Below are 47732 nucleotides of genomic sequence, written 5' to 3'. Positions count from 1 at the left end.
AATGATGACGAGTAGGGCGAGGCACGTGAAACCTTGTCTGAATATGGGGGGACCATCCTCCAAGGCTAAATACTCCTGACTGACCGATAGTGAACCAGTACCGTGAGGGAAAGGCGAAAAGAACCCCTGTGAGGGGAGTGAAATAGATCCTGAAACCGCATGCATACAAGCAGTGGGAGCCAACTTGTTTGGTGACTGCGTACCTTTTGTATAATGGGTCAGCGACTTACATTCAGTAGCAAGGTTAACCGAATAGGGGAGCCGTAGAGAAATCGAGTCTTAATAGGGCGTTTAGTTGCTGGGTGTAGACCCGAAACCAGGCGATCTATCCATGAGCAGGTTGAAGGTTGGGTAACACTAACTGGAGGACCGAACCCACTGTCGTTGAAAAGCCAGGGGATGACTTGTGGATAGGGGTGAAAGGCTAATCAAGCCTGGTGATAGCTGGTTCTCCCCGAAAGCTATTTAGGTAGCGCCTCGGACGAATACCATTGGGGGTAGAGCACTGTTTCGGCTAGGGGGTCATCCCGACTTACCAAACCGATGCAAACTCCGAATACCAATGAGTACTATCCGGGAGACAGACTGCGGGTGCTAACGTCCGTAGTCAAGAGGAAAACAATCCAGACCGCCAGCTAAGGCCCCAAAATCATAGTTAAGTGGGAAACGATGTGGGAAGGCATAGACAGCTAGGAGGTTGGCTTAGAAGCAGCCACCCTTTAAAGAAAGCGTAATAGCTCACTAGTCGAGTCGGCCTGCGCGGAAGATGTAACGGGGCTAAAACTATGTGCCGAAGCTGCGGATGTAACTTTTAAGTTACGTGGTAGGGGAGCGTTCTGTAAGCCGATGAAGGTGTATTGAGAAGTATGCTGGAGGTATCAGAAGTGCGAATGCTGACGTGAGTAACGACAAAACGGGTGAAAAACCCGTTCGCTGAAAGACCAAGGGTTCCAGTCCAACGTTAATCGGGGCTGGGTGAGTCGACCCCTAAGGCGAGGCCGAGAGGCGTAGTCGATGGGAAATTGGTTAATATTCCAATACTTCTGTGTAATGCGATGAGAGGACGGAGAAGGTTAAGTCAGCCTGGCGTTGGTTGTCCAGGTGGAAGACAGTAGGCATGCATCTTAGGCAAATCCGGGGTGCTCTATGCTGAGAGTCGATAGCAAGCTGTACTTGTACAGTGAAGTGGCTGATACCATGCTTCCAGGAAAAGTCTCTAAGCTTCAGTTACACAGGAATCGTACCCTAAACCGACACAGGTGGTCAGGTCGAGTAGACCAAAGCGCTTGAGAGAACTCTGCTGAAGGAACTAGGCAAAATGGTACCGTAACTTCGGGAGAAGGTACGCTGCTGACGGTGATGATCCTTGCGGTCTGAGCTATTGGCAGCCACAGAAACCAGGCCGCTGCAACTGTTTATTAAAAACATAGCACTCTGCAAACACGAAAGTGGACGTATAGGGTGTGATGCCTGCCCGGTGCTGGAAGGTTAATTGATGGGGTTAGCGTAAGCGAAGCTCTTGATCGAAGCCCCAGTAAACGGCGGCCGTAACTATAACGGTCCTAAGGTAGCGAAATTCCTTGTCGGGTAAGTTCCGACCTGCACGAATGGCATAATGATGGCGGCGCTGTCTCCAGCAGAGGCTCAGTGAAATCGAATTCGCCGTGAAGATGCGGTGTACCCGCGGCTAGACGGAAAGACCCCGTGAACCTTTACTGCAGCTTGACATTGAACTTTGACCTTACTTGTGTAGGATAGGTGGGAGGCTTTGAAGTTAGAACGCTAGTTCTAATGGAGCCATCCTTGAAATACCACCCTGGTAATGTTGAGGTTCTAACTCTGCCCCGTAATCCGGGGCGAGGACCATGTCTGGTGGGTAGTTTGACTGGGGCGGTCTCCTCCTAAAGAGTAACGGAGGAGTACGAAGGTGCGCTCAGCGTGGTCGGAAATCACGCGTAGAGTATAAAGGCAAAAGCGCGCTTAACTGCGAGACCCACAAGTCGAGCAGGTACGAAAGTAGGTCTTAGTGATCCGGTGGTTCTGTATGGAAGGGCCATCGCTCAACGGATAAAAGGTACTCTGGGGATAACAGGCTGATACCGCCCAAGAGTTCATATCGACGGCGGTGTTTGGCACCTCGATGTCGGCTCATCTCATCCTGGGGCTGAAGCAGGTCCCAAGGGTATGGCTGTTCGCCATTTAAAGAGGTACGCGAGCTGGGTTTAGAACGTCGTGAGACAGTTCGGTCCCTATCTACCGTGGGCGCTGGAAATTTGAGAGGATCTGCTCCTAGTACGAGAGGACCAGAGTGGACGAACCTCTGGTGTACCGGTTGTCACGCCAGTGGCATCGCCGGGTAGCTATGTTCGGAAGGGATAACCGCTGAAAGCATCTAAGCGGGAAGCCTACCTCAAGATAAGATTTCCCTAGGACTTTATGTCCTCTAAAGAGCCGTTCGAGACTAGGACGTTGATAGGTTGGATGTGGAAGTACGGTGACGTATGAAGCTGACCAATACTAATTGCTCGTGAGGCTTGACTATACAACACCCAAGCAGTTGTATAAAAGCATCAATTCGATTCAAATCCAAACAGTCAGTGTAAATTAAACTGATTGAACTTGATTTAGTTGAATAACTAGTTACAATTCAGACCCAATGAAGCTAATCCGTTAATAACTCTTTGGTTCGTAAGTAAGGCACACACTGTGAAATTTAACTCACATCGTGATTAAGACCCCAAAACACCACAACAGTTTGCTGGCGACAATAGCAAGAGTGAACCACCTGATCCCTTCCCGAACTCAGAAGTGAAACCTCTTCGCGCTGATGGTAGTGTGGCACTTGCCATGTGAGAGTAAGTCATCGCCAGCTTTTAAATACTAAACCTCCCAACTTATGTTGGGAGGTTTTTTTGTTATATACTTTTAATTATTTAAGATGTTTTCAATATGGTTTGGATAGTGGTACAAACATTTTCTTTTCCTTATGAAGCACAAATTGCAAAAACGCAGTTAGAGGCGGCTGAGATTCCTGCTCAAATTGAAAATGAGCATATGATTAATATGAATTGGCTTTACTCTAATGCCTTGGGTGGCGTTCGGTTGTTAGTACCTGAGGTTTATGCAGATGAAGCAAAAGTGATTCTTGCAAAAGATTTTAGTGCTGAGCTAGAGCAAAAATTTGGTGTAAATGAAGAATGTTGTCCAAACTGTGGCAGTAAAAATATCGAAGCTTATATCAAAGGGAAGAAACCAGCTTATATCGTTTTCTTGTTAATTGGTTTTCCATTATTTTTTTATAAACATGGAAATAAATGTAAGCAATGCCAGTATTTTTGGAGTTAAGTCATCTTCGGTTATAATTTAAAAGCAGATCTATCTAACATTAATAAATAGTATAGAGAATGAAAATGATCAAGAAAAAACAATTAGATGCTGAGCACACAGTTGCTCTATTGATAATCTTAAAAAAACGTTTTGAACAAAACATGCATCGCCATCAAGGAGTCGATTGGGTAGACGTAGAAAATAGATTAAAACAGCAACCGGAAAAATTATGGTCACTCAATCAAATGGAAGATACAGGTGGAGAGCCTGATGTGGTCATCTTGGACACTAAATTAAAAGAGATTGTATTTTGTGATTTTGCAGTAGAAACTCCGAAGGGACGTAGAAGCTTATGTTATGACCGCAAAGCTTTAGAGTCTCGAAAAGAGCACAAGCCTGAAAGTAATGCGATCGATATTGCTGAAATGATAGGGATTGAATTATTGACAGAAGAGCAATATAAACAACTACAATCGATTGAAAATTTTGATTTAAAAACTTCGAGCTGGGTGAAAACACCAGATGATATTCGTGCGTTGGGTGGTGCTATTTTTTGTGATAGCCGCTATGGTCGAGTATTTACCTACCATAACGGAGCACAATCTTATTATGCAACTCGCGGATTTCGTGGTCTATTAAAAATCTAAATAAGCTTAATGTGAAATGCCTCCTATAAAGAAACTTAAAGTTTTAGTTGGGGGTATTTTTATCTTTTAATTGCGCCAAGCGCTTGCTTGGTTTTGGTGATTTTGATACCTTAGTGCTCATATAAATATTCGAAAACGATGATCAATAATTGCTAGGAAGCACAGTATGCAACTTAATCCGATGTATTACACCGAACAGCATCTTGCATTTGCAGAGAGCATAAAGCGTTTTGTGGAAAAAGAGATCAGTCCATTTATCAATGAGTGGGATGAAGCAGAAACTTTTCCTCGTGAGCTCTATAAGAAAGCTGCGGATATTGGTTTGCTAGGTGTTGGTTTTGATGAGCAATATGGTGGGGTTGCGGATACAGATGCCTTTTATACCTTATTAGCTTCTATTGAACTCGCAAAGTGCGCATCAGGAGGGTTAACTGCTTCGTTATTATCTCATACCATTGGTACGCCACCGATTCAGCATTTTGCTAATGAAGCGGTGAAAGCTGAGGTATTGCCACAGATTTTGTCGGGTGAAAAAATCTCTGCCTTGGCGATTACTGAACCTGGTGGTGGATCGGATGTGGCAGCATTAAAAACTAAAGCCGTTCGTGACGGTGATTATTATGTCGTCAGTGGCGAAAAGACTTTTATTACTTCTGGAATGCGAGCTGATTACTATACGGTCGCGGTACGTACCGATCCAGATGCCAAGGGTGCAAATGGGATTTCAATGCTGCTGATTGATGCTCATAGTGCAGGCATTACCAAGACTAAACTAGATAAGATGGGTTGGTGGGCTTCGGATACGGCACATTTACATTTTGACAATGTTCGAGTTCCTGCAACGAATTTATTGGGTGCAGAGAATATGGGCTTTTTTGTGATTATGAATAATTTTAATATGGAGCGCTTTTTCCTTGCAGCCAGCAGTTATGGCTTTGCCTTGGTGTGTTATGAGGAAGCTTTAGATTGGGCAAAACAGCGTCAGACTTTTGGTAAACGACTCATTGACCATCAAGTTGTTCGCCATAAATTGGTCGATATGGCGACTCGTTTAACCTCAACACGTGCTTTATTGGAAGATACGGCTTATCGTTTGGGCAAACCCGAATTACAAGGCAATGAGTTGATCGCACAAATTTGTATGCTCAAGAATGTTGCTACACAAACTATGCAATTTTGCGCAGATGCTGCTGTACAAACTTTAGGTGGCATGGGCTTTATGCGTGGGATGAAATCTGAACGTATTTACCGTGAAGTTAAAGTGAATATGATTGGTGGCGGAGCAGAAGAAATTATGAAAGATCTAGCCAGTCGTCAGCTTGGATATTAATGCCGGACGATTAATTTAAGAGTAACTTGTTCAAGGAAAATAATAACATGGATGGTTTATCTTTAAACCCAATTTACTACACGGAAGAACATCGTGCTTTTGCGGATAGTGTCAAAAAGTTCGTAGAAAAAGAAATTTCGCCATTTGTGACTGAATGGGATGAAGCGGAAACATTCCCTCGTGAGCTGTATCAAAAAGCGGCGAGTGTTGGATTACTCGGTTTGGGCTTTGATGCGGAACATGGTGGGATTCCAGAGGCAGATGCTTTTCATGTCTTGTTAGCAGCGATTGAAATGGCAAAAGCGGCTTCGGGAGGCGTACATATTTCGCTGATGATTCATAGTATTGGCACACCACCGATTCATCATTTTGCCAAACAACAGATCAGAGATGAGGTGATGCCGCAAATTATTGCAGGGGAGAAAATCTCTGCTTTGGCAATTACTGAACCAAGTGGTGGTTCAGATGTGGCAGCGTTAAAGACCAAAGCTGTTCTTAAGGGTGATTATTACATTCTCAATGGGGAAAAAACCTTTATTACTTCGGGAATGCGAGCCGATTATTATACGGTTGCAGTGCGTACTGATCCTGATGCGAAAGGTGCAAAAGGCATTTCGATGTTATTGGTGAATGCTCATAGCGTAGGTATTAGCAAAACGCCATTAAAGAAAATGGGATGGTGGGCGTCGGATACTGCTCACTTACATTTTGACAATGTGAAAGTGCCAGTCAATCATTTATTGGGCGAAGAAAATGCTGGTTTTAAAGTGATTATGAATAACTTTAATAAGGAGCGTTTTTGGTTGGGGGCAATTGCCTATGGTTATGCTTTGGTCTGCTATGAAGAGGCTTTGGATTGGGCAAAACAGCGTCAGACTTTTGGTAAGCGTTTAGTTGACCATCAAGTCGTTCGCCATAAGTTGGTGGATATGGCAACGCAACTGACTGCGACACGAGCATTGTTGGAAGATACTGCTTACCGAATGGGACAGGGAGAGCAGCAAGGTGCAGAGCTAGTCGCTCAAATCTCGATGCTGAAGAACGTAGCAACTCGTACCATGCAATTTTGTGCAGATGCTGCGGTGCAGACTCTAGGTGGAATGGGCTTTATGCGTGGCATGAAATCCGAACGGATTTATCGTGAAGTCAAAGTCAATATGATTGGTGGTGGGGCAGAAGAAATTATGAAGGATTTGATTAGTAAGCAATTGGGGTATTAATTGTGAGTGCGGTGTTGTTTGCACCACACTTTGCACTTTTTTAGTTTAGAGTTTTGCCAGTTCTTCAAGCGTGACTTGGCGAATTTCAAATAATGGTTGTTTAAGTAAAGCATTTAAAGATTTTAATTGAATAAAATCAAAACTTTCAAAGTCAATTCCTGTAATAGTTTTTTCATTTTCATCATAGCTGATAGCAGGCATACTCTGAATAAGTTTTTTGAATAATTCAGGGCTATCTGTTAATGTGCTGAATGGTTGATGATAAATATATTCTTCCAAATCACTCTCAAAAGCATAGATTTTTTCATGCCATTCAACATCATCAAAATTTGGGTCTTGGCTATCAACAATTGTGCCGTAAAAACCTGAAAAATAATCCTGTTCTTGACACAACCAAATCACATAATGTGGCTGTTCTATATTAATTTCGATGAGTTGATAAAGCATGATTCCTGTTCGTTGAGCAAACTCAAATGTATCTTTATCATTTAAAGCAGCAGGGACATAATCTTCGTGTCTGCCTTTTTCATCCAAAAATGGCTGTCCACAACGTTCTAGGGTAAATTGATGAAGTTGATGGATTAATTTTTCATCATAATGATATTCATTGAAGATAGAGTAATTTCCTAAGATCTCTTTACGAATTTCCGAAACGACTAATTTTTTCAAATTTTCTTCAGCTTGTTGTCGATCATCATAGATTGATTTGACTTTTCCTAATGTTGCATCATCTAGATAATAAAACTCATCATTATAGGCAAAGTCATTTTGACGAATAACGTATTGTATATTGCTCATTTTTATTTCCCCTTAAATTAAGCGATTTTCATTTTTAAGTCTTGCAGTTTGGCTGCACTTGGTGGCACAGCCATGCCGTTATCCATCCACAGTTCAAAACGCATTGGATTGAAAAAGAAGTCTGGACTAATATCAAAATCAATAAACTTGGCTTCACCTTTTCCTATCATGGGAAGAATGGTATTGATAAACCAACTATTGTGAGTGATCAGCAAAGATTTTAGTTGACCTGTCACTGATAATGGAGAGAGTAATGTTGCTGATAGCTTTGGATCATCAATCACATCTGAGTGGAATTTTTCGAGGCGTTTAGCCAGTCCATTTGTAGGAATATCTTGCATTGCTGCAACGAAGTCTCCAATCGTTGGAATAAAGCGGTGATGGAAATCCACTAACAGATGATCTTTTTCACACAGATCTTTAACTTCTATGCTATTGCCAGCACTATTTTCAAAGTGATGTCCAAAAATCGGAATTATCACTTCTTGAACTCCCCAAAATGTATGCAAGATACGATGGCGGTTGTCGGTGCATAGCATTTTGGTACTGTCGATTAGCGCATGAATATCAATATAATCTTCAAGCTCGCCCCCACGACGTTTCAACGAAATATTGGCATGTTGTACTGGATTCATTTTTGCTATTTCTTGTAATCTTTTGATGTTTAAGCAGAATAGCAGTTTTTAATTTGAACGAGAATAGAGGGAAATGATTAGGCGTTAAGTTGTGTCGTTAGGAAAGGAGGATTTTCCTTTTGATCGTATTTTTTAGATTATTTGTAACAAACATGGATTTCTTTATGCTATAGGAAGCAATTAAAGTAAGCATTTTTCACAACAACTTAATATGGCTTCATCCAGCTCAGATAAGAAGTATTCGTCAGATGTAATATCAATATTTTTTCGTAAAGCTTTTAAGGGTAAGCAGAGTCTAGAATCAGCTAAGAGCTTTGAGGCACGTATTGCCCATGAGCCATTGAAGTCACCCTCAAGTTCTTGGATTAATAAATTAACAATACTGAAATCTTTTCTGTTTGCTAAACCTATAAATGCTTCGCCTCTAATTTCAGAAATTTCATCAGTGAGTCTTTGATATAGAGCTTCTCTAATTTCAGGAAGATCCATCTCACATTGATCGCCAAGTCCAAAAGTTGCCCAATTTCGAACATCTTCATTCTTGTCATTTGTCAAAAAAATGAGCCCTTTTATTGCATTAATATTTTCTAGGCATGATAAGCCAAATGCAACTCCATGTCTGACTCTTGGATTGGGATGCTTTAATAAATTGATGAGTGAGGGGGCTGCTTGAAGATCATTTCTATGACCTAATGAAAATGCTGCTGAAGCAATAACATCTTCATTAGTATCATCTAAAAGGCTTATAAGAATTTTGACTGATTGATAATGAAATTCATTTTTTGAAAAACCTAACTGTCCAAGTATATCTGCTGCAATTTCACGATGTACTGGATCATGAGATAAAGCCAAGCTTTTAGCTGTATCAAATTCTTGTTGTGACCCACGATGGTGTAATTCTGCGATTATGTTCCAATAAATTTCGGAGTCATTTTCTGCATAGGCAAACATAATAAGATTATTTGTTGATTCAACTGTAAAATTTGTAATTTTTTTCATGGCATTTCCATGTTAATTGAAATTTATTATCTGTTCTAGATTTTATGTAGAATTTATATAAGAAGAGGATTTAGCTAAGTAGCTAAATCCATTTATATTATTATCTATTTAAGCGCCATTTCCCAGACCATTTCCGTCAATTCATCAATTTTAACTTTACCTTCAGGTCTATACCAAGTCACCGTCCAAGAAATAGAACCACCGACCAAACGTCGCCAAATAAATGCATCATGTTTAACCTTGCCTAGAGCACGTAATTTTTCGATGACATCGAGCCAGACTTGCTCATACTCATTACGCATTTTTAAAAGATAGTCTTGTTTTTCTTTAGAAAGCGCAAACCATTCATGAACCAGCACCGCCATAGCCGCACCAGTATCACCAGTAATTGAAATCAATTCAGCTCTAATTAAATCACGCAATTGCTGTTCAGGATCATTTGAGCGTTCAGCTGCTTCTTTAAGCCGTGCAAAGTTATAAATAATGGTTTGTTCCATCACAGTAGCCAGAATGTCATCTTTACTTTTAAAGTGATGGAAGAGACTACCTGATTGAATACCAATAAATTCACCAAGTTGGCGAACCGTGGTTTTATCATATCCTTGCTTATAAAATAGATAGGCGGCACCTAAGAGCAAACGTCCACGTGGGCTATCGTCAAAACATACGATTTTAGGTATTTGCTCAATTGAAGTTGCGATCATGCCAGTCCGTTATCCCGTTAAATCTAAGTGTATTGTAACAAAATTCATTTCATGAATTGTCTTATCTTTTTATAACAAGCATTTGCTTATAAAAGTCCATTTTTGCCAATACAGCATATCATTATGCACTTTACAAACCAAGCACTTGCTTGGTAATGTTAAGGTGTTTCTGAAATAACAATGAGAAAGCTCATGACAAGCGTCAAACAGGATGACCAGAAAGTAGTAAAAATTGGCTGTGCTTCAGGCTTTTGGGGAGATACCAATACCGCTGCTTTCCAATTGGTGCACCTTAGTGATATTAACTATTTAGTCTTTGATTATCTGTCTGAAATCACCATGTCGATTATGGCAAAAGCGATGATGAATGATCCAAGTCATGGTTATGCGTTGGATTTTGTTAGTCGGGTGATGTCTCCTTTAATCAATAAAATTGCTGAGAAAAAAATTAAAGTCATTAGCAATGCTGGTGGCGTCAATCCATTGGCATGTCGTGATGCCTTACAAAAAATTATTGATGAGAAAGGCTTAGATCTAAAAGTTGCGGTGGTACTTGGTGATGATGTGTTGCCAAAACATGCTGAATTATTAAAACAAAATGTGCAAGAAATGTTTAATGGCGAGCCTTTGCCAGCACATGTCGCTAGTAGTAATGCTTATCTAGGTGCAGTTGCGATTCGTGATGCTTTGGATTTGGGCGCGGATATCGTGATTACGGGGCGTGTGGTGGATTCGGCTGTTGTTCTGGCTCCTTTGCTACATGAGTACAAATGGTCGTTGGATGATTATGACAAGCTTGCACAAGGTTGTTTAGCTGGACATGTAATTGAATGCGGTGCGCAATGTACAGGCGGTAATTTTACCGATTGGCGTTTGGTTGAAGGCTTTGACAACATGGGCTTTCCAATTGTTGAAGTCAGTGCCGATGCTTCATTCATTGTGACTAAACCACAGGGCACAGGTGGTTTAGTGTCGACCGCTACGGTTGCCGAACAGATTGTTTATGAGATTGGCGATCCTCAAGCTTATTATTTACCTGATGTGACCACAGATTTTAGCCAAGCTCATTTAGAGCAAGTCGGCGAGCATCGCGTGAAAGTGACTGGTGCGACAGGACGAGCGCCTACACCACAATATAAAGTCAGTGCGACTTATGCGGATGGTTATCGTGTCTTGGTGAGTTTCCTTATTGCTGGACGCGAAGCACCTGAAAAAGCGCAAGTGATTGCGGATGCGATCATCAATAAATGTGAACGTGTCCTCGCATTGCGTTCAGTACCGCCATTTAGTGAAAAATCTATCGAAATTCTAGGAATTGAAAGTACTTATGGCGCACACGCCAAGGTCAAAGATAGCCGTGAAGTGGTGGTGAAGATTGCAGTTAAGCATATGTTTAAAGAAGCTTGTATGTTCTTTGCATCTGAGATTGCTCAAGCATCGACCGGTATGGCACCTGCTTTGGCAGGTATTGTAGGCGGGCGTCCTAAAGCATCGGCAGTGGTCAAATTATTCTCTTTCCTGATTGATAAAGATCAAATCAATGTTGAAGTGGATTTTGCAGGACAGCGTCATCCTGTGCAGATTCCAACAGGTTCAGTAACACAAGATTTTGTTCCCCATTCAGTTGGTGAGGTTGCAACCTATAAAGGTGATGAGATTGAAGTACCTTTAATTGATGTTGCTCATGCCCGTAGTGGCGATAAAGGTAACCATAGCAATATTGGTGTGATTGCACGTAAAGCGGAATATTTACCGTGGATTCGTGCTGCATTGACTGAGGATGGTGTTGCCAAATATATGCAGCATGTTTTAGATCCTGAAAAATCCAAGGTGATTCGTTATGAATTACCTGCCATGCATGCACTGAATTTTATGTTGGAAAATGCGCTAGGTGGTGGTGGAATTGCCAGTTTACGTATTGATCCACAAGGCAAGGCATTTGCGCAGCAATTATTGGATATGCCAGTGAAAATCCCAGCAAAGTTGTTAGAAAAATAAAGTAAAGGATGTAGAGCAAAATGAGTTATCAATCAATTTTTAGAACCGATGCATTTGCCGATAAAGTGATTATCGTTACAGGCGGTGGTTCTGGTATTGGACGCTGTACGGCACACGAGCTGGCATCTTTGGGTGCGCAAGTCGTGATCACAGGGCGCAAAATTGAAAAGCTGGAAAAAGTTAGCCAAGAAATCATAGAGGACGATGGCAAAGTCCATTTCATCGTTTGTGATAACCGTGATGAAGAACAAGTCAAAAGTATGATTGCTGAAGTCATTGAAAAATTTGGCAAGCTCGATGGTTTAGTAAATAACGCAGGTGGGCAATTTCCTTCAGCATTGGAAAATATCTCTGCCAATGGCTTTGATGCTGTGGTTCGTAACAATCTGCATTCTACCTTCTATTTAATGCGTGAAGCTTATAATCAATGGATGGCAAAGCATGGTGGCAGTATCGTCAACATGACCGCAGATATGTGGGGCGGTATGCCCGGTATGGGACATTCAGGGGCGGCACGTTCAGGGGTAGATAACCTAACCAAAACGGCTTCGGTTGAATGGGGTAAATCAGGCGTACGTGTTAATGCAGTTGCACCAGGTTGGATTATTTCCTCTGGCATGGATAACTACAGCGGTGACTTTGCCAAAGTCATTATTCCAAGTTTGGCAAGCAATGTTCCTTTAAAACGTATGGGTACGGAATCAGAAATTTCTTCAGCGATTTGTTATTTACTTTCTGATGCAGCGGCTTTTGTTTCAGGGGTGACTTTACGTATTGACGGTGCAGCATCACAAGGTACGCGCATGTACCCATTGGCGGATGCTACCAACAATGAAGCATTTAATGGTTTCCACCGTGCATTTATTCCAGATATTTTTAAAAATACAGATGGAGAATAAATGATGACTATTCTTCAATCTGAAATCGCTGTAGGTAGTGAGCAATACGAACAAAACCGTGAAGCGCTATTAAGTCAGCTTGCAGAAGTTCGTGCTGTACAGCAAAAAAGCATTGATAAATCCTATGCTGCAAAACCGAAGTTTGACAAGAAAGGCAAAATCTTGCCGCATGAGCGTGTACGTTTATTGCTGGATGCTGATTCACCATTTGTCGAGCTGTGTGGCTTAGTCGGCTACAACATGCATGATGATAAAGATGGTTCTGAAGCTGGTGGTGGCATCATTGCTGGGATCGGCTTTGTGAGTGGTGTCCGCGCTTTAGTGTCTGCCAGTAATAGTGCCATCAAAGGCGGCACCATGTCGCCAATGGGTGTTCAGAAAACCTTACGTTTGCAAAAAATCGCGCTTGAACAAAAGTTACCGATGGTGACTTTGACTGAAAGTGGGGGGGCAAACTTAAATTATGCCGCAGAAGTATTTACCTATGGTGGAATGACTTTTGCCAATCAAGCTCGATTATCTGCAACAGGTATTCCGCAAGTCGCAGTCGTACATGGCAATGCAACCGCAGGCGGGGCATATCAACCAGGTCTATCTGACTATGTGATCGCGGTGCGCAAACAAACTGAAATGTTGTTGGCAGGTCCACCTCTGTTGCTGGCTGCAACAGGCGAAGTGGCAACTGCCGAAGAATTGGGTGGTGCAGAAATGCATACCCAAGTGTCAGGGGTAGCGGAGTATCTTGCTGAAAATGATGCCGATGGTATTCGTTTGGCACGAGAAATTTTTGAGCATTTGAACTGGAAAGAACAAACCACACGTCTAAATCAAGAATACAAAGAACCTCGTTATTCAGCAGAAGAGCTATTAGGCATCATCCCGCAAGACCCAAAACAACCTTTCGATATGAAAGAGATTGTGGCTCGCATTATTGATGATTCGGATTTTCTGGAGTTTAAACAGGAATACGATGCCTTAACGGTATGTGGCTGGGCAAAAATGGGTGGGGTGCATATCGGTATCATTACCAATAATGGTCCAATTACACCACAAGGTGCAGTCAAAGCGGCACAGTTTATTCATCTCTGTGAGCAGACCCAACGTCCGCTTTTATTTTTGCACAACACTACAGGTTTTATGGTCGGAACAGATGCGGAACAGAACGGCATCATTAAGCATGGTTCCAAGTTGATTCAGGCTGTTGCCAATGCCACTGTGCCTAAAATTTCGATCATTGTTGCTGGCTCTTATGGTGCAGGTAATTATGCAATGTGCGGACGTAGTCTTTCACCGAGCTTTATCTTTGCGTGGCCAAATTCACATGTCGCGGTCATGGGATCAGCACAGGCAGGCAAGGTGTTGCGCATCGTTGCAGAGGGTAAGCAAAAAGCTTCTGGAATGGAGCCGAATCCGCAAATGCTGGATTTCCTCGAGCAAAGTACTGCCATGAAACTTGAGCAGCAGTCGACTGCCTTATTCAACACTGCAATGCTGCATGATGATGGCATTATCGATCCAAGAGATACGCGTAAGGTCCTGATCTTCCTATTACAAACTATATATGAAGCACAGCAACGTGAGTTGAATCCAACCCGATTTGGTGTGTCGAGATTTTAAGAAATCTCTCCTGAGGAACATCGTTCCGTAAGCCTCTTTAGTAAAGAGGGGAACTCCTCCCTTTGAAAAGGGAGGTTGGGAGGGATTTATGAATATTAAATTTAAGGAAAAAAACAATGAAATTTACCGCAGAGCATGATGCCTTACGTCGCACTACACGCCAGTTTGTAGAAAATGAATTGAATCCATTTATTCCAGAGTGGGAGGAAGCAGGCCGTTTTCCAATTCATGATGTATTTAAAAAAATGGGGAATTTGGGTTTATTAGGCATCTGTAAACCTGAAGAAAATGGCGGTTTGGGCTTAGATTATTCTTATAACCTTGTAGTGGCAGAAGAGTTAGGTCGTGCTGCATGTGGCGGTGTGCCGCTTGCGATTGGTGTGCAAACTGATATGGCAACGCCTGCGCTAGCTCGCTTTGGTAGTAAGGAACTTCGAGATGAGTTTCTCAATCCAGCCATTCTGGGTGAATATGTCGCCGCGATTGCTGTTTCAGAAGTACATGCGGGTTCTGATGTCGCTGCGATTAAAACCACAGCCAAAAAAGATGGTGATGACTATGTGATCAATGGCAGCAAAATGTGGATTACTAACTCGCTCCAAGCGGATTTCTTTTGTCTACTTGCCAACACATCTGATGACAAACCACATGTCAATAAATCGATGATCATTGTACCTGCCAAGACCGCAGGGATCAGTTTTTCAGAGCCACTGAATAAGTTGGGAATGCGTTCGACCACAACCGCCCAAGTTTATTTTGACAATGTGCGCGTACCGCAACGTAATCTCGTTGGTGCGGAAGGCATGGGCTTTATGATGCAAATGATGCAGTTCCAAGAAGAGCGTATGTGGGCATGTGCCAATGCGGTCGGTGGTATGGAAAAAGTGATTCAGCAAACCATTGATTATGCGAAAGAGCGGACCACGTTTGGTCAGCCATTGATTAATAATCAATATGTGCATTTTCGTTTTGCAGAGCTGATGACTGAAGTTGAAGGATTGCGAGCACTGACGAATCAAGCCTGTGAACAACATATTGCAGGGGAAAATGTCACCATGTTGGCATCAATGGCAAAACTCAAAGCAGGGCGTTTAAGTCGTGAAGTGGCAGATAGCTGCCTGCAATATTGGGGGGGGAATGGTTTCATGTGGGATAACCCAGCATCGCAATTGTTCCGTGATGGGCGTTTAGGCTCGATTGGTGGTGGTGCGGATGAGATTATGCTGGGGATCATTTGTAAAATCATGGATATCTTGCCGAAGAAACAGAAAAACTAGCTACGTTGCTCTTGCTGCGTTAAAAATTGGCTCAAAATACTCAAATATATTGAATATTCTTCGCTTTTTCGCCAATTTTATGCCTTGCAATAGCTGCCTCGCTATACGTTTTTCTTATTTGATCTGGGTATTTAGGGATTATAAAAATGCTAAATAATTTACAAGTGGATGACAGCATTCAACTTGAACAACAAGGCGGTATTTTAACGCTTTGGCTGAATCGTCCTGAGAGTCGTAATGCCATGAGTTTAAATATGGTCAATGCCATTCAACAGGTGTTTGCGCATATTGCCGATGATGCTTCGATTCGCGCCGTGATTCTGCGCGGTAAAGGCGGTCACTTCTGTGCAGGAGGTGACATCAAAGATATGGCGGCACTTCGTGCAGAAGCTGCCAATGCTGGTAGTTTACAGCCTTATGTTGATTTTAATCGTCGTTTTGGTGCCATGATTGAACAGGTGGATCAAGCACCGCAAACTGTGGTGGTCGTGCTTGAGGGTGCAGTATTGGGCGGTGGTTTTGGTTTGGCTTGTGTCTCTGATATTGCGATTAGCTGTAACGATGCCCAATTTGGTTTGCCTGAAACAGGGCTAGGCATTTTACCTGCGCAAATCGCGCCTTTTGTGGTGAAACGTATTGGTCTGACTCAAGCACGCCGTTTGGCATTGTTGGGTTTACGTTTTAATGGTGAGGCTGCATTGAAGTTTGGTGTGGTACATGAAGTGGCACAGGATGATACCGAGCTTGAACAACAGCTTGCTGAAACGATCCAACTGATTAAGCGTGCTGCACCATTGGCCTCTCGTGCAACCAAAGCTTTATTACATCGCACGTTAAGTGAACCTTTGACTGAACTTTTGGATGATGCTGCACAGCAGTTTGCACAAGCGGTCGGTGGTACAGAAGGCCAAGAGGGCACAATGGCATTTATTCAAAAACGTTTGCCAAATTGGATGTGAACAGTGAAATAGCAAAGCATCGCTTTGCCACTGTGCAAGCGAAAAGCGATGCTTTGAGGAACTTAAAATGAAATTTTCAAAAGTATTAGTGGCCAACCGTGGCGAAATTGCGGTGCGCGTAATGGAAACGGCCAAAGCAATGGGCTATCAAACCGTTGCTGTATATTCCGATGCTGACGCCAATGCCCGACATGTTCAGGTTGCAGATGAAGCTGTGTATATCGGTGCATCTAAAGTTTCAGAATCTTATTTGTCGATTGCCAATATTATTGAAGCGTGCCAAAAGACTGGCGCAAATGCAGTCCATCCAGGCTATGGTTTTTTGTCTGAAAATACTGACTTTGCACAAGCTTGTAGTGATCATGATATTACCTTTATCGGTCCGAATGCCGCTGCAATTCATTTGATGGGCAGTAAGCGTTTATCTAAAATTGCCATGATTGAGGCTGGTGTGCCGTGTGTACCGGGTTATGAAGGTGACCAACAGGATATTGAATACCTTGCTGAACAGGCAGAAAAAATCGGTTTCCCTTTAATGGTGAAAGCATCGGCTGGTGGGGGTGGGCGCGGTATGCGTTTGGTACACCAAGCTGTTGACGTATTGGAAGCTTTGAAAACGGCACGTTCTGAAGCTGAAAATGCTTTTGGTTCAGGTGAGCTGATTATTGAAAAAGCGGTCATCGCACCTCGCCATGTTGAGATACAAGTGTTTGGGGATACGCATGGTCATTATGTGTATTTGTTCGAACGTGATTGTTCGATTCAACGTCGTCATCAAAAGGTGGTTGAAGAAGCACCTTGTCCAGTTATGACCCCTGAATTACGCCAAAAAATGGGTGAAGCTGCGGTAGCTGCGGCCAAAGCTTGTGATTACATCGGTGCGGGTACGGTAGAATTTTTACTTGATCAATCTGGCGAGTTTTATTTCTTGGAAATGAACACGCGTTTGCAAGTTGAACACCCCGTGACAGAAATGATTACAGGGCTTGATTTGGTTGAATGGCAATTACGAGTCGCCAATGGTGAAACTTTACCATTACAGCAACATGAACTGACCTTAAATGGTCATGCGATCGAAGTACGTTTGTATGCTGAAGATCCGCGTCAGGACTTTTTGCCACAAACAGGCAGGGTGTTACGTTGGCAACCTGCGGAGTTGCCGAATGTCCGTATCGATCATGGTATGTTGGAACAAGGTGAAATTAGCCCATTCTATGACCCGATGGTGGCTAAAGTGATTGCCTATGGCAAAACACGTCAGGATGCAATTCGTCTACTGGCGAGAGCCGTCGATGATTGCGTGCTTTTGGGCGTGAATAGTAATAAACAATTCCTGTCTAGTTTGTTGCGTCATCCGATTATTGTCGCAGGCGATACCAATACCGCGTTTATCCAGCAGCACTTTCAGGATGACGTAAGTTTGCATCAACAAGTGTTAGAGCTTGAAACTTTGGCTGTTGCTGCCGCATTATTTACTCAACAGAATCAATCTAATCAAACATGGCAAACCGGCGTTTCAGTTCCGTTCCCATTAAGATTAAAATATGCCGATCAGCAATTATTGTTGCATGTTCAGTCAAATCATCATCAAGTCACGGTTCAACTATGCGACCAACATGCTACGGTTGATGTAGTCGAGATCGTTGATGGGACAATTATCTATCAAGCCAATGGTATACGCCGTAAGCTGAATTATGTTTTGGATCAGAACCAACTGTATTTAGATGCAGGCAATGGCAACATTGTGATTGAAAATAGCACCTACGCAGCGCCTGAAGCCGCAGAGGTTATTGGTGATGGCAAAATCCGTGCCCCTATGGATGGTGCAATCGTTAATCTTTTGGTCAATGTCGGTGATACGGTGAGCAAAGGGCAGACCTTATTGGTGTTGGAAGCAATGAAGATTCAGCAACAAATCAAGTCTGATGTTGATGGGGTTGTTGATGAGTTAATTGGCCAAGTCGGACAACAAGTGAAAAAACGGCAATTACTGTTAAATGTTTCGATTGCCTAATCCATATTGAATAAAAAGCTAGGTGATTTCACCTAGCTTTTTAATAAGGCGAATACAGGTGCTAATGAGCCTGTACTATTTCCTTTTAATTCCTGTGTCGCAAATTCTGTTAAAGCTTGTTCATGCGCCAGTAAATATTTTAGAAAATCTTGGGTATCGGCATCTGCATGTTGGTTCATTCGTTCAAAGGTCGCCATAAATGGTTTTGTGCCTTGTTTGAGTAAGCGCATCGCGAGTTTCCAAGGGAGCTTTGCCATTGCAATACCCGATGCTTTGGCCTGTAGTTTGACATGAGGTCGAATCGAGGCAGTTCTCCCTTGTTCTTTTAGAAACAGTTGGAGTTTTTGCAGTGTTTGGGTTTCCAGTTGCGCCAATATTTGCCATTTGTGTTGTTGGTCAACTGAACGCGAGTACTTGGCTGCATTGAGAAAAATCAATTCACCCAATATTTCCGATTCAAGTGCGGTGTTGAGATCTTGTTGATAATTTGGATAAGTCATTCCTTTGATTTCCATAAATAATGAAGCGCGATTGCGCAAGGTGAATATCTGTCTGTGGATCAGTATAAGTAAAAAATCCCAGCGGTGAAATAGTGACCATCCCGATCAGTGGGATGGTACTTATTTTATGGGAACATGCTTGATCTTAATGTTTCTAGACGCTGTTGATATTGTTGCTGCCATTCGGCCTCGGAGAGCTGATTTTTCAACGGTTGCATGTCTTGTTGTAATTGTTGTAATGCTTGTTGGTATTGATTCACTTGTTGCTGTTGTTGTATTTCACGTTGATCCCGACGTTGAATGTCTTGTCGTTCCTGTTCCGTGAGATAACGTTGCTGCAAGATCTGTTTTAAGTGTTCAGTCTCGGCAGGATTGTTGTGGTTTTGATTAAGTAATTCAATGGATTGTTCATACAGTCCAATTTTGCTTTGTTGTTGAGTTGCATCTGGATATCGACGTTGCAATTCCTCGAAAGCTTTTAAACGTTGTTCTGCATTCAGATTTCTATTTTGCTTAATCTCTGCATAAGCAAATTTGTAATTCGCATAGTTACGCTCTTGTCCAAAACCAAGCATCGCTTCAGCTTTTCCCAGCGTTTGTTCTCTTAATTTCCATAAAGCATTGAAACGTTCTTGCGGAGATAAGGAGGTTGAAAGCACTGTACTTTGCATATGTTGTTCATATTGCGGCATACGTTTTAATAAATTTTCAACCAAATGCGCAAACTCTTGATCTGGATAATTTGCCAATGCTTTTGCTAAAGCCGCATTACAGTCTTGTACATGACAATTCGCTTTAAAGTCATTCAAAAATTGAGTGATATTTCCAGGTTGCTTCTGAAGCACTTGTAATTGTCTCAATAAGGATTCTTGACAAAGCTCATCTGTGGTTTTATTCTGCATAGTTCCATCTGTCGAATGCGTTGTTGAATCATCAGAGAATGGCATGGTTTGGCTTTGTTGGATTGCAGCGGAAGAGGCGCTGCTCTTCCAGACTACAATTCCGACCAAGACCAGTAAAACAATAACGATTGTCAGTAATAGTCTTTTATTCATCCACAGTATTCCGTTTTATGGATTGTAATTAAAGTGTCCCATCACAGGGAAGTGGTCAGAAAGATCCCATGTCATAAACAGTGGGTCTGCGGTAGAACGTAAAATACGAACATCATTACGCGATTGAATCGGTTGGCGATGTGTATTTGAAGAAACCACATAATCCAAATATTCAACCGTTGTGCCACCTGAACCTGCTGCACCAGCGAGTTTGTTAATACGAGGATCAAATGTAGATTCGGTATAACCCGTGCTGACGGGTGCTGTCGCATTTAGGTTGGTAAGCATGTCTTGATAATCTTGCGGCCATAACAGCTTGTTGACATTAAAGTCTCCGCCCATCAATACAGCATCAAAACTGGGGATATTTTGTTGGTTGATTAACTGACGAATTTGCTGAAATTGAACTTGACGTAGGGCGCGCGCTTCTGTGGTATCAAATGATGCGGTATGCGTTGAGGTCACATGATAGGCTTTACCATTTTTGATAATTTCGGCATACAACACGCCTTTATCCGCAAAACAATCTGTCCCTGTACAATCTGGATAAATCTGTTGTGCTGTTTTCACAATAGGATAACGACTGATGATCACGAGACCACTATCAAATAAGTTATAACCTGAACCGACTGGGATATGTGTTTGATATGGATATTGTTGTGCCAGTTGATTCAACATCCCTGTACGAGATGATGCAAATGCTTCTTGCATTAAAATCACATCATAACCATTTAAATGATTTGGAAGTTCTGCTAAACGCTCACTAATTTTACTTGCAACCATGGGCAGTGCGTAAATGTTATAGGACAGTACTTTTAATTCATCTGCACTGCTTGAGATCGGTTCTTGGACAGTGTTTTGATGGATGGTGTAATGAAAATCATCATAACCGCCTGTATATACGGCTTTAACCGCAGCCTGTGCCGACAAGCCTGCATAAGTGGTATTGATGCGATGAACATTGCGATCAGTATACCAAGGTGATGTAGTAGATGCCGTTTGGATGCCATGCTTAATGGTGCTGCCAGACCAAGTACCTGTCATCGATTGTTTGAATGTTACTTGTGAATTTCCACTTGAAACAATCGTATCAAAATTATAAGTCTGTCCAGATTTTAATCCTGAATAACGATTCATGCGCAGCACACGCTTGGTTTCATAAGGCGCAATTTGAGTTGTTTCTTGTGCCCACTGGTTTCCTTGTTCTAATGTTTGACTACCAGTATGGTTGACTTGTATTGATACAGTTTCAGGTGTGGTATTGGTAATGAACACATAAGAATCTGCCAGTGTATCTTGCATGGCAAAAGTACCCAACAGTAGTGTTGTTGCTACACTGAATTTAATATTTTTCAGCCCCATTTAATGTTTCTCCTTGTTGATAGTGCATTGCGTTGATGAATAGCTTCAATCAAGCAATCTTGTTGATTTTCATTTTTGAAAATTAGTGTTGTTATTTGTTCGCAAATTATCATAATAAAATTTTGTTGCTAAATCATGTAATTTTTAAACCGTTCGTCTGATTCAGGAAAAAGCAATCTATATAGATGATTTTGAAATAGTCATTCGCTAATTTTTTTGATTGTTGCGATAAATTTGATGGGAGGTGTGGGTTCGAATATGAAAATTTATTATCTATTGATAGATTTGATATACAAATAAAAAAATCTGACAGGGAGATTGCCCCCTGACAGATTGAGTAAAGTAAATGAGAGGATTAAGCTTGATCTGCTGCGCTGATGGCTGCACTGGCTTGTTTGAGGCTATATAGCAATTGCCCTAGAAGAACATCTTTATTGCTTAACGTCACCATGACCATTGGGTGATGGGGAGAGGGAATCGCCGTCAGTATCGCTTTGCCATTTTCTGCATCTAAGGTAATACTTTGACATCCTGTGAGTTGGATCTCATTGAGAAAAGCACTGACCATCGCCAGTATTGAGCTGCTTACCGCTGCCAGTTTGCTACTGTTATATGGGTTTTTTTTATAAATCGAAGCAAGCTCAAAACCATCAGTAGAGCAAAGCATAATGTAGTCAATGCCTCGAATATTGATCAAAATATCGTTGGCTTGCGCTTTCGCAAACTGAATAAGTTCTTTTGGCGCGGTACGTTGTTGGCTGGGAATACTGAGCATAATTCTTCTCTTTTATAAAGTGATTAATTGGTCGCTTTTAAATTGACTTCTAGTGTGGCAATCAGTGATTCAATCATGAGCAGGATATGTTCTTGTTTGCGGGCGTCTATAAAAAATAGTGGGTATTGATAGTTGTTTTGGATTAACCAATCTCTATAGATTGACGTGGATTGTCCTTTGTTTTCATCTACATGTGTAACACCAATCGAGATGTTTTGCGTGTAGTCTTTAAATCGATCTAAATAGCCTTCAAGTTCTTCAAGTGGAACTTTACTATTGTGATCGACCAGTAGGACCACACCCAGTGCACCTTGGCAAATGACAGGCCAAATAAAGTCAAAACGTGTTTGCCCTGGCGTGCCATAAAGACCGATTTTTACGCCATCATCAAGTGTGATCTCGCCGTAATCAATCCCTACAGTCGTTTCTACTTTATTATGCGCTTGGGTATCTGTATTGAATGCTTCCGTGGCAAGTACTGGAATTTCCGAGAGAGATTTGATCGCTTCAGTTTTCCCTGAACCCATACTTCCTGCGAAAACAATTTTATATTGTTGAAGTATCATGTCATTCCTTAAAGACCAAAACGGCGTCTAATTTTGCCGAAAAATTTATTTAAAAAACCGTGTTGCTCAGTCGTTTGTTCAGCGGTCTCTGTTTGTAAATAATGGCTTTCTGAAGCCGAGACGATGCCGCCGTTGCTCGAAACGATGCAAGCAGAAATAAATTGTTGAACTGTTTGAATCGGTAGTTTTAATTGTGTGGCAACCTGACCAAGTTGAGCACCTTGGATAAAACATGCTGATAGTTGTAGGATGGTTTTACGATCATTGTGCTGAGCAGGCTGTGGCCAAAAATCGAGTTTGTAATACTCATTTTCGCTAGGGGCGAGGCGCTGAAACTCGACAGAATGCCAAAAAAGATTCCATAACCAGTCTTGTAAGTTGTATTCCACTTTCCGCGACACTTTGGTGAAATCGGACGTTGTGGCAAATTCATAATTAAAACTATGGTTGGTTTGTGTATGGGTACGTGTCGGTTCTAGCCAAGCAATTTGGCTGCGTGTATCAATAATCGCTAAAGTCCCGTGATCATCAAAAAGATGCAGACGAGCATTTTCTGGATTTAACATCTCTGTTAAAAACTTTTGATTGATGGCATTGTGTGTTGAGACCAGTTCCACTTTTGGTTGTTGCATTCGTTGATCAGACAAATAACTTAAAAGGCGAAGATGAATCCAATTCTTGAGTGCATCCGTGTGTTGGAAGGGTAGAAAAAGTGTGTTGTGTTCTTCTATGTGGCAAGAACCTTGTCCCTTTGAAATCTTTAAACAAGGGAGTTGTTTTTGTTCTAAGATGCGTTGGATACCTTCGGTGTCGAAAAAGTTTTCATTTATTAATAATAAGTCTATATTTGGATCGGCAATATTAATCCAATTAATGCCAAACTCATTAGGTATTGTTTTTCTAAGTTCTAATTTTAACTCATCTGAAACTTTTAAACTTATACCTGAAATCGCGATATTAATGCAATGCCCATTCATAGTATCACTTTAATAATGGTAAAATATTGGACTGAGCAAAATTAGTCTTTTTAGAAAGACTAATATTAGACCTCTTATATTATTTTTAATTTTAACTAAAATAAAAATAGATATAGGAAGTCTAATATATTAAATGTTTTGCTATTGCTAATTAAGCAAAGTCTAACTCTTTCTCAAACGTTTTGAGTTCATGACGAGCCATTGCAAGGTTGGATTTACTGCGGTCTAGTACAACATAAAGGAATAGATTTCCATTGCTTTCCAATGGGCGGATGAGGTGGTAAGCCTTACCTAGTGTAATTAAAATGTCTTCAATATCATCGTTTAGTTTCAATGAGTTAGCAACACGGCGTTTTGCTCGTATAACCTCAGTATTACCTGCAGCTGCAAGCTCTAAATCAATTGTGCCCCCACCTTGAGTTGCGAGCGCTAAGCCACTTTCTGTGTCTACTAATGCTGCTGCAACGAAACCATCAATGTTTGATAAGCTTTCTAATGAAATTTTAGCCATGATATTATCTCTACTGATACATTCTTGTTTATAAGTTTATATAAGTTACTTTTGTTTTAATTGGTTTTCAAAAGTACTTAATTTCATTATAGGAGAGTATTTGATTAAATCAATCATGCTTTAGCCTAATTTAAATAATGGAAATGTTAGGAATTGACAATTTTTGTCAAGTAAACGGATTATAATATTAATTAAGGATTATATTTTGTTGTAAATGTGATTTTATTCACAATAATGATGTGGTTTTTTGGGGGTTTTGTATTGTAAATAAATGTAAAAGTGTTTTAATTAGAATTCTTAAATTAATAATTAAATAAACTAAAGTGTGTGCAAGTTTGGTAAGGGATAGAGAAAGTTATTCAGCTTTCTCTATCTGAGAGAAGGTGTTTAAACATAAACCAATTGGCTGTAAGCACAATATAAAATCATCAAAATAAGCAATGCCACCAACGGAGCAGCGATATAGGACCAAGTCGGTGTGAGCGGAGGAGTAGCTTCCAATACGGTATCATCATGCGCATTTGGTTGTGCTTGATGAACCAATTGATTAAATTCTTGCATGGTTGCTTCAAGAGAGATTTCTTCTTGTTCAACGGGCTTAGAGCCTAATAATTCGGTTAACTGATTGGTTGACCACACCCAGTCTTCGGCTTGTCCAGATAAGTGCTCAATTTGACCCAACAGTAACTCTGTTAAACCTGCTAAACCAAAACTTCCTGTTTGGTCTAATTGTTTTAATTCGGCGAATTGTAACGATAACACCTCAGTGAGACTGGTTTCTAATTCTGAGGCACTGAGCGTTGATTGGTTGTGCGCTGAGGTGGTCAGGTGTCGTGTGATTTCTTGGATATAAAGTGGATCAGAGTTTTGAACCTCCTGATACAGCTTTTGATGATTCTGTTTCCAAAGGCTAATCAATCGACCAAGCGCAAGCGCATTGATCTCGTCAATATGAAGTTGCTTTTCTTTTTGAGAATATTGATTAAAAAGTTGTGGTTTTTGAATTTTAATTTGTTCAGAAAAATATTGAACTAAGTCAAATGCCATCAGGGATATCCTCGTTTAATCTAGAATTCTAAGAGAAGGTTTCTTTTTACTTGGTTCAGTTTTTTGCTTTGTTTCATCTATTTGAGCTGTTGTGGTGACTTCAATATCAGTATATTCAGAAGGATCGAAAAATAAACCTTGTCCATTTTCTTTTGCATAGATACCCAATACAGCCTGGATGGGCACATAGATTTCTTTTGCTACGCCGCCAAATCGAGCAGAAAAACAAATCATTTCATTGCTGATGTTTAGCTGATGAACCGCATGTGGTGCAAGATTCAAAACAATTTGACCATCTTTGACAAATTGCAGCGGAACATCAGTATGGGGCTGTGTAGCATCGACCAGTAAATAAGGCGTCAGTTGATTATCGCAAATCCATTCATAAATGGCACGAGCAAGATATGGGCGTGTCGGTGTAAAAGTTATTTGCTCAGACATAATTGAAAAACTTATTAAATCGTAGAAATCAATTCATTGTAGCTGTTTTTTTCTTGGGCTGTCATTGATTTAGTGAACGATGGACGGCTAAAGATACGATGACAATACAAGAAAATAGGTCGGCAGTGCTGTGCAGGTAGTTCAATCCCCATACTTTTTAATCTCAGAAAAATCGGCGCGAGCATACAATCTAAGATAGAAAAGGTTTCAGACATAAAAAAGGGGTAATGTTGGAACAGCGGTGTTAGGGAAATAAGGGTATCTCTAAGTTCTTTTTGTGCTTTTTGCTTTTGCTTTGGGTCGAGTGTATCGCTATGTCTTAACATTTGATCAGCGAGCTTGAACCAGTCTTGTTCAAAACGCCAGATATATTGGCGCTGCTCGGCTCTCGTCATTGGGGCATCAGCATATAATTTGTTTTGACGGTAGCGATCATCTAAATATTCAGCAATTACATTTGGTGAAAATAATTTTAGATTTTGTTCGATCAGCATCGGGAGTTGATTGTATGGATTTAGATCTGCTAAATCTTCATCTTCATGGTCGGTTATGATTAGATGATATTTGATTTGCTTTTCTGCTAATAACAAGCGAATCCAGTGTGAACGGAAATCATCTGCATGACTATAAAGGGTAATGCCCTGAACTGGGGTATTCTCAACCGACGACATATTACAAAGCTAGAGATATAAACGGTTCAGCATACTAAAAAACCGCAGAAAAAGCATCCATGAAATATCATCGTGACTATAAATAAAAAAACCTCGGAGAAATCCGAGGTTTTTTGTCCAATTCGAAAAACGATTAACGTTTAGAGAATTGAGGACGCTTACGTGCTTTACGTAAACCAAGTTTCTTACGTTCAACTTCACGAGCATCACGAGTAACGAAACCAGCTTGACGAAGAGCAGGTTTTAGATCTTCATCAGCAGCAATCAATGCACGAGTAATACCGTGACGGATCGCGCCAGCTTGACCACCCATACCACCGCCTTTAACGGTGATATAAAGGTCAAATTTTTCAGTTACTTCTAAAAGCTCTAAAGGCTGACGCACAACCATACGAGCAGTTTCACGACCGAAATATTGCTCTAGAGTACGATTGTTAATTACGAGTTTGCCTGTACCAGCTGACAAGAAAACACGTGCAGTTGCGGTCTTACGGCGACCTGTACCATAATTAGTAGCCATGTGCTGTATCCCTTAGATGTCCAAAACTTGTGGCTGTTGAGCAGTATGAGGATGCTCAGTACCAGCGTACACTTTCATTTTTTTGATCATTGCATAACCAAGAGGACCTTTTGGTAACATACCTTTAACAGCTTTTTCTAAAACTGCTTCAGGTTTGTGAGCAATTAACTTCTCGAAGTTAGTCTCACGGATACCACCAGGGAAACCAGTATGGCGATAATATTTTTTATCAAGTGCTTTTTTACCAGTCACTTGAATTTGCTCAGCATTGATAATAACGATGTAATCACCAGTGTCAACGTGAGGAGTATAAGACGTTTTATGCTTACCGCGTAAACGACGAGCGATTTCAGTCGCAAGGCGACCTAAAGTTTTGCCAGAAGCATCAACAACATACCAGTCATGTTGAACTTCAGCAGGCTTAGCGCTGAGAGTTTTCATTAAACCACTACCTATTATAGTTGGTTTGGACGGTGGAATCTGTCCAAACAAAAGGAGACGGAATTTTACATGAATTTATAAACACGCACAACAATAATTCACTCAAGAGACTAGAATTTGCTGCAATGTGACTGATTTGGTCAATAACAGGACTTTAATTTTAAGCTCTATTATTTGCCTTGTGACAAATGTGGCTTTGCCCTATGATTTTATATTAATTAATTGAAATAAATAGAAGTATTAACCTCTTCTTTTGGGGAATTTGATGAAGTTGTCGTCTTCTACAAAAATGATTGTAGTTACAATATTAATCTGCGTTTGTTCAGCACAGACAAATGCGCGACGGCTTTATAAATGGGTAGATCAAGGCAGTGTCACCAATTATTCAGAATTTCAGCCTAGAGAGGGAACCAGTCGCAAGCTTGAGGTTTTGGAAAGTCGTGGCAATGGTTATGTCGACCCTGCGATGGCAGTCACTGCCGAAATGAAAGCAATCGAGATTCCTGTGGATCAGACGCATCTTCAATCACCCTCTACAGGCGTGGTCGCACCACCAACTCAGTCTCAACCAACAACCCAAACCATAGTGAAGCAAGGGATGCCGACAACGGCTTATTCACCTCCAACTTCTGTGATCGCCGTTACGCCGCCACTAGATAAAAAAGAAGCATCACCTGTCCAGCACGTTCAGATCGTTGAAAAGAAAGAGCTCACGCCCAATCCGCTGGTCGAGAAGCCAAGTAGCACGGTTCTTGTGACTGAGAAAAAGGTGGATTTAACTGAGGTTGTGCAAACAGAGAAAAAAACACCATCAAAAATTAACCCTTGGACCCGAACCCCACATTTTTCGCCTTCGAATTTAGTGCCGCAAAATTTACCTAAAAATACCAGCAGCGAATAATGTGTGGGAATTATAAAAAGGAAACGCTATAGCTGATTTTAGATTTTGGTTACACTAAGTAGAAATCATCAATGATTGGCGGTAAGTATGCTTCCTTTATATGTCACTTCTGGTGAACCAGCAGGCATTGGACCTGATATTTGTTTAGCTTTGGCAGAGCGAGTGGATGAGCGTCCGATTGTGGTCCTCGCGGATAGGGACATGTTGCAGCAGCGCGCTGATCAGTTGAAAATTTCTGTTGAATTAATCCCATATCAAGGGCAGCGTCAATCGAGTGAAACAGGACAGCTCTTTGTTGAGCATGTGCCTTTGACTGAGCCAGTTGAATTGGGACAATTAAATCCAGCACATGCTGCCTATGTATTGGAACAATTGCGCCGTTCCGCAGATTATGCAATGGCAGGCGCGAGTGTGGGCATTGCCACAGCACCCGTGCAGAAGTCTATTATTAATGATGCAGGTATTGCCTTTAGTGGTCATACTGAATATTACCAAGAGTTTGCAGGTGTTGATCGCGTCGTGATGATGCTCGCGACCAAAACATTACGCGTTGCCTTAGCTACCACGCATTTACCTTTACGGGATGTCCCAGATGCAATTACCAAAGAACGCTTGCATCAAGTGATTGATATTCTGATTCATGATTTAAAAACAAAATTTAAAATTGCAGCGCCGCGAATTTTAGTGTGTGGATTAAACCCTCATGCGGGTGAGGATGGTTATTTGGGACGAGAGGAGATTGAAGTCATCAATCCTGTGCTGGAAAGCTATCGTATACAAGGCATTGATATGAGTTTGAGTTTGCCCGCAGATACTTTATTCACCCCTGAAAATCTTAAAGATGCAGATGCTGTTTTGGCAATGTATCACGATCAAGGTTTACCTGTGTTAAAATCACAGGGCTTTGGTGAAGCGGTAAATATTACTTTAGGCTTGCCATTTATTCGAACCTCAGTCGATCATGGTACAGCTCTTTCTCTTGCAGGCACTGGGCAAGCAAAATCATCGAGTTTGCATGTAGCAGTCGATTTAGCCCTTGATTTAGCTCGAACCTCCCTTGCGAAGTTTTAGTCACTTCTTACCCTCCTCTATATCAACGAGGGGAGAATTAAGTTTGAAATATTGAGTATAAATATATGTATCAAATTAATGCCCTAAACCCTAAAGATGAAGGGCATCAGGCTCGAAAACGTTTTGGTCAGAACTTTTTACATGATCAACGTGTAATTGCCAAAATTGTACGCTCTGTAAATCCGCGTACGGGCGAAAATATTGTCGAAATTGGTCCTGGTTTGGCTGCATTGACCTCGCCTCTCATTGGTGAATGTGATGCTCTGACTGTCGTTGAGCTAGATCGCGACTTGGCAGCAGGCTTACCTGCGCGTGTACCACATCCTGAGCGTTTGACGATTATTGAAGCGGATGCATTGAAATACGATTTCTCTCAATTGTTTCAAGAAGGTCGTCCACTTCGTGTCGTGGGGAATTTGCCATATAACATTTCAACGCCTTTATTGTTCCATCTCTTGGAGTTTGGTAGCAAAGTCAAAGATATGCATTTTATGTTGCAAAAAGAGGTTGTGGATCGTATCACCGCTGTGCCAAATACCAAAGAATATGGTCGTTTGTCGGTGATGATTCAGTATTTTTGCAAACCGACATTTTTATTTGAAGTACCGCCAGGATCATTTAATCCACCGCCAAAAGTAACTTCTGCCGTATTCCGTTTGGAGCCTTATGAAACCAAGCCGATTGTGGCAAATAATGAAAAAGCTTTAGCAAGATTGGTCGGACATGTTTTTACGCAACGTCGTAAAACTTTGCGCAATAGCTTGAAAGGAATGTTAGCTGAAGATGGTTTTGAAAAAGCAGGTGTTGATCCGATGGCGCGTCCAGAAACGTTAAGCTTGGCTCAGTTCGTCGCGTTATCTGATCAAATGGTGTCTTAATGTCAAAGCGTTATAACTATGTCATTGGTGATGTGCAAGGTTGTTTCGAGGCACTTAAAGCATTATTGAAACAAATTCGTTTTGATCCCGATCAAGACTTTTTGTGGTTTGCTGGTGATTTAGTTGCGCGGGGTGAAAACTCGGTTGGCGCATTACGCTTTGTTAAAAAGCTCGCTGATCGGGGTGCTGCTGCAACTGTTTTAGGTAATCATGATTTGACCTTAATTGCTTGCGCACGCGGTTTTAAAAAAATCAAAGACAAAGATGGTACGCAAGATATCATTGATGCGATTGATGGTGATGAACTGATTGACTGGCTGCGTAAACAACCTTTATGTTTATTGCCAAATCAACACACGATTTTGACGCATGCAGGTGTTCCTTTGTTGTGGGATGCTCAGCAAACTGAACGCTATGCGCGTGAAGTACAAGACGTTGTTGGTCATGATGATTTAAGTGTGCTTGATCATTTTTTGGCAGAAATGTTTGGTACACAACCAGATGTTTGGTCTGAGGATTTAACAGGTATGGCGCGTCTGCGCTGTATTACCAATTATTTAACTCGCATGCGTTTGACTGATGTGGATGGTCATCTTGAGTTTAGTTTTAAAGATGGTTTAGACGCGCCGATGCCAGAAGGGTTTCTGCCTTGGTTTGATTTTGAAAGTCAGGCTGCACAAACACACCACATTCTTTTCGGACATTGGGCGGCTTTACACGGCAAAACCATAAGTTCAAAAATTCAGAGTGTTGACGGTGGTTGTGTTTGGGGGCAGCAATTGATTGCTTACCGTTTGGAGGATGAGCAACTTTTTGCAGTGGATAATCCATTGAACTAATAAAGTATTGAGTGTTTTTAAGCTCTGTCTCAGTTTGGGAGAGGGCTTTTTTATTTTAACACTGTCAAAAAACTGTCATCTATTGATCATTAAAGTGTCAAAAAAATTTTATAAGCTTAAAGCATGAAAATAACGACACAAATGGATGGCGATATGCAAAGTACATACGCGACATCTCTATTAAAGCAAGATCAGTTTCCCGAAAGTATAAAATTTTACTTTAAAAGGAAACAACTTAAAGATCAACAAAATGAATTATCTGAACTTCAAAATTTGGTTCGTCCTCGTTTAAGAATCGCAATTGTAACTGAAACATGGCCGCCAGAAATTAATGGCGTGGCTTTGTCGATGATGCAGTTATGCCAAGGTTTACAACGTCTAGGTCATAAGATTTTATTGGTTCGTCCTACACAGAAAGGCGTGTGTACAGAATTTCATCCTGATCAGGAATGCTTTGTTCTTGCACAACCCATCCCAAAGTACCCAAGCGTTCAATTTGGTTGGCCACAATATTTAAAGGTTTCAAAAGCATTTGAAAAATTTGCGCCAGATGTGGTGCATATCGTGACTGAGGGACCTTTAGGATTGACCGCTTTACAAGCCGCTAAATCTAAAAAAATCGCGGTATCAAGTGGATTTCATTCTGCATTTCATGACTTTAGTCGCTTCTTTGACTTGGCCTTTTTAGTAAAGCCGATTCAACGCTATTTAACGTGGTTCCATAACAGCACTGATGTGACTTGTGTGCCAAGTCAATATACCGAGCAAGCCTTACGTGGCTTTGGTGTGACCTGTCCCTTGGTGGTGGTTGGGCGCGGTGTGGATACTGCAAAATTCTCACCAAAACATCGTTCAGCACAATTACGCCAACAATGGGGTGCTGATGCTGATACGCGGGTGATGTTGTATGTGGGGCGCTTGTCGCCAGAAAAAGAAGTAGACGTATTGATTAAAAGTTTCCATGCGCTACAGGCACAGCAAGGCACAAATTTTAAGTTTGTGATCGTCGGTGATGGCCCTGATCGCGTGCGCTTAAGTAAATTAACTACCTCGCAAGATGTGATTTTTATGGGTAGCCTCAGTGGTCGTGAATTGTCGGCTGCATATGCAAGTGCGGATGTTTTTGCCTTTGCAAGCCAAGCCGATACCTTTGGCAATGTCGTACTCGAAGCGATTGCCAGTGGTTTAGCTGTCGTGGCTTATGATTACGTTTGCGCACATCAGCATGTCAAACAGGACATTACGGGATGGTTGAGTCCACTAGGGAACACAGCCGATTTAATTCAATCCATTTGCCATTTACCTGCGCTTCCGCAGTTGCGACAAATGGGCTTACTCGCCAGTGAAAGCGTACAACAATCGAGTTGGCAATTTCCTGTACAACAATTAGAACAAGCACTTTATCAGGTAGCGAAGGAGTCACCTATGCGCTCTACCTAAAGTATTCTCAAATAGGAGAAAATTATGAACTTTCAAAATGCAAAAATAAAAATGTTAGATCTTGATTTAAAAGGGTGTTTATACCTTAACCATCTCTCCCAGTCACAACGCATTGCCTTATTTTTTAAAACGATTAGTCGTTTGGGCGATGGTCCATTTTGGTATGTCATGTTGTTGTCTGTCTGGGCGATGCAAGGCATGGCTTACGGTCTGCAAATTCTGTATTTGATTGCAGCGGGTTTGCTTGGTACCGCAATTTATAAATTTTTAAAACATAAAACGACGCGTCCGAGACCTTATCAAGTCCATCAAGTCATTGTCTTGGGTGAGCGACCATTGGATCATTTTAGCTTTCCATCGGGGCATACCTTACATGCGGTCATGTTGACGATTACATTGGGTTATATTCAGCCGATTTTACTGATACTGATGCTACCATTTACCCTGCTTGTTGCATTGTCTCGGATGGTTCTAGGGCTGCATTATCCAAGTGATGTGATTGTGGGGGCGATGATTGGTGCGTCGGTTGCCAGTGCCATCATTTTACTCGCGCCAAGCTTTAATATCCTTTTATAGGCTTATAAGCGCTTGCGAGCGAATTTAGCAACAGAATACTACCGCTTAAATCCGATGATTTGTTAAAGTAGCACTAATCATATTTATTTACTTAGGTTGCTATATGGGCTTACGTTGGACAGATACCATGGATATCGCGATTGAATTGGTCGAAGCACATCCAGAGGTGGATCCGCAATGGATCCGTTTTACCGATCTTCATGCGTGGGTATGTGCTTTGCCTGACTTTAGTGATGACCCAACGAAATCAACAGAAGGTTTGCTTGAAGCGATTCAGATGGCATGGCTGGATGAGGTTCGTTAGAAATTCATCCGAAATCGTTGAACTTTTACAGATTCAAGCTGATTATTCATGATGACATCGGTATAATGCGGCAAATTTTTTAATGTTTAGACCATAATAGGAGCCAATCATGGCGATTGAACGTACGTTATCTATCGTAAAACCAGATGCAGTTGCTAAAAACCACATCGGCGACATCTTTGCTCGTTTCGAAAAGGCAGGTTTGAAAATTGTTGCAACTAAAATGAAACAACTTTCTCAAACTGATGCTGAAGGTTTTTATGCTGAGCACAAAGAACGTGGTTTCTTTGGTGACTTAGTTGCTTTCATGACTTCTGGTCCAGTCGTTGTTTCTGTTCTTGAAGGTGAAAATGCTGTTCTTGCTCACCGTGAAATTTTAGGTGCAACAAATCCTAAAGAAGCAGCGCCAGGTACAATCCGCGCTGATTTCGCTGTAAGCATCGATGAAAATGCTGCACACGGTTCTGACTCAGTTGCTTCTGCTGAGCGTGAAATCGCTTACTTCTTTGCTGATAACGAGATCTGCCCACGCACTCGTTAATCCAAAGTATTCAAGCCAGATAAGTGGTATACTACTTATCTGGTTTTTTATTTTTTATAGATTGTATTGTGCAAATAACGCACAGTGTTTTCTAGCGCTGATATTGTTTAGGTAAATTCACATGAGTTCTGCAGTCGTCGTTTCATCAGAAAATTCAGATGAAAAACAACAGTCATTCACTACGCCTGTCGTTCAAGCTGCCGACAATAAAGTAAATTTACTTGGCATGTCGCGAGTTGAACTCGAAAAATTCTTTGAAGACATGGGCGAAAAAAAGTTTCGTGCCGGTCAAATCATGAAGTGGATTCATCAATTTTTCGTGACTGATTTTGCTGAGATGACCAATATCTCAGGTAAATTGCGTGAAAAACTCGAAAAAATTTGTGAAATTAAAGCCCCGGAAGTGGTTCATCGTAACTATTCAAAAGATGGGACACGTAAGTGGGTGTTCCGAGTAGGAGAGGGTGAAGGATCGCTCGTTGAAACAGTCTTGATTCCTGCGGAAGATAAAACAGGCTCTCGTAAGACCTTATGTATTTCTTCTCAAGTGGGCTGTGCATTAGATTGTTCATTTTGTTCGACAGGTAAACAAGGTTTCCAACGTGATTTAACCCCTGCGGAAATCATTGGTCAGCTTTGGATGGCCAATTATTCCTATATGGAAGAAGTGCCTGTGGCAGAACGGGAACGTACTGTGACCAATGTGGTGATGATGGGCATGGGTGAGCCATTATTAAATTATGATGCGGTCCTCAGCTCAATGCGCTTGATGTTGGATGATTTTGCTTATGGCATGTCTAAACGTCGTGTGACTTTATCAACTTCTGGTGTTGTTCCTAAAATTGATCAGTTAATACAAGATATTGATGTGGCATTGGCGATCTCATTGCATGCGCCGAATGATGAGTTGCGCAATGAACTGGTGCCAATTAATAAAAAATACCCATTAGAACAATTGATTGCTGCGTGTCAGCGATATTTGGCCAAAGATGGCAATGAAAGTGCACGTAAGCATGTGACTATTGAGTATGTCATGCTTGAAGGGGTCAATGATCATCCAGAGCATGCACAACAACTGGTCAAGTTGTTAAAAAATTTACCGAGTAAAATTAACTTAATTCCATTTAATCCATTTCCGCATGCGCCTTATGGACGTTCTAGTCGTAATCGCATCATTGCTTTCCAAAAAACTTTGTCTGATGCAGGATTTGTGTGTACGATTCGTCAGACACGTGGTGATGATATAGATGCAGCGTGTGGACAATTGGTGGGACAAGTTGCTGACCGTACTCGTCGCGCCGAACAGTGGAAAAAGAAAGTGGCGCAACGACAAGAAATTTTGCGCACACAAGGATAATACTTGGGGATAAAGCGTTGAATACAACTCGACTAAAAACGATTATAGCGACAACAGTTGTACTTGCTGTGTGGGGTTTAACAGCTTGCCAAACCACATCATCGACCAAAAACCCTGAAAAGGCCGTGCAGGTTCGTAGCCAGTTAGCAGCAGAATATATTCGTAACGGTGATCTTGATGCTGCTAAACGCTCACTTGACCAAGCCTTAAAAATCAATTCCCGTGATGCAAATGCCAATATGATGATGGGCATTTTACTGCAACAAGAGGGCAGTAAGCTCAATATGGAAAAAGCGGACGCCTATTTTAAGCGCGCAATTTCTGCTGAACCGAACAATGCACAAGCTCGTAATAATTACGGTACATATTTGTATCAAATGCAGCGTTATAATGAAGCGATTGAGCAGTTCGCCCGTGCGGGTGCAACCTTAGGTTATGATCAACGCTCTCAGGCGTTGGAAAATTTAGGGCGGATCTATCTAATCATAGGTGATGTTGCGAATGCTGAAAAATCATTCAAACAGGCACTACAAGCAAATCGAAATGCAACCATTTCAATGTTAGAGTTGTCGGAAATTTTCTATTTGCAACAAAACAATAGAGACGCGTCACAACTATATGAACAATATGTTCGTAATGTGGGACAAAAAAACCAAGGTGCACGTGCGCTTTGGCTGGGTATACGCATAGCTCGAGCGAATGCGGATCAATTGGGAATGCAAGTGTTAGTCAATCAATTGCGTGCTTTGTTTCCAGAAAGTCTAGAATATCAACGTTATTTGCAATTACAGTACAGTACTGAGGCCGTATGGAAATAAATCCAAATTCACATCAGCCAACTGGCTCAAACTCTCCTTCGTCAACTTTGGGAAATATTCAACGACCTGGTGAGTATTTGCGTCAAATTCGTATTGCACAAAAGAAAGAACTTGAAGAGATTGCGCGTGAAATGAATATGCCCGTCAAAACCTTGACGGCATTAGAAAAAGACGATTATACCTCGTTGCCTGAAGCAACCTTCATCAAAGGTTATTATCGCGCTTATGCAAAGTACTTAAATGCAGATGCGAGCGCTATAATTCACCGTTTTGACGAAATCTATGTCAATGATACTGGGTTAAAAGCAAGCCATGCTTTGAATAACTCACCGATTAAAATCATGGGGAAGCTTTCAGGTTCAAACAGTGTCCGTAATCGTCAATGGTTAAAGCGTATTGCGATTCTGGTGATTGTCGGTTTGTTGGGTTGGTTAGCAGTTACTGCTGTGCAAAATTGGTCATCAAGCAGCAAAGATGATATCGATGTGCCAAAAATCACCAATTCAAATATTGAAATTCTTCCAATGGCGAATGCAGTTACAACATCAGGTGATCAGCTTGTATTGAATTTTAGCCGACCAACATCCGTGCATATTGTGGATTCAACCGCTAAAGTTTTGGCAACTGGTCGCCAAGCATCGACGCTTACGTTGACTGGTGAATCACCATTCCAAATCCGTTTGGATGATGCAACTGCTGTATCACTCAGCTTAAATCAAGAACAGATTTCCTTGCGTCCTTATACTGTAAATGGTAAAGCTGAATTCCGTTTGTCTCGCTAATGTTGAAAGGTAGAGCTATACGATGATCGTGAACCCAATTAAGCGCCGCCCAACACGTAAAATTCGTGTGGGATCGGTGTATGTCGGTGGTGATGCCCCGATTAGTGTTCAGAGTATGACCAATACTGAAACCTGTGATGTGGATGCGACTGTCGCGCAAATCGAGCGTTGTGCAGAAGCAGGTGCAGACATCATGCGTGTTTCTGTGCCCTCAATGGAAGCAGCAGAGGCGTTTGGTGCGATTCGTAAACGTGTTTCTGTGCCCTTAGTGGCAGATATTCACTTTGATCATCGTATTGCATTGGCTGTGGCGGATTATGGTGCAGATTGCTTGCGGATTAACCCTGGTAATATTGGCTCTGATCAGAAAGTACGTGAAGTCGTTGCTGCTGCCAAACATCATGATATTTCAATTCGTATTGGGGTAAATGCTGGTTCGCTAGAAAAAGATCTACAAGTGAAATATGGTGAACCAACAGGTCAAGCTTTGCTTGAATCTGCGATGCGTCATATTGATATCCTCGATCGTTTAAACTTTCATGAGTTTAAAATTAGTGTCAAAGCATCCAATGTGTTTTTAACCATGGATGCCTATCGTTTGTTGTCACAACAGATTGATAACCCATTGCATTTAGGCGTCACGGAAGCAGGGATTTATCGCACAGGTACAGTGAAATCAGCGATCGCACTTGGTGGATTACTGATGGAAGGTATTGGCGATACCATGCGAATTTCGCTCGCTGCTGAACCCGAAGATGAAATTAAAATTGGTTTTGATATTTTAAAATCTTTGGGTCTACGCTCAAATGGTATTAACTTTATTGCTTGCCCAAGTTGCTCACGTCAAGAATTCAACGTGATTCAAGTGATGCAAGCATTAGAAGAACGTTTAGAAGATATTCGTACACCGATGGACTTATCTGTGATCGGATGTAAAGTGAATGGTCCGGGTGAAGCCAAAGAAGCCGATATTGGTATCGTTGGTGCGTCGCCGCGTTCACTGGTCTATCGAAATGGTGAAAAAAGCCATTTAATTGACACCAATCAGTTGGTTGATGAAATAGAGACCATGGTTCGTCAGCGTGTTCAAGAGATTGAAGAAGCCAAATCTAAAGAAATTATTCGTACAAGTTTTTGAGTAGGTCATGAGTTCAATCGTCGCGATCAAAGGTTTTAATGACACCCTTCCAACGCAAACTGCGGCTTGGAGAAGTCTGGAACAACAACTTGCATCTTTAATGGATGCTTACGGCTATCAACAAATTCGTCTGCCTATCGTAGAGCAAACGGGTTTATTTAAGCGTGCTATTGGTGATGCAACCGATATTGTTGAAAAAGAAATGTATACCTTTTTCGACAAAGGAACACCGCCAGAATCACTAACTTTGCGTCCTGAAGGCACAGCGGGCTGTGTACGCGCAATGTTGGAACATAACTTATTGCGTGGTGCAACACCACGTGTTTGGTATGTTGGGCCAATGTTCCGCTATGAAAAACCGCAAAAAGGCCGTTATCGCCAGTTCCACCAGTTCGGTGTGGAAACCTTTGGTGTGGCAACTCCTGATATCGATGCTGAACTCATTTTAATGACTGCACGTCTGTGGAAGCGCATGGGTGTCGCAGACAAAGTCTGTTTAGAGCTCAATACTTTGGGTGAAACAGACGAACGAGCAGAGTATCGCGCAGCTTTGGTTGAGTTTTTGAATCAACATAAAGAAGCATTAGACGAAGATTCTCAACGTCGTCTCAGCACCAATCCATTGCGTATTTTGGACTCTAAGAGCGAATCAACGCAAAAGATTTTAGAAAACGCGCCTAAATTGCATGATTTCTTGAAAGAAGACTCCATCAATCACTTTGAACAATTGAAGCAGTACTTAACCGATGCTGGCATTGAATTTGTGATTAACCAAAAATTGGTGCGTGGCTTAGATTACTACAACAAGACAGTTTTCGAGTGGACGACAACGATGTTGGGGTCACAAGGGACAGTCTGTGCGGGTGGTCGTTACGATGGTTTGGTTGGGCAGTTAAAAGGTAAAGCGGATCAATCTGTACCTGCTGTCGGTTTCGCGATGGGAATGGAGCGTTTGTTGCTGTTGCTTGAGCAAGTAGAACAAGAGAAGGTTGTACGCGACTGTGAAGTGTTCTTATTGGCTGAGCCTGCTTATCAAGCCAAAGCATTGTTATTGGCTGAGCAAATTCGTGATCAACTCGAAGCTGCAAATAGTCCAATTCGCCTTAAAACAGGTTCTCAAGGCAGTATGAAAAGCCAAATGAAAAAGGCGGATCAGTCGGGTGCGATCTATGCGGTGATATTGGGTGAGCGCGAGTGGGAATCACAGCAGCTTTTGGTGAAGGAGCTTGCAACTGCAGAGCAGTCACAAGTTGCTATAGCGGCGCTGACCCCATTTTTTATCGAGAAATTTAAACAATAAAATATTTAGGAAAAGGACAATCACATGAGTTTAAGTGATGATGAACAATTCGACCAATTTAAGTCGTTTGCCAAAAAATATGGTTCTGCAATCATTAGCGGAATTCTCATTGCCTTGATTGCCTTTTTCGGATGGGAATACTGGCAAAAGAAAACGCTTGCTGAAGCGCAGAGTCAAACGGCGAAAGTACAAAAGTTGATGGATGAAGCCAATGTGCTGGCAGGTCAGCCTAATGCTTTTGCGACGATATCTGAATCAGCAGATAAAATTGTGAAAGAAGATGCAAATTCGGTACATGCAATCCAGACACAATTCCTGTTAGCTAAGTTGGCTTATGATAAAGATGACTATGCCGCTGCGGAAAAAGCATTAAAGAAAGTCGAAAACTCAGCAGTCAAAGATGCTGGTTTAGTACAAATTGTTAAACTACGTTTAGCCGATGCACAACTCGCTCAGAAAAAGTATGACGAAGCCTTAAAAACACTGGCCAATGTGACTGAGCCTACGTTTAAAGCGACAGTAGACGAACTTCGCGGTGATATTTTTGTTGCGAAGAAAGATACTGAATCAGCACGTAAAGCCTATCAAAGTGCATGGGATAGTTTGATCGAACGCAAAAAAGAGCGTCAGCTTTTACAAATTAAACTCGAAAGTGTTGGCGTTTTAGTAGATGATCCTGAAATTGAGCGCCCGATCTTAGATACCAATGTGGATGAGTCTTAATGCAGAATAAACTAAAACTACCATTGGCAATCGCCATTGCCTCAGCTTTATTCGTTGGATGTTCGAGTAATAAAGTTAAGCCAGTGAAACCAAACCCATTGCCAAAAATCACGCAAGAACAGAGTTTAAACCTTGTTTTTTCACAAAGTGTTTCCTCTACCAATGCAGCTGAGTCAATACGTTTGCAGTTGGATACGGACAATGGCGTGATTTTTACGCCTGATCCTGATGGACAAGTTTCAGCTTATAAAGACAAACAGCGTCTTTGGAAAAGTAAGATAACCAAACAAGAGCTAACTGCTGGTGTTGAAGCAGGTGAAGGGATTGTTGTCGTTGGTAATCGTAAAGGGCAATTGTTTGCTTTAGACCAAAGCACTGGTGAGCAGAAGTGGGTAAAACAGTTGTCTGGTGCGATTTTATCTCCATCCTCGATACAGTTGGGGCGGGTGATTACACTGGCAAATGATGGAACTGTATTTGCACATGACGCAGTTTCAGGACAACAGGTTTGGGCATATAAGCTGCCAAATATTCAGTTTAGCTTGCGTGGACAAGCTGCCCCTGTACCGTTGGATGAACGCACGGTACTGATTGCTTCAGCAAATGCGTATATCTATGCAATCGATGTGATTAGCGGTATACCGCAGTTTCAGCGTCGTGTTGCCATCAGCGAAGGTCGTTCCGATATTCAACGTTTGATTGATATCAATGGTGATCCAGTGGTTGCGGGTCAATATTTAGTGACCACGAGCTTTCAAGGGCAAGTGACTGTTACTGATTTAGCGACACAACGTGTGGTGTGGAGCGAAGATGCGAGCAGTACTAATCGTCCAGAAGTATCAGAAGATAAAGTATTTATCTCAACTGTTGATGGTAAGTTGAATGCCTATGATCTCAGTGCGGGTGAGTTGGTGTGGCAGAATGAAAGCTTATTAAATCGTAAGTTAAGTAATCCTGTGATGTTGGGTCAAAATCTGGTGGTCGGTGATTTAGATGGTGTTTTACATCTGATTGAGCCTGCAACTGGTCGCTTGGTTGGACGCGCTAAAACACGTGGAGATGTCCGCACATTACGTGTCATCGACAACCAACTTTATGTCGCTACTCAAAAAGGTGCATTAAGCATTTGGCAGAATCGTTAATTTTATCCAAGCTTGTGGTAAAATTAAAAAATAGGGCATGGCAAAATACCATGCCCTGCATTTTTTATAGAATCTAAATTTCAGCATAAATTTTTTCAATCCAAATATGATACTCGTTAGGATCATCCGCAACCTGAGCGAAGATAAACAAAGCAACGCTTTGTCTGAGTGTAAGACGAGTAGCTGTGCTGCGAGTATGGTATGAGAATTGAGTCTTGTGGAGTATGGATAACTGCCTTTGCCTTTACGAAGCTTCAAACGCTTCTCAGGGCAAAACCAAAGTAAGTCCAACTGAAGGCTTATCCAAGTGTTGGATGAGAATTCGGCAAGACACCGTTATGATGATTTTAAAAATCTAACTCAGATTAAGGTAATTTATGAAACCCGTTATTGCGCTCATTGGTCGTCCAAACGTCGGAAAATCAACGCTATTTAACCAAATCACAAAAAGTCGTGATGCTTTGGTTGCTGACTTCGCTGGTTTAACTCGTGACCGCAAATATGGTGATGCGGTTTTTCAAAATAAATCATTTATTGTCGTCGATACGGGTGGTATCGGTGAAAATGAAGGCGGTATTGACTCGTACATGGCAGAGCAGTCAAAAACTGCAATCAATGAAGCTGACATTATCGTTTTTGTAGTCGATGCCCGTGCAGGTCTATTGGCTTCAGACGAACAAATCGCACGTGAACTACGTACATTAGGCAAAAAAATCTACCTCGTTGCCAATAAAGTGGATGGTGTTCACGCTGAAGCTGCTTTGGTTGAGTTTTATAAGCTTGGCATGGGTGAACCCTTACAAGTGGCTGCCAGTCACGGACGTGGCGTGCAGCAAATGCTTGAGGATGTCTTGGTTGATGTTCCTGAAGATGAAAGCGATGAAGCACATGATAAGGCTACAGGCTTACGCTTAGCTATTATTGGTCGTCCAAATGTGGGCAAGTCGACTTTGGTCAACCGTTTGCTCGGCGAAGACCGTGTGGTTGCATTTGATGAGCCTGGTACAACACGTGATTCTATCTATATTCCGTTTGAGCGTGATGGTCGTAAATACACCTTGATTGACACTGCTGGTGTGCGCCGTAAAGGTAAAGTAGATGAAATGATTGAGAAGTTCTCAATCGTGAAAACGCTACAAGCGATTAAAGATGCACATGTCATTGTTGTGGTTCTGGATGCGCGTGAAGGTGTGGTCGAACAAGATTTGCATCTGATTGGTTATGCACTTGAAGCTGGACGTGCCATGTTGATTGCCATTAATAAATGGGACAACATGACCGAATATGACCGTAAACAATGTAAGTTGGATGTTGATCGCCGCTTTGATTTTATTCCTTGGGCGAAAGTACATTTAATCTCTGCATTGCATGGTACTGGTGTGGGGGAAATGTATCCAACCATCCATCGTGCTTATGAATCATCACATTTGAAAGTTTCACCTGCAAAACTCACACAGATTTTGAATGATGCAACAGAAGCGCATCAACCGCCAATGATTGGTGGTAAGCGAATTAAAATGCGTTACGCGCATATGGGTGGACAAAACCCACCAACGATCGTTGTTCACGGTAATAAGGTTGATAAAACCCCTGCAGATTATCGCCGTTATCTCGAAAATGTGTTCCGTAAAGTGTATAAGTTGGAAGGAACGCCTGTTCGTGTTGATTTCAAAACTTCAGACAATCCATTTGAAGGTCGTAAATCGATGGTTGATGAGCGTGTTGCTGCACGTAAACGTCGTTATGTACAGAAGTTCAAAAAAGCTGAGAAGAAGATGAAGCGTTAATCAAAGATAAAATCAAAAGCCCAAACTTTGTTTTGGGCTTTTTTATAATGAGAGGCTGTTAATCATGTCATCTAAAATCGAAATACATGTTCAGGCATTGGCTCAGCTGCTTGATCGGGATAAAACAGACTTTGCTGATTTGCGTTCATTTAACCATTATAAAAAAGATCAGATTCAAGCTTATCGCAACCAGCTACTCGCCAAAAAGTTAGCGTGCGAAATTGAAGATTTAAACATTTCCAAACATGAACAGGGCAAACCTTTTTTGAACTCGCACTCGTTGAATTTTAATCATTCGCATAGTCAACAATACTATGCTTTGGCAATGAGCGAACGAGTAAAAGATATTGGGGTCGATGTCGAAGAGTTGGATCGAAAAGTACGTTTTGATGCTTTGGCGCAACATGCATTTCATCCTGAAGAATATCAAACTTGGCAACAGCAAGACCAAGATCAGGAATATTGGTTTAAAGTTTGGACGACCAAAGAAGCGATTTTAAAAGCTTCAGGCCTCGGTATTCGTTTAGATTTAAATAGCTTAAATACGCAAGTTCATTCATCAAATCATGGTGGAATGTGTACACATCCACTGATCGGCACTTTTGCCTATCAGAATTTCATCTTAAATCGTGTTGTGGTAACAGTTGCATGGCGAGCAGAGCAGTCTTGTCGAGGGTTTCAGTTTCCGCAGATCCAAATGATTCAGCATTAATTTTTACTGCTTTTAGTTGGCTTTTTCATAGATGTTCAAATCGTATACTCAAAAAAATGCCAGTGATTACACTGGCATTTTTTTGAATCAAGAAGAGGGGAGAGGTTTAAGGAATCTCGTCTTCTTCAAATTCAGGCTTCACTTGTACGATAAAATCTTGACGATTTAGACCACGCCATAATGCGTATGCAGTACCAATATAAATAGATGAATAAGTACCAACAAACACACCGACAATCATCGCCGCCGAGAACCAATGTAAACCATCACCACCCAAGAAGAACATAGCCACCACAACCAGCAATAACGTTGCAGAAGTGTGGAGAGTACGACGTAGGGTTTCGGTTAAGGCAATATCAATGATCTCTTGCGAACTGGTGTCACGAATCTTACGGAAGTTTTCACGAATACGATCCGATACCACGATGTTATCGTTGAGTGAGAAACCGATAATCGCTAACAATGCCGCCAAAACGGTCAAGTCAAACGGCCATTGGAACAATGCAAATGCACCTAGAATGATGACAATATCGTGGAATAACGACATCACAGCACCCATCGCAAGCTTAAACTCGAAACGAATGGTGACATAGATCAACATCAGGATCAGCGCAAGTGCAACCGCACCAGAAGAACGAACATAGAGTTCGTTACCAACAGCACCACCGACCGCATCTACTTTATGAACATTAACAGTATTATTCGGTAGCTGAACTGCTTTGGTAATGCTGTTGCTGAGATCTTCAACCTCTAAATCATCCTGTACAGGCATACGAACGATGAGGTCCGTATTGCTGCCTAGAGTCTGAACAACTGCATCTTTAAATCCAGCTTGACTCAGTGCTTGTACAATCTGTGACGGTTGAACGGCTTGTTCATAGTTCAACTCAGCAGACACACCACCAGTAAAGTCCAAACCGAGATTTAGACCTTTGGTTGCAATAAAGAACAGACTGGCAATCGTCAGTAAGATCGAGATGATTGCCGCAGGTTTGGCAATCTTCATAAATGGGATGATTTTTAAATCATCGGGACGACCGTATTGCTTTGAATCTCGTTGAGTCAGATTAGTCATATCAATCTCCTTAAATACTCAACTTGGTCAAATTACGGCGTTTGCCATAAATGAGTTGCACAATTGCACGTGTGACTGTAATCGCAGTAAACATCGAACAAATAATACCGATCATCAACGTCACAGCGAAGCCTTTGATCGGACCCGTACCAATAGCGAATAAGATAAATGCAACAAGGAAAGTGGTTAAGTTGGAGTCAAGAATCGTGTTATAGGCACGATCATAGCCCGCCACAATGGCTTGTTTGGGTGAAGCGCCCCATCGTATTTCTTCTCGGATACGCTCACAAATCAGAACGTTAGCATCAACCGCCATACCAATGGTAATGACGATACCTGCAATCCCTGGAAGGGTAAGGGATGCACCTAACCATGACATCACAGTCAAAATCATTGCTAAGTTTAAGACGAGTGCAAAGTTTGCGATGAAACCAAATAGACGGAAGAAAACCACCATCCAAATTGCGACTAAGATAAAGCCGATAATGGTCGACTGAACCCCTTTCTCAATATTCTCTTTACCTAGACTCGGACCAACCACACGCTCTTCAACGAAATACATCGGTGCAGCCAAAGCACCTGCACGAAGCATCAATGCAAGTTCAGCCGCTTCTTGTGGTGAATCTAAGCCCGTAATACGGAATTGTGAACCTAGAACAGCTTGAACAGTTGCCGCATTGATGACCACAGATTCGGTATATGGCGTGCGCACCTCAGTTTGTGCACCCGTCTCAGGATCGGTGACATAACTGATTCGTTGTTTATTTTCGATAAACAAAACCGCCATACGTTTACCAACAGCATTACGTGTGCCGTCAGCCATGAGTTTGCCGCCAGCGCTATCCAAGGTAATATTTACTTCTGCACCGCCTGAATCTTGGCTAAAGCCTGAGCTTGCATTTTGAACGCGTTCACCAGTCAAAATACGACTACGATTGAGCAATAATTGGCGACCGCTATCCATTGATTCAAAAGCAAACACTTCTGTTCCAGGAGGAACAGGTTGCCCATTATATTGACGCGTGTAAGGATCAATATATTGATCATTGCTATCGGCAACTAAGCGGAATTCTAAATTCGCAGTACGACCTAAAACACGCTTTGCTTCAGCAGTATCTTGTATCCCTGGTAACTCCACCACGATACGATTACTACCTTGGGTTTGTACCAATGCCTCAGCAACACCCAATTCATTAATACGGTTACGTAAGGTGGTTAAGTTTTGGTTCACTGCATAAGATTGAATTTCTTGACGACGTGCATCAGTGTAGCTCAGTCTTAAGGTTGCACCTGTTGCTGTAGCAACTGGCTGCTGCGTAAACTCGTTACCGTTACGACGTAAGAAATCAGCCGCAGCTTCTCGATCTGCATTTTCTGCAAACTGAACGGTAATGGTGTTGTTACTTAAAGCGAGATTATTGAATTTAATTTTATTGTCACGAAATTGACGACGTAGATCAGTCGCAGATGTTTCCATACGCTGACTAATAGCTTTATCCATGTCGACTTCGAGCAAGAAATGTACACCACCACGTAAGTCTAATCCGAGTTTCATCGGTTTAGCCCCAATCTTTTGCAACCATTCTGGTGTTGTTGGCGCAAGATTGAGTGCAATCACGTAGTCTTCGCCTAAATCACGGCTCAGAATCGCTTTCGCCTTCAGCTGTTCTTCTGATGAGTCTAAACGTAATAAAGCTGCATTATTAGAGAAACTATTATCGTGACTGCTAATATTGGCAGTTTTTAAAATCTGCTCAGCTTTTTGCACGACACTCTGATCAATCTGAGTACCAGCTTTTGCGCCCGAAATTTGGACAGCAGGTTCATCAGGATACAGACTAGGAAGTGCATATAACGTACTGATCACAAATACTACGATGATCAGTAAATATTTCCATGCAGGGTAACGCATTCGCTTTCTTCTTAAATGAAAAAGTCGTGCTGAGGCACGACTATTTTATGATTAAAGGTTATTGAGTGTGCCTTCAGGTAACACTGAAATAACGCTTGCACGTTGAATTTTAACTTCTACACCACGGCTCAGTTCAACGGTTGCAAAGTCACCATCTAAGCGAATGATTTTGCCCATTAAGCCGCCAGCAAAAACAATTTCACTACCAACACCAAGACTATCAACCAAGCTACGATGCTCTTTGGCACGTTTTGCTTGAGGACGCCAGATTAAGAAATAAAAGATCGCAACAAATACCGCGATCATCAATATATTTGCCATAAGACTTGGGCCTTGTTGAGCAGCATCAGCAGCGTGGGCAGTAGAAATGAAAAAGCTCATTTTGATTTCCTAAGGTTTAAAAAGGTCAAAAAATTGACAATAAGTTCCAATTCGTTTTGCAATGTACCTTGTCTTGGCTTTGCGTGCAAATCCAGATGAATTAATTTGGACAAGGTGGAACTTCTAATCCACGACGTGCATAAAAGTCCTGTACATAGGCATCAAATGTATCGTTTTCCAGCGCATCACGCATCCCTTGCGTCAGGCGTTGGTAGTAACGGAGGTTATGGATTGTGCCGAGCATCGATGCCAACATTTCTCCACACTTCTCTAAATGATATAAATAGGCACGACTAAAGTTTTTACAAGTGTAACAATCACAATGTGGGTCTAAAGGACCTTGATCATGACGATATCGACTATTACGAATTCTGACTAAACCATCAGTGACAAAATAATGCCCATTACGTGCATTACGTGTCGGCATCACGCAGTCAAACATATCAACACCGCGACGAACCGCTTCCACGATGTCTTCAGGCTTACCGACACCCATAAGGTAACGTGGTTTGTCCTCTGGCATTTTATTAGGTAAATAATCAAGCACCTTGATCATTTCATCTTTTGGCTCGCCGACAGATAAACCACCAATCGCATAGCCATCAAAACCAATGTCTAACAAGCCAGTGAGTGATTCATCACGTAGATCTTCGTACATGCCACCTTGAATAATGCCGAATAGGGCATTTTTATTCTTAAGTTCATCATGATGGTGGGTTTTACAACGCTTGGCCCAACGTAAAGAAAGCTGTAAAGATTTTTGTG

The 47732-nt window shown here is 41.7% G+C and carries 47 protein-coding genes and 2 rRNA genes (1 of these 49 cut by a window edge); 29 read left to right on the top strand and 20 right to left on the bottom strand.

Annotated elements, in window-relative coordinates; all coding sequences use genetic code 11:
* The 6 genes from F991_RS05655 to F991_RS05630 all read left to right on the top strand — a co-directional run.
* A 23S ribosomal RNA gene (locus tag F991_RS05655) occupies window positions 1-2542 on the top strand; the annotation flags it as partial.
* A 215-nt stretch (window positions 2543-2757) separates the two neighbouring features.
* A 5S ribosomal RNA gene (rrf, locus tag F991_RS05650) occupies window positions 2758-2872 on the top strand.
* A 77-nt stretch (window positions 2873-2949) separates the two neighbouring features.
* Complete coding sequence (locus tag F991_RS05645; RefSeq protein WP_004669674.1) at window positions 2950-3345, top strand: putative signal transducing protein; 396 nt, start codon at window positions 2950-2952, stop codon at window positions 3343-3345.
* Window positions 3346-3410: 65 nt separating this feature from the next.
* Complete coding sequence (locus F991_RS05640) at window positions 3411-3974, top strand: DUF4256 domain-containing protein (protein WP_004669672.1); 564 nt, start codon at window positions 3411-3413, stop codon at window positions 3972-3974.
* A gap of 166 nt (window positions 3975-4140) precedes the next feature.
* On the top strand, window positions 4141-5304 hold the full coding sequence (locus F991_RS05635; protein WP_004669670.1) for an acyl-CoA dehydrogenase family protein: 1164 nt from the start codon (window positions 4141-4143) through the stop codon (window positions 5302-5304).
* A gap of 47 nt (window positions 5305-5351) precedes the next feature.
* On the top strand, window positions 5352-6524 hold the full coding sequence (locus tag F991_RS05630; RefSeq protein ID WP_004669668.1) for an acyl-CoA dehydrogenase family protein: 1173 nt from the start codon (window positions 5352-5354) through the stop codon (window positions 6522-6524).
* A 45-nt stretch (window positions 6525-6569) separates the two neighbouring features.
* On the opposite strand, the gene F991_RS05625 is transcribed toward F991_RS05630, so the two are convergent.
* From F991_RS05625 to F991_RS05610, 4 genes are all read right to left on the bottom strand, one after another.
* A complete protein-coding gene (locus tag F991_RS05625) occupies window positions 6570-7322 on the bottom strand; it encodes a hypothetical protein (RefSeq protein ID WP_004669666.1) in 753 nt (250 codons plus the stop codon).
* A gap of 17 nt (window positions 7323-7339) precedes the next feature.
* Window positions 7340-7957: a DUF6915 family protein gene (locus tag F991_RS05620; RefSeq protein ID WP_004669664.1), complete on the bottom strand. Its 618-nt coding sequence runs from the start codon at window positions 7955-7957 to the stop codon at window positions 7340-7342.
* A 180-nt stretch (window positions 7958-8137) separates the two neighbouring features.
* Complete coding sequence (locus F991_RS05615) at window positions 8138-8956, bottom strand: HEAT repeat domain-containing protein (RefSeq protein WP_004669662.1); 819 nt, start codon at window positions 8954-8956, stop codon at window positions 8138-8140.
* A gap of 104 nt (window positions 8957-9060) precedes the next feature.
* Entirely contained in the window at window positions 9061-9660 is a 600-nt protein-coding gene (locus F991_RS05610) for a TetR/AcrR family transcriptional regulator (protein WP_004669660.1), read from the bottom strand.
* A 192-nt stretch (window positions 9661-9852) separates the two neighbouring features.
* On the opposite strand from F991_RS05610, the gene F991_RS05605 reads away from it, so the two are divergent.
* From F991_RS05605 to F991_RS05580, 6 genes are all read left to right on the top strand, one after another.
* Window positions 9853-11658, top strand: a complete 1806-nt coding sequence (locus F991_RS05605; RefSeq protein WP_004669658.1) for an acyclic terpene utilization AtuA family protein — start codon at window positions 9853-9855, stop codon at window positions 11656-11658.
* A 20-nt stretch (window positions 11659-11678) separates the two neighbouring features.
* Complete coding sequence (locus F991_RS05600) at window positions 11679-12557, top strand: SDR family oxidoreductase (RefSeq protein ID WP_004669656.1); 879 nt, start codon at window positions 11679-11681, stop codon at window positions 12555-12557.
* 3 nt (window positions 12558-12560) lie between these two features.
* Window positions 12561-14174 carry an acyl-CoA carboxylase subunit beta gene (locus F991_RS05595; protein WP_034595448.1) on the top strand — a complete coding sequence of 538 codons (1614 nt, stop codon included), beginning with the start codon at window positions 12561-12563 and terminating at the stop codon, window positions 14172-14174.
* A 116-nt stretch (window positions 14175-14290) separates the two neighbouring features.
* The gene (locus tag F991_RS05590; protein WP_004669653.1) at window positions 14291-15451 is read left to right on the top strand and encodes an acyl-CoA dehydrogenase family protein; all 1161 of its coding nucleotides are present in this window, start codon (window positions 14291-14293) and stop codon (window positions 15449-15451) included.
* Between the two features lie 146 nt (window positions 15452-15597).
* Window positions 15598-16410, top strand: coding sequence for an enoyl-CoA hydratase/isomerase family protein (locus tag F991_RS05585; protein WP_004669651.1), 813 nt, complete (start codon window positions 15598-15600; stop codon window positions 16408-16410).
* A 67-nt stretch (window positions 16411-16477) separates the two neighbouring features.
* Entirely contained in the window at window positions 16478-18424 is a 1947-nt protein-coding gene (locus tag F991_RS05580; protein ID WP_004669649.1) for an acetyl/propionyl/methylcrotonyl-CoA carboxylase subunit alpha, read from the top strand.
* A 32-nt stretch (window positions 18425-18456) separates the two neighbouring features.
* On the opposite strand, the gene F991_RS05575 is transcribed toward F991_RS05580, so the two are convergent.
* From F991_RS05575 to rplM, 12 genes are all read right to left on the bottom strand, one after another.
* Window positions 18457-18924, bottom strand: coding sequence for a hypothetical protein (locus tag F991_RS05575; protein WP_004669647.1), 468 nt, complete (start codon window positions 18922-18924; stop codon window positions 18457-18459).
* Window positions 18925-19049: 125 nt separating this feature from the next.
* Entirely contained in the window at window positions 19050-19979 is a 930-nt protein-coding gene (locus F991_RS05570; RefSeq protein ID WP_004669645.1) for a lipase secretion chaperone, read from the bottom strand.
* 15 nt (window positions 19980-19994) lie between these two features.
* On the bottom strand, window positions 19995-21341 hold the full coding sequence (locus F991_RS05565) for a sphingomyelin phosphodiesterase (protein ID WP_004669643.1): 1347 nt from the start codon (window positions 21339-21341) through the stop codon (window positions 19995-19997).
* Window positions 21342-21696: 355 nt separating this feature from the next.
* The gene (locus tag F991_RS05560) at window positions 21697-22116 is read right to left on the bottom strand and encodes a roadblock/LC7 domain-containing protein (protein ID WP_004669641.1); all 420 of its coding nucleotides are present in this window, start codon (window positions 22114-22116) and stop codon (window positions 21697-21699) included.
* Between the two features lie 23 nt (window positions 22117-22139).
* Window positions 22140-22682, bottom strand: coding sequence for a GTP-binding protein (locus F991_RS05555; protein ID WP_004669639.1), 543 nt, complete (start codon window positions 22680-22682; stop codon window positions 22140-22142).
* Between the two features lie 8 nt (window positions 22683-22690).
* Window positions 22691-23659 carry a hypothetical protein gene (locus F991_RS05550; protein ID WP_004669637.1) on the bottom strand — a complete coding sequence of 323 codons (969 nt, stop codon included), beginning with the start codon at window positions 23657-23659 and terminating at the stop codon, window positions 22691-22693.
* Between the two features lie 151 nt (window positions 23660-23810).
* Window positions 23811-24170, bottom strand: a complete 360-nt coding sequence (locus F991_RS05545; protein ID WP_004669635.1) for a roadblock/LC7 domain-containing protein — start codon at window positions 24168-24170, stop codon at window positions 23811-23813.
* A gap of 387 nt (window positions 24171-24557) precedes the next feature.
* Window positions 24558-25217: a hypothetical protein gene (locus tag F991_RS05540; RefSeq protein WP_004669633.1), complete on the bottom strand. Its 660-nt coding sequence runs from the start codon at window positions 25215-25217 to the stop codon at window positions 24558-24560.
* Between the two features lie 15 nt (window positions 25218-25232).
* Window positions 25233-25658 (bottom strand): ClpXP protease specificity-enhancing factor, encoded by a 426-nt coding sequence (locus F991_RS05535; RefSeq protein ID WP_004669632.1) that lies wholly within the window; start codon window positions 25656-25658, stop codon window positions 25233-25235.
* Between the two features lie 14 nt (window positions 25659-25672).
* Window positions 25673-26329 carry a glutathione S-transferase N-terminal domain-containing protein gene (locus F991_RS05530; protein ID WP_004669630.1) on the bottom strand — a complete coding sequence of 219 codons (657 nt, stop codon included), beginning with the start codon at window positions 26327-26329 and terminating at the stop codon, window positions 25673-25675.
* A 133-nt stretch (window positions 26330-26462) separates the two neighbouring features.
* Window positions 26463-26849 (bottom strand): 30S ribosomal protein S9, encoded by a 387-nt coding sequence (gene rpsI, locus F991_RS05525; RefSeq protein WP_004669628.1) that lies wholly within the window; start codon window positions 26847-26849, stop codon window positions 26463-26465.
* Between the two features lie 12 nt (window positions 26850-26861).
* Window positions 26862-27290, bottom strand: a complete 429-nt coding sequence (gene rplM / locus F991_RS05520) for a 50S ribosomal protein L13 (RefSeq protein ID WP_004669626.1) — start codon at window positions 27288-27290, stop codon at window positions 26862-26864.
* A 265-nt stretch (window positions 27291-27555) separates the two neighbouring features.
* Between rplM and F991_RS05515 the strand changes: the two genes are divergently transcribed.
* From F991_RS05515 to F991_RS05435, 17 genes are all read left to right on the top strand, one after another.
* The gene (locus F991_RS05515) at window positions 27556-28191 is read left to right on the top strand and encodes a hypothetical protein (protein WP_004669624.1); all 636 of its coding nucleotides are present in this window, start codon (window positions 27556-27558) and stop codon (window positions 28189-28191) included.
* Between the two features lie 87 nt (window positions 28192-28278).
* Window positions 28279-29262, top strand: coding sequence for a 4-hydroxythreonine-4-phosphate dehydrogenase PdxA (gene pdxA, locus F991_RS05510; RefSeq protein WP_004669622.1), 984 nt, complete (start codon window positions 28279-28281; stop codon window positions 29260-29262).
* 65 nt (window positions 29263-29327) lie between these two features.
* Window positions 29328-30140, top strand: coding sequence for a 16S rRNA (adenine(1518)-N(6)/adenine(1519)-N(6))-dimethyltransferase RsmA (gene rsmA, locus F991_RS05505; RefSeq protein WP_004669620.1), 813 nt, complete (start codon window positions 29328-29330; stop codon window positions 30138-30140).
* Window positions 30140-30979, top strand: a complete 840-nt coding sequence (locus F991_RS05500; protein WP_004669618.1) for a symmetrical bis(5'-nucleosyl)-tetraphosphatase — start codon at window positions 30140-30142, stop codon at window positions 30977-30979. Before rsmA ends, F991_RS05500 begins: the two co-directional genes overlap by 1 nt.
* A 153-nt stretch (window positions 30980-31132) precedes the next feature.
* Window positions 31133-32419 (top strand): glycosyltransferase family 4 protein, encoded by a 1287-nt coding sequence (locus F991_RS05495; protein WP_004669616.1) that lies wholly within the window; start codon window positions 31133-31135, stop codon window positions 32417-32419.
* Between the two features lie 24 nt (window positions 32420-32443).
* Complete coding sequence (locus F991_RS05490; protein ID WP_004669614.1) at window positions 32444-32995, top strand: phosphatase PAP2 family protein; 552 nt, start codon at window positions 32444-32446, stop codon at window positions 32993-32995.
* 103 nt (window positions 32996-33098) lie between these two features.
* Window positions 33099-33299, top strand: coding sequence for a Fe-S cluster assembly protein IscX (gene iscX, locus F991_RS05485; protein WP_004669612.1), 201 nt, complete (start codon window positions 33099-33101; stop codon window positions 33297-33299).
* A gap of 109 nt (window positions 33300-33408) precedes the next feature.
* Window positions 33409-33840, top strand: a complete 432-nt coding sequence (gene ndk / locus F991_RS05480; protein WP_004669610.1) for a nucleoside-diphosphate kinase — start codon at window positions 33409-33411, stop codon at window positions 33838-33840.
* 121 nt (window positions 33841-33961) lie between these two features.
* Window positions 33962-35197 (top strand): dual-specificity RNA methyltransferase RlmN, encoded by a 1236-nt coding sequence (rlmN, locus tag F991_RS05475; RefSeq protein ID WP_004669609.1) that lies wholly within the window; start codon window positions 33962-33964, stop codon window positions 35195-35197.
* A 17-nt stretch (window positions 35198-35214) separates the two neighbouring features.
* Window positions 35215-36015 (top strand): type IV pilus biogenesis/stability protein PilW, encoded by an 801-nt coding sequence (gene pilW / locus F991_RS05470; RefSeq protein WP_004669607.1) that lies wholly within the window; start codon window positions 35215-35217, stop codon window positions 36013-36015.
* Complete coding sequence (locus tag F991_RS05465) at window positions 36006-36797, top strand: helix-turn-helix domain-containing protein (RefSeq protein WP_004669606.1); 792 nt, start codon at window positions 36006-36008, stop codon at window positions 36795-36797. The genes pilW and F991_RS05465 overlap by 10 nt, the downstream gene beginning before the upstream one ends.
* A gap of 22 nt (window positions 36798-36819) precedes the next feature.
* Complete coding sequence (gene ispG / locus F991_RS05460) at window positions 36820-37935, top strand: flavodoxin-dependent (E)-4-hydroxy-3-methylbut-2-enyl-diphosphate synthase (RefSeq protein WP_004669604.1); 1116 nt, start codon at window positions 36820-36822, stop codon at window positions 37933-37935.
* Window positions 37936-37942: 7 nt separating this feature from the next.
* Window positions 37943-39235 (top strand): histidine--tRNA ligase, encoded by a 1293-nt coding sequence (gene hisS / locus F991_RS05455; RefSeq protein WP_004669603.1) that lies wholly within the window; start codon window positions 37943-37945, stop codon window positions 39233-39235.
* A gap of 24 nt (window positions 39236-39259) precedes the next feature.
* On the top strand, window positions 39260-39958 hold the full coding sequence (locus F991_RS05450) for a YfgM family protein (protein ID WP_004669602.1): 699 nt from the start codon (window positions 39260-39262) through the stop codon (window positions 39956-39958).
* On the top strand, window positions 39958-41100 hold the full coding sequence (gene bamB, locus F991_RS05445; protein WP_004669601.1) for an outer membrane protein assembly factor BamB: 1143 nt from the start codon (window positions 39958-39960) through the stop codon (window positions 41098-41100). The genes F991_RS05450 and bamB overlap by 1 nt, the downstream gene beginning before the upstream one ends.
* A 377-nt stretch (window positions 41101-41477) precedes the next feature.
* On the top strand, window positions 41478-42887 hold the full coding sequence (gene der, locus F991_RS05440; RefSeq protein ID WP_004669600.1) for a ribosome biogenesis GTPase Der: 1410 nt from the start codon (window positions 41478-41480) through the stop codon (window positions 42885-42887).
* 64 nt (window positions 42888-42951) lie between these two features.
* Window positions 42952-43599 carry a 4'-phosphopantetheinyl transferase family protein gene (locus F991_RS05435; RefSeq protein WP_004669599.1) on the top strand — a complete coding sequence of 216 codons (648 nt, stop codon included), beginning with the start codon at window positions 42952-42954 and terminating at the stop codon, window positions 43597-43599.
* Window positions 43600-43705: 106 nt separating this feature from the next.
* Here the strand turns inward: F991_RS05435 and secF are convergent, their stop codons facing one another.
* From secF to tgt, 4 genes are all read right to left on the bottom strand, one after another.
* Complete coding sequence (secF, locus tag F991_RS05430; RefSeq protein ID WP_004669598.1) at window positions 43706-44674, bottom strand: protein translocase subunit SecF; 969 nt, start codon at window positions 44672-44674, stop codon at window positions 43706-43708.
* A 10-nt stretch (window positions 44675-44684) separates the two neighbouring features.
* Window positions 44685-46586 (bottom strand): protein translocase subunit SecD, encoded by a 1902-nt coding sequence (gene secD, locus F991_RS05425; RefSeq protein ID WP_004669597.1) that lies wholly within the window; start codon window positions 46584-46586, stop codon window positions 44685-44687.
* 51 nt (window positions 46587-46637) lie between these two features.
* Window positions 46638-46967, bottom strand: coding sequence for a preprotein translocase subunit YajC (yajC, locus tag F991_RS05420; RefSeq protein ID WP_004669596.1), 330 nt, complete (start codon window positions 46965-46967; stop codon window positions 46638-46640).
* Between the two features lie 100 nt (window positions 46968-47067).
* On the bottom strand, window positions 47068-47732 hold the 3' portion of the coding sequence (gene tgt / locus F991_RS05415; protein WP_004669594.1) for a tRNA guanosine(34) transglycosylase Tgt. Its footprint extends 463 nt past the window's final position; the window shows 665 of its 1128 coding nt (coding positions 464-1128); the start codon falls outside the window, past its right edge; its stop codon occupies window positions 47068-47070.

This window comes from Acinetobacter sp. CIP-A165 (assembly GCF_000367985.1).
GTDB lineage: Bacteria > Pseudomonadota > Gammaproteobacteria > Pseudomonadales > Moraxellaceae > Acinetobacter.
Note: the sequence above shows the minus strand (reverse complement) of the source record. Positions and strands in the feature narration are given on the sequence as shown.

What these genes read in the sequence shown, in the direction of transcription:
- F991_RS05540 (WP_004669633.1), bottom strand. Translation starts at nt 25,217, where the DNA reads ATGGCATTTGACTTAGTTCAATATTTTTCTGAACAAATTAAAATTCAA.
- F991_RS05435 (WP_004669599.1), top strand. Translation starts at nt 42,952, where the DNA reads ATGTCATCTAAAATCGAAATACATGTTCAGGCATTGGCTCAGCTGCTT.
- F991_RS05635 (WP_004669670.1), top strand. Translation starts at nt 4,141, where the DNA reads ATGCAACTTAATCCGATGTATTACACCGAACAGCATCTTGCATTTGCA.
- F991_RS05495 (WP_004669616.1), top strand. Translation starts at nt 31,133, where the DNA reads ATGCAAAGTACATACGCGACATCTCTATTAAAGCAAGATCAGTTTCCC.
- F991_RS05600 (WP_004669656.1), top strand. Translation starts at nt 11,679, where the DNA reads ATGAGTTATCAATCAATTTTTAGAACCGATGCATTTGCCGATAAAGTG.
- F991_RS05555 (WP_004669639.1), bottom strand. Translation starts at nt 22,682, where the DNA reads ATGATACTTCAACAATATAAAATTGTTTTCGCAGGAAGTATGGGTTCA.
- F991_RS05535 (WP_004669632.1), bottom strand. Translation starts at nt 25,658, where the DNA reads ATGTCTGAGCAAATAACTTTTACACCGACACGCCCATATCTTGCTCGT.
- bamB (WP_004669601.1), top strand. Translation starts at nt 39,958, where the DNA reads ATGCAGAATAAACTAAAACTACCATTGGCAATCGCCATTGCCTCAGCT.
- F991_RS05615 (WP_004669662.1), bottom strand. Translation starts at nt 8,956, where the DNA reads ATGAAAAAAATTACAAATTTTACAGTTGAATCAACAAATAATCTTATT.
- ispG (WP_004669604.1), top strand. Translation starts at nt 36,820, where the DNA reads ATGATCGTGAACCCAATTAAGCGCCGCCCAACACGTAAAATTCGTGTG.
- hisS (WP_004669603.1), top strand. Translation starts at nt 37,943, where the DNA reads ATGAGTTCAATCGTCGCGATCAAAGGTTTTAATGACACCCTTCCAACG.
- F991_RS05580 (WP_004669649.1), top strand. Translation starts at nt 16,478, where the DNA reads ATGAAATTTTCAAAAGTATTAGTGGCCAACCGTGGCGAAATTGCGGTG.
- F991_RS05620 (WP_004669664.1), bottom strand. Translation starts at nt 7,957, where the DNA reads ATGAATCCAGTACAACATGCCAATATTTCGTTGAAACGTCGTGGGGGC.
- F991_RS05465 (WP_004669606.1), top strand. Translation starts at nt 36,006, where the DNA reads ATGGAAATAAATCCAAATTCACATCAGCCAACTGGCTCAAACTCTCCT.
- F991_RS05490 (WP_004669614.1), top strand. Translation starts at nt 32,444, where the DNA reads ATGAACTTTCAAAATGCAAAAATAAAAATGTTAGATCTTGATTTAAAA.
- pdxA (WP_004669622.1), top strand. Translation starts at nt 28,279, where the DNA reads ATGCTTCCTTTATATGTCACTTCTGGTGAACCAGCAGGCATTGGACCT.
- rplM (WP_004669626.1), bottom strand. Translation starts at nt 27,290, where the DNA reads ATGAAAACTCTCAGCGCTAAGCCTGCTGAAGTTCAACATGACTGGTAT.
- F991_RS05560 (WP_004669641.1), bottom strand. Translation starts at nt 22,116, where the DNA reads ATGCTCAGTATTCCCAGCCAACAACGTACCGCGCCAAAAGAACTTATT.
- F991_RS05565 (WP_004669643.1), bottom strand. Translation starts at nt 21,341, where the DNA reads ATGGGGCTGAAAAATATTAAATTCAGTGTAGCAACAACACTACTGTTG.
- F991_RS05545 (WP_004669635.1), bottom strand. Translation starts at nt 24,170, where the DNA reads ATGGCTAAAATTTCATTAGAAAGCTTATCAAACATTGATGGTTTCGTT.
- F991_RS05645 (WP_004669674.1), top strand. Translation starts at nt 2,950, where the DNA reads ATGGTTTGGATAGTGGTACAAACATTTTCTTTTCCTTATGAAGCACAA.
- secF (WP_004669598.1), bottom strand. Translation starts at nt 44,674, where the DNA reads ATGACTAATCTGACTCAACGAGATTCAAAGCAATACGGTCGTCCCGAT.
- F991_RS05450 (WP_004669602.1), top strand. Translation starts at nt 39,260, where the DNA reads ATGAGTTTAAGTGATGATGAACAATTCGACCAATTTAAGTCGTTTGCC.
- secD (WP_004669597.1), bottom strand. Translation starts at nt 46,586, where the DNA reads ATGCGTTACCCTGCATGGAAATATTTACTGATCATCGTAGTATTTGTG.
- F991_RS05530 (WP_004669630.1), bottom strand. Translation starts at nt 26,329, where the DNA reads ATGTCGTCGGTTGAGAATACCCCAGTTCAGGGCATTACCCTTTATAGT.
- F991_RS05630 (WP_004669668.1), top strand. Translation starts at nt 5,352, where the DNA reads ATGGATGGTTTATCTTTAAACCCAATTTACTACACGGAAGAACATCGT.
- F991_RS05515 (WP_004669624.1), top strand. Translation starts at nt 27,556, where the DNA reads ATGAAGTTGTCGTCTTCTACAAAAATGATTGTAGTTACAATATTAATC.
- F991_RS05575 (WP_004669647.1), bottom strand. Translation starts at nt 18,924, where the DNA reads ATGACTTATCCAAATTATCAACAAGATCTCAACACCGCACTTGAATCG.
- F991_RS05570 (WP_004669645.1), bottom strand. Translation starts at nt 19,979, where the DNA reads ATGAATAAAAGACTATTACTGACAATCGTTATTGTTTTACTGGTCTTG.
- F991_RS05595 (WP_034595448.1), top strand. Translation starts at nt 12,561, where the DNA reads ATGACTATTCTTCAATCTGAAATCGCTGTAGGTAGTGAGCAATACGAA.
- F991_RS05625 (WP_004669666.1), bottom strand. Translation starts at nt 7,322, where the DNA reads ATGAGCAATATACAATACGTTATTCGTCAAAATGACTTTGCCTATAAT.
- F991_RS05610 (WP_004669660.1), bottom strand. Translation starts at nt 9,660, where the DNA reads ATGATCGCAACTTCAATTGAGCAAATACCTAAAATCGTATGTTTTGAC.
- der (WP_004669600.1), top strand. Translation starts at nt 41,478, where the DNA reads ATGAAACCCGTTATTGCGCTCATTGGTCGTCCAAACGTCGGAAAATCA.
- F991_RS05605 (WP_004669658.1), top strand. Translation starts at nt 9,853, where the DNA reads ATGACAAGCGTCAAACAGGATGACCAGAAAGTAGTAAAAATTGGCTGT.
- rsmA (WP_004669620.1), top strand. Translation starts at nt 29,328, where the DNA reads ATGTATCAAATTAATGCCCTAAACCCTAAAGATGAAGGGCATCAGGCT.
- ndk (WP_004669610.1), top strand. Translation starts at nt 33,409, where the DNA reads ATGGCGATTGAACGTACGTTATCTATCGTAAAACCAGATGCAGTTGCT.
- F991_RS05550 (WP_004669637.1), bottom strand. Translation starts at nt 23,659, where the DNA reads ATGAATGGGCATTGCATTAATATCGCGATTTCAGGTATAAGTTTAAAA.
- rpsI (WP_004669628.1), bottom strand. Translation starts at nt 26,849, where the DNA reads ATGGCTACTAATTATGGTACAGGTCGCCGTAAGACCGCAACTGCACGT.
- F991_RS05640 (WP_004669672.1), top strand. Translation starts at nt 3,411, where the DNA reads ATGATCAAGAAAAAACAATTAGATGCTGAGCACACAGTTGCTCTATTG.
- yajC (WP_004669596.1), bottom strand. Translation starts at nt 46,967, where the DNA reads ATGAGCTTTTTCATTTCTACTGCCCACGCTGCTGATGCTGCTCAACAA.
- F991_RS05590 (WP_004669653.1), top strand. Translation starts at nt 14,291, where the DNA reads ATGAAATTTACCGCAGAGCATGATGCCTTACGTCGCACTACACGCCAG.
- rlmN (WP_004669609.1), top strand. Translation starts at nt 33,962, where the DNA reads ATGAGTTCTGCAGTCGTCGTTTCATCAGAAAATTCAGATGAAAAACAA.
- F991_RS05500 (WP_004669618.1), top strand. Translation starts at nt 30,140, where the DNA reads ATGTCAAAGCGTTATAACTATGTCATTGGTGATGTGCAAGGTTGTTTC.
- iscX (WP_004669612.1), top strand. Translation starts at nt 33,099, where the DNA reads ATGGGCTTACGTTGGACAGATACCATGGATATCGCGATTGAATTGGTC.
- F991_RS05585 (WP_004669651.1), top strand. Translation starts at nt 15,598, where the DNA reads ATGCTAAATAATTTACAAGTGGATGACAGCATTCAACTTGAACAACAA.